Source organism: Prevotella sp. P6B4, assembly GCF_000619985.1.
Taxonomy (GTDB): domain Bacteria; phylum Bacteroidota; class Bacteroidia; order Bacteroidales; family Bacteroidaceae; genus Prevotella.
The window spans coordinates 171,477-217,515 of the sequence record NZ_JHVE01000004.1 but is presented as its reverse complement, the minus strand read 5'-3'; the positions used below and the strand labels follow the sequence as shown (position 1 = coordinate 217,515).

The window sequence follows — 46,039 nt, the reverse complement described above, 5'->3', positions numbered from 1 at the left end:
AGGCAAAAAATGCAGAGCTGAAGCACGTCTATGGCTACAACAGGGCAGAATCATATGGCCTGTACTCCATGCAAATGCAAGGAGCTATCACCATTTTTGCCGCAAATATCAAGAGAATCCTCAAACTAATCTGAGCAAAGAATATATTTCTCAAAAAAAGCTCTTTAAGAAGCCGTATAAACCTCATCTGGGGGTATTACTGACCACAAACTGAAAATTGAAAAAAGCAGATTGCCAATCCGTATGTAACGGCTATATGCAATCTGCTTTTAATAAAAATCAAGGTTGCCCCCTCAAATGGAGGGCTTTTTCAGTGCCCTCCAAAGATAGGCAGATTCTTTTTTAGGGGCTTTAACGTATGTTTCGTTTCATTTCATTTTTGTATCAACCTTGATTTTTAGGCCCTTTTTGCTCCATATACTCAGTGGGCGAAAGACCAAACTGTTTGCGGAATACCGTTGAAAAGTGAGCCAGATTACTGAATCCTACGGTGTAGGCCACTTGTGTAACGTTGATTTTCTGCTCCTCCAAGAGACGCGCAGCTTGCTCTAAACGGATGTTTCTGACAAACTCGCTAACCGACAATCCTGTCATCTCCTTCATTTTACGGTGTAGCTGAGCACGACTGACGCCAACCTCTCTACTCAACATCTCGACACTGAAATCGCTATCGTCCAAATGTTCATTCACCACCTTCATGATACGTTCCATCAGCACCTCGTCGTTTCCTTTCACCTGTACCTCTTCCACCTTATCCTTCTGCTGCTGGGAACCTGAGTATTTACCTTTTAATCGGAGATTTTTACTAATCAGGTTGTTTATCACCATGTGAAGTTCTTCCATATCGAATGGTTTAGCCAAGAATGCATCAGCTCCTTTCTCCAAACCTTCCAAACGATTGGCTACGGCAGCCTTCGAGGTGAGCATGACAACAGGGATATGATTGATATTCATATTGGTCTTAATCAAACGCAAAAGCGTAAAGCCATCCATCTCTGGCATCATGACATCGCTTACAACCAGATCGAACTGCCTTTCTGTTTCAACACCTAACAGTATTCGGAGTGCATCGCGGCCACTGGTAACAGGTGTGATATGATAATAAGCACCAAGTTCTTGAGAGATATAGTTACCAATCTCTTCATCATCGTCGACAATCATGACCCGATAATTGGTTTGTGCTCTCTGTCGGGTTGTTTTTTCTGTCTCTTCAACTATCAGCATCTCTTCTTTCTTCAGATGCTCGTAGCCTAATGGTAAACGTACTGTAAAGACACTTCCTTGATCGTCAATGCGAGCAGCAGCCTCAATAGTGCCATGATGCATCTCCACCATCATCTTACAGAGATTCAGTCCAATGCCAGTGCCTTCTATATGCATACTTCGAGAGCTGTCACCCTGATAGAATCTGTCGAACAGTTTGGTAGGGTCGCCTTTGATACCCATACCATTATCTATCACTTGCAGTACAGCAGTTGTTCCATGCTCTTCAGATACACGCACCTCAATCTCTCCTCTGTCAAAAGTATACTTGAAGGCATTAGACAGCAGATTATCAATTACCTTATCAATGGCCTTACGGTCGAACCACACATTGAGTTTATCAAGTGTGGGTGTATAGCGGAAGGTGATATCACGTTCCTTGGCAGTGTACTCATACGATTTCAACAGATTGCCAACATACTGCACCATATCCGTCTCCTGACATTGCAGCGTCATCTGCTGTTTGTCCAGTTTACGAATGTCGAGTATCTGAGTCACCAAGTTCTGTACACGCTGGGCATTATGCTCAATCGTTTTCAGATCGTTCTTCACATCTGGATCGAAATCGCGCTTCATCAACTTATGTAGCGGACTCATAATCAGTGTTAGCGGTGAGCGGATATCATGAGTAGCATTAATCAGGAACTTCATTTTCTCCTCATCCAGTTCTTGTCTACGACGGCGTAGATAGTTCCATACTAATGCTCCGAGTAATCCTATAACACCTAATATATAAATAAGGTACGCCCATGAAGAACGATACCAAGGGGCATGCACAATGATATGATACACCTCAACATCTGTATAGATACCGTTATCGTATGCCCTGACTTCAAGGATATATGAACCAGGCTGCATATGCGTAAACGACACCGTATTGCGGCCGGCATCCGTCTGTCCCCAGTCATGTGTGCCGTTTAAGCGGTATTCATAGATAACGTTTTCAGCATTGGCAAAGTTTAACGACGAAAACTCTAAAGAGAAAGTATTATCGATGAAATCGAGTTCAATATGTTTACTGCTTGGACGTGCCACACCACCTACATAGATGCCAGTGAGATGTACTTGTCCGATATCAGAATGAACCCGCTTAAGTGCTTCTGGACGAAAAGATGTGATACCGTCGCTGAATCCGAACCAGATTCTGCCATCGATAGTACGCATATTCACACCACCCACGTATTCGCGACTGGCCAGACCATTGCCATACAGATAGCCCACGAACTGACGATCGGCAGTCTTGTACTGCCATAGTCCCATTGTGGTACTGATCCACAGGTCTCCCAAAAAATCCTCAACGATACCAACAACCACCTTATCGCTCATACACTTTTCGGCAGTGAAGGGTTTAGTCTGTTTCTCTTTTTCGTCGTAGATATAGAGTCCCGTATTCGTCCCAAAAAGCAACTGATGGTTACTTGTTTCACAAACCGATTCCACAGAATTATAGTCGAGGAGAACCTCCCAACCGTTTGAACGGAAGCTGTCTTCCATCGGATCGTAACAGTTGATGCCTGAAGAGGTACATATCCAGAGCTTACCCCTGCTATCCATCATCAACTTTTTTATCCAGTCGTTGTGTAAGCGCCCCTTCGGACCGTCACCGTCATACATACTAAAATGCCTCTGCTCACCAGTGTTCGTATCAAGCAGGAAGAAACCTAAAGAATAGACAGAGAAAAACAGCCTTCCCTTGCCATCGTCGGTAATGGTATTAACAAAACCACTCTTGAATGACGACTTCAACTGTGACTGTCCGGTATAAGGATTATAGGCATAGAGTCCCGCATTGGTACCGATCCAATATTGTCCCAATCCATCGCGATAAATCAGATAGGTACCTTCTGGCGATTGAGGATGAGCAACGATACGCCCCTGTGCATCAAAGCCAAAAACACCATTATTCTGGACAGCACACCAGGTCATGCCATTATCGCCTGCACAAATAGACGTCAGCGAACCACCCGTGCTAATATGCTGATCAACAAACCGCCACGAACGGAAAGGCGACTGCTGCTGAGGAATCAGCAACAGGCCACGATTCTGACAGCCCACCCATAGGTTTTCCTGCTTATCCTGAAACAGAGCCCAGATGGTAGCAGTGTTCAAGTCCATCGAAGCCGTCTGATGGTCATAACGCTTCATCCTGCTCTCTCCCCGAGGCACCCACCACAAGCCGTTACCCATGGTTCCTATAAACAGATTCCCGTTTTTATCACACTTAGCAGTACGTAACAGCAGATCCTTGCCACGCAACTCACCTGGATCGATAAAGTCGGTCATCATTTTTCCATCCCGATAGTATAATAAACCGTGATTACAAACAATCAGCACCCCACCCTGATAACCAACGAATCCTGTCACCATACCATAAGGCGACATGAATTCCTCGAGTCTGCCTTTGGGCGAACGCCGAATAATGGAATTACCATGTCCTGATTTCCAGAAATAGCCTTTATTATCGATATAGATGTAGCTAAAGTAGTGGTTGTCCGCTTTAGCATAGCCTTCAAGCATCTTAGTGGAATTATCGCGTGTATCCAATCGGAACAATCCATAACCGGCTGTTCCAACCAGCAGGTGATGGGCATCTTCCTGAACAATTGAATTAATTCTCGGTACACTGGTAGCCCCTTTCATCTCAACAGATTCAAAACGATTCTCATTCGGAATATAACGGTTCAGACCCAGCTGAGTTCCCACCCAGAGTGTACCGTCAACATCTTCAAACAGATAAGAGATGACATTGCTGTTAATGGTATTCTTATTACCGCTCTCATGCAGATAATTGGTAAAACGATAACCATCATACTTATTCAAGCCATACTCTGTTCCAATCCAGATATAACCTTCCTGATCCTGACATATCTGAGTAATCTGGTTGCTCGACAGTTTCTCTGAGGTGTAGAAATGCGATTGGGCATGAACTGTCCAGGCAATAATGGTGATTATAGTTAGAAGTAATTGACGTTTCATTAGTTTTGGTTTTAAGTTTCCATACCAATTGTTATAAATAGAATATACTCTCAGGTCCCATATTGAACAACAGATCTAAGACTGACAGATTCGGCAGGAATCCATGCTTAGCAGCATAAACCTGATAATAGGGTTTAGCCACAAAGTCTGGATCGGGTACCGGGTGTTTAGGGTTGATCATATCACGATAATCGCATACTGCAACATGAGCATAACTCTCCGTCATCGACACATGCGGACGTATATCGATGAGTTCACACATCTTGCTGCAGATAGCCTCATTGAAATCCTGAAGATAATCCCAACGTTTCTCAAAGAACGGATGGATATCATCCTGATAATACTCAAAGAAGGGCGATTCGCCATAAGCACTCTGCAAAGCCATCCAGTGCAGATGACGCCAGTTGCCATGATCGCTGATGCGGATGTCCTTGATAAGTGGTGAGTTACTACGCTCAACAGGTACCGTCAATGCCTGAACACCATTAGTTGTCGCTATCAGGCAACGATTGCGATAGGTTTGCTTTTGGAAGCTCTCCCATTGTTCTATCAGTACATCGTCAGCCCGATGCAGTTTCTGATACCACTGCACCGGGCCGAAGTAGGTTGTACTGAGCAAAACCTGCATAGGTCTGGCTTACTTAATATGATCAACAATATTGCCGATACGACTCCAACGAATGCCTGAGAAGCCATTGCGATCGGGATCACTCGACCACCAGATAAAGATAGGCTTACCTACGATATGATCCTCGGGCACAAATCCCCAATAGCGAGAATCGGCCGAGTTGTGACGGTTATCACCCATCATCCAGTAATAATCCATCTTAAAGGTGTACTTATTGGTTTCCTGACCATTGATGTAGATTTTACCATCACGTACCTGCAGGTCGTTACCTTCATAAGCACGGATAGGACGCTCATAAATGGGCAGATTGTCGAGTGTCAGCTGGATGCTCTCACCTTTCTTAGGAATCCAGATCGGACCATAGTTATCACGTGTCCAATGTAGATTACCATTCTGCGGATACAGGCTCCATTCCTCAACATCATTATGGAACGAGATGCGCTCTACCAGATCACTGCATTTCTTCATCGCTTCTACCACACGATTAGTCAGTGGCATATATCCATTATTGTTGAGCGATACCAATTCCTCGCGAGTGATGTTCCACTCTTCCATCTCTTCGTCAGTAAAATGGCGCTTCAGCTTCAACTCATACGTGTACTGCACGTTGTCGGGCTCCTTATTGGCCTTACCATCCAAATATACCACATGATTCTTAATCTGCAGCGTCTGTCCAGGCAGTCCCACACAACGCTTCACGTAGTTCTCCCGACGATCAGTTGGACGGGTGTCAATCTCACCAAACTCCTGACGATTCTGCTTAATCACATTCTTTCCTATCTCATAGACCTCGCTGTACAACTTCAGTCGTTGTTCAGCAGAAAGGGAATCGGGGTTGGGCATATTTGGATAGCTGCCAAGACCATAGCCATAGCACAGATTGTAATACTCTGTCTGATAGTTCAAGGCTGTACAGATGGTATCGCCAGCGGGATAGTTGAACACAACGATATCATTCAACTGCACGTTGCCTAAGCCTTTTACACGGCGATAGTCCCAGTGGGGCCACTCTATATAGCTCTTGCACTCCACAACAGGCAGGGTATGCTGAGTAAGCGGCATGGTCAATGGTGTCTGTGGGATACGAGGACCGTAGCTTACCTTTGATACAAACAGGTAATCGCCGGTCAACAACGACTTCTCCAACGAACTTGATGGAATAACATAGTTCTGGAAGAAGAACTGATTGATGAAGTAGACGGCCACCAGTGCAAACACCAGGGCATCAATCCACGACATCACGAACTTCACGGGCTTTTCAGCCTCTTTCCACCACTGCCATTTTATCTTCTTGGTGATATACACGTCATAGATGAAAGGTATCACCAGCAGCCCCCACCAACTTCCTACCCAATAGAGGAAGAGCAGATACAGTACCAGTACGCCAATAAACTTGGCCCACTGTACCTTAGGGTCGAATTCTTTCTTTTTTACCATTATTGCTAAGGCTTAGAATTTAAACATATCGCTGATAGTCAGCAAACCCTGATGTTCCTTGGTGTACTCGGCGGCCAACACGGCTCCAAGTGCAAAGCCCTTACGGCTGTGTGCATCGTGGGTAATGGTAATCAGGTCGGCATCACTATCGTAACGTATGGTATGAATGCCAGGCACTTCACCACGACGGATATGGTCCACGCGTAGATACTTGGCATCGGTAGTATCCTCTTTCCAAGCTTCCTTGCGGTCGATGTTATTTACGATTTCTTCGGCCAGGGTAATGGCTGTTCCACTGGGATGATCGAGCTTATGCACATGGTGAGTCTCTTCCATCTCCACATCGTACTGAGGGAATTGGTTCATAATCTTGGCCAGATAACGGTTTACAGCAGAGAAGATGGCCACGCCGATAGAGAAATTTGATGCCCAGAAGAGTGTCTTTCCCTCTTCAGAACAAGCCTTACGAACTTCATCTCCGTGCTCAGTCATCCATCCGGTTGATCCACTAACTACTTTTACGCCCTTGGCCCACGCCTTCAGATAGTTGCCATAGGCAGCTTGTGGAGCCGTAAACTCGATAGCCACATCTGCTGAGGCGAATGCAGGCGAATCAAAATCCTGTTGATTATCGATATCGATAATACTTACAATCTCATGGCCGCGGTCGCGGGCAATTTGTTCAATCATCTTGCCCATCTTGCCGTAGCCGATCAAAGCTATTTTCATAATTAATTCGAATTAAAACGCCGCAAAGATACTACTTTTAATCAACAAATACCCATTTTCAACAGAAAATAACTAAAAAATTTGCTGATATTAAAATAATGTAATACTTTTGCACCCTCGAAGAGAGTATAGAATTCTATTTCAGGAAATGAGAAAATCTATTTTTGACTTACTAGAACGTAAGGGAAAGCAGCCGATCAGCATGCTGACGGCTTACGACTATCATACAGCCTGCACCATGGATGAGGCTGGAATCGACATGATACTGGTTGGCGATTCGCTTGGCAACGTAATGCTGGGCTATGAGAATACACTCGCTGTGACTGTTGAGGATATGATTCATCATGGCGCCGCAGTGGTGCGTGGTGCCAAGCAGGCTATGGTTGTTATCGACATGCCGTTTATGTCGTACCAGGCATCGGTAGAGGATGCTGTGCGCAATGCAGGCCGCATTATGAAGGAGACAAACTGCCAGGCCGTGAAGCTTGAGGGCGGTGCCGAATATGCCGACCGCATCAGAGCCATCGTGAATGCCGGCATCCCCGTGGTGGCTCATATCGGGCTCACTCCCCAGTCGGTTAACGCGCTGGGTGGCTATAAGGTTCAGGGAAAATCGCTCGAACAGGCTCAGAAACTGCTGGCTGATGCCAAAGCTGTGGAAGAGGCTGGCGCTTTTGCCATCACGCTGGAGTGCGTGCCTGCCGAACTGGCCAAGTTGGTGACCGAGCGCAGCGGAGCGCTCACTATCGGCATTGGCGGTGGTAATGGTTGCGACGGCCAGGTGCTGGTTTATCAGGACATGCTGGGTTACACCGATGGTTTCACACCCAAGTTTGTGAAGAAGTATGCCGACCTGCACAGCGTGATGCTCGAGGCCTTTAAGCAGTACAAGCACGATGTTGAGACTCGCGAATTCCCATCTAAAGAACAAACATTTGCTATCAACGAAGAGGTGATAGAAAAACTATATTGAGATATGAAAGTTGTAAAGACAGTAAAGGAGGTAAGAGAGATTGTAGCTGGTTGGCGTAAAGAGGGCCTGAGCGTAGGACTGGTGCCTACGATGGGATTCCTGCACGAGGGTCATCAGAGCCTCATCAGCAAGTCGGCCAGTCAGAACGACCGTACGGTGGTTTCTGTATTCGTTAACCCCATCCAGTTTGGTCCAAACGAGGATCTGGAGGCTTATCCACGCGACTTGAACCGCGACATGCAGAAGGTGGAAGAGGCAGGTGGCAACCTGATTTTCAACCCCGAGCCTGCCGAGATGTATCCTGGCCACTTTACATCATTCATCGACACCACCGAGACGACCGAACTGCTTTGCGGTGCTGTGCGCCCTGTTCACTTCCGTGGTGTGTGCACCGTGGTGGGCAAGCTGTTCAACATCGTTTGTCCTGATCGTGCTTACTTCGGACAGAAGGATGCCCAGCAGCTGGCTACCGTGAAGCGCTTTGTGCGCGACCTGAACTTCCCCGTGGAGATTGTGCCCTGCCCTATCGTTCGCGAGGACGACGGACTGGCCAAGTCGAGCCGTAACACCTACCTGAATGCTGACGAGCGCCAGGCAGCGCTGATTCTTTCTAAGAGTTTGAAGCTGGGAAAGCAGGCCATCGAGGCTGGTGAGCGCGATGCTCAGAAGGTGATCGACATCATCCGCCAGAACCTGCAGACAGAGCCTATGGCTCGTATCGACTACGTTGAGGTGGTGGACTTTGAGAATATCCAGCGCACAGCGCGTATCGAGGGCGAGGTGCTGGTGGCTATCGCTGTGTATATCGGTAAGACCCGACTGATTGATAACTTCATCGTAAATATTTAAGTTTGGCATGGATATAACACTACTGAAGGCAAAGATTCATCGCGCTGTGGTTACCCAAGCCGATTTGGATTATGTAGGCAGTATCACCATCGACTCTGATTTGCTGCGCGAGAGCGGCATCTTGGAGTATGAGAAGGTTGAGATTGCCGATATCGACAACGGCAGTCGCTTTGCCACCTATGCCATTGCTGGCGAGGCAGGATCGGGCATTATCTGCCTGAACGGTGCCGCTGCCAAGTGCGTGAACGTAGGCGACAAGGTGATCATTATGGCCTACGCCACTATGACTCCCGACGAGGTCAAGAACCACAAGCCTACCGTGCTGTTTGTAGATGAGCACAACAAGCTGGTGCGCAAGGCCAACTACGAGAAACACGGCCTGCTGAAAGAGCAATAAAAAATTAATAGCAATAGTGTTATGCTGACAGGAAAGACCATCGTACTGGGCGTTACGGGCGGTATTGCTGCCTACAAGAGCGCCAATCTGGCCTCGATGCTTGTTAAGTTGCATGCCGATGTGCATGTGATCATGACTCAGAACGCCACCAAGTTCATCACGCCGATGACTTTCGAGACACTGACCAACAACAAGTGCATCGTGGATACCTTCGACCGCAACTTCTCGTTCGACGTGAAGCATGTGTCGCTGGCCAAGCGCGGCGACTTGTTTGTGGTGGCTCCCTGTACAGCAAATGTGATTGGCAAGCTGGCTCACGGTATCTGCGACGATATGCTTACCACCACCATGCTGGCCACACGCGCTCCTAAACTGATTGCGCCCGCCATGAATACCGGCATGTGGGAGAATCCCATCCTGCAGGACAATCTGCTAAAACTAAAGGGCTATGGCTATCACGTTATCAATCCCATCATAGGCCGGCTGGCTTGTGGCGATACAGGCACAGGCAAGATGAACTCTGAGGAGGTGATCGTAGAGCATATCCTAACGTTTATGGCCAAGGAGCACGACTTGAAGGGCAAGCGCTATCTCATTACCGCAGGTCCTACACAAGAGGCTATCGACCCTGTGCGCTATATCACCAACCACTCATCAGGCAAGATGGGCTACGCCATCGCCAAAATGGCCCGTTTGCGTGGTGCTCAGGTCACACTGGTATCAGGCCCCGTAAACATCAAGCCTTTCGAGGGCGTTGAAGTGGTGCCTGTTAAGAGCGCTGCCGACATGTTCGAGGCTGTCACCACACGTAGCAGCGAGGCCGATGTGGTGATTATGTGCAGCGCAGTGGCCGACTACACACCAGCCGTATATGCCGACCAGAAGGTGAAGAAACACGAAGGCGACCTACAGATTGAACTCAAACGAACACAAGATATTCTTGGTTGGCTGGGCGAACACAAGCCCGCCAACCAGACTTTGGTTGGATTCTCGATGGAAACGGAGAATCTGATTGAGAACTCACGCGCCAAACTCCTGAAGAAGCATGCCGACCTGATTTGCGCCAACTCGATTGCTGGCGGCAACACGGGCTTTGCAGTTGATACCAACAAGGTAACGCTCATCAGCGGTCAGGAGGTAAAGGAACTGCCATTATGCTCTAAGGAAGAGACTGCCGACCTGATTCTAGCTTACATTCAAACACTCGCGTAGCATATGCAAGTACTTATAGATATCGGCAATTCTACCGTAGTAGTTGCTTTGGCTGATGGTCAAGGTAACATCTCAAACACCTGGCGTTTCAAGACTAAGAAGGAAGAAACGGCCAGTTTCTTCCGGTACGAACTGCGCCAAGGTCTGCGCAAGTACGGCGTAGAGGCTGCTGATATCCAGCAGATTACTATTTCATCGGTAGTGCCAGAGGTGAACGACGATATGGCTCAGGCCATTACCGACTTGACTAGTCTGCAGCCCCATTTCTTCTCGATTGCCGATGCCCAGGGCATTATCACGATAGATGTTGAGTCGCCCGCCCAGTTGGGCAAGGACCGACTGGCCGACGCCATTGGCGCTGCCTGCTGCTATGGCGTGCCTGCCATTGTGATCGATTTTGGCACAGCTACCACCATCGGCGTTATCGACGAAAACAAGGTGTTCCGCGGTGGCATCATCATTCCTGGCGTAAAAACATCTATGAACGCCCTCAGCGCACGCGCCTCACAGTTGCCTGCCATCACTATCGAAAAGCCCCAGCATCTCATTGGTCGCAACACCTTAGAGTGTATGCAGAGCGGTATCGTAAACGGCACCGCCGCCATGATCGACGGTCTTATCAACCAGATACTCCCCACCCTTAACGGTCAGCCCCATATCATCGCCACTGGCGGCATGTCGCGCACCATCGCCCAGCACTGCCACCACCAGATAACCATCGACCCCTACCTGCTCTTCAAAGGACTCTTAAATAGGACATGAAATATATGATACAACTGAGCCGCTGGCTCGCTTCAAATGCCTCGCTGTTTATCATCCTTATTGCGGTGGTCACATTCTTTGTGCCCGATATGTTTCTGTGGGTTCGCGGCACCACACAGACTGTGATTCTTGGCATTATCATGCTGACGATGGGACTTACACTGACTACCGACGATTTCCGCATACTCGCTCGCCGACCGTTTGACATCCTGATTGGTGCTTGTGCCCAGTTCTTCATCATGCCCTGTGTAGCATATGTACTGGTGCATGTATTCCGTCTTGAGCCAGCTTTGGCATTAGGCATTCTGCTGGTGGGCTGTTGCCCTGGAGGCGTTTCGAGCAATATCATGTCGTATCTCTGTCATGGCGATGTAGCTTTCAGCGTGGGCATGACTTGTGCCTCTACTCTGTTGGCACCTGTGATGACGCCCCTACTGATGGAATTGACTGCTGGCGAAATCATCGAAATAGACGCTATCGGCATGTTTCTGAACATCCTTATTGTAACGATTATCCCTGTTGGAATCGGCTGTTTTCTTAACTATACCTACTCCAAAAGTCAGCACTTCCCCACAGTCCAGTCGCTGATGCCAGGTCTGAGTGTTACCTGCTTAGCTTGTATCGTGGGTGGTGTCATTTCGACTGTTCACGACGATTTGATAGCTCGTGGGCTCTGGCTCTTCCTTTGGACGTTTGCTGTTGTCTTCTGTCATAACACGCTGGGCTATATTCTTGGCTATACCTCGGGGCGACTGGCTGGTTTTTCTAAGGCCAAGAAACGCACCATCAGTATCGAGGTAGGTATGCAGAATGCGGGTCTTGCAACGGTGCTTGCTGGCAATTTCTTCGCCGCCCAACCTTTAGCCGTCCTCCCCTGCGCCATCAGCTGCGCCTGGCACAGCATCAGCGGTACCATTATCGCAGGCCTCTTCCTGCGCCGCGATAACATATAAATCATGGTCTGAAATAGATACTCACCAACAGTTCGCGGCCTCGGATGGGCTGTGATAATGAGTATTTCATCAACTGCGTATAAGTGGTATAAGCATAATGATTCACATTAAGCATGTTCTTGAGCGTAAAAGTGAGTTCGAAGTTTGACCGGAGTTTCCAGATGGCTTTAGCATCCAATAGGAGATGATCGGTGTACTGGTGCCGCACGATTTCGTTGTGATAATATTCGCCGACAAATGAAAGCAACAGCTTCTTAACTGGCGAATAATAAAGCGAGAAACTATGCTCAAAACTCTGAAGGCTGTTGGCAGCCTCATTCCCCATACGCAGCCTGCTATTGCCATACTCCAGTTCGTACTTCCAGTTGAGTTTCTTAAACAATGTACCGTTGATGATAGCATCGAGCGACAGGAGATTATTTCGATAAGCCGTCAACACTTCACCTGTAAACATTTCGCGATCGTGCTGTAGCCAGTTGACATAGAGCTTAAACATGCCACCCATGAATGGCAGCATGGTCTCGATATTACCATTTACAAGCCACGAACTACTATGGTTAGGACAGAGCATCAATCCATTTATCAACCAGTCGCCATCGAACGACTGGATAGACACAAACGGATTCTTGTTCCACATACGGGTGGCAGTAAGAAAGCCAAATACCCCATTAGAAGAATTCTGATAGAAAGCAGATAACGCCACACTCTTGCCCGTGGCTGTGCCATATTCAGTAGTGCCACGCGTCATAGTGCGATAGTTCGTCATCAGCTGTCCGCCAAAGTGGTTACTGATATTGTAAGGATTCTGACTGATACCGCCTGTGAGCGACAACGAAAGATTCTGAATGCCTCGATACGATACACCCAAGCTACTACCATAATTCAAATCATCGCACTTGCTATCACCAAAATCGTAGTGATAGTAGCTCAGTGGTAGGCGTAGGGTAAAGTTGAAATGGCGATGCGGATATTTCAAAGTTGGTGTCAGATAAGTCTGATACCTACGGATACGATCGTCGTTCAGACTGCGATCAAGGTAGTTTATACCACCTTCCATCGCCACAACAAAAGCCCCTACGCCCAGGTCGTAGTTCACATGCTCATCGCTATAGAACGCGTGCCGCCTTAGTGCCTGACGGTAGTTGGCACCCTCCCTCACCACCAAGGTATATTGCGGCAGCCACGCCCACTGGTTCTGCGAATTGACCGTCAGTGCGTTCTTACCCTTGCGATGGATGTACTCCAGTGAGTTGCTGAGTTGATGACGAGGCAGATAGAGGTGCTGGGTGGCATCATAGGTACCCCCTGTGAGCACATCGCCCCCATCCCACCCCAAGTCGGCTCGCAGGATATTGTTCAGATAGTTACTGTCGCGATTCACCTCGATGGTCATCTTGGCTGCCAACCGCTCTATACCAGCCATACTATGCAAACGGTCTTCGATCATACGGTTACCTGCCGACTGAAAATATTCCGTCTTCGATTCGTACTCATGGTGCTGGCGATCCGTAAGATACGACACCTGGGCATCGAGCGTGGCATCGCGACCAATACCAAAAATCCAGTTGGTAGATAGCAGATGTGTTTTATTGAACAACGTACGCTGCTGCTCCAGTTCCGACTGTTTCCCTGCGGGCAGCGCCAGATAGTCGGTCTCACTGTATGTCTGCGATTTTCTATCTAAGATGTCGATATGTTCTCGGATGTCGCGCTGCAGGTCCTCGCCAGTATTGTTGGTCTTATAGGTAGAAATCATCTGCCATTGTTTATTAAACATCATGTTCGTGAGGTTACCATTCCATAGTTCTGGTGTGCCCAAGGCTGCATTGATAGTCGTAATGAGATGCGACTTCGAACCGTCTTTCAGTTTCAGGTTGATAGCAGCCTGCTCTGATTCCGAGAGATTCTTTAGGGCTTTTACAGGCTGGTGATTCGTCATCACCTCAACGCTACTCACATCCTTATGCTCTACGCCCTTCGTGGCCAGTCCATATTTGCCTTGCAACAGATCCTTGCCTTCGATATAGAACTTATTGATGGGCATGCCGTTATACGACACCTTGCCATCTTCGGCCACCTGTATGCCTGGCATCTTTTTCAGCACATCACCAATGGAGCGATCGCCGTCTTTAGCAAAGCTGGCCACGCTATATACTAAGGTATCGCCCCGCTGGCGAATCTTCTGAGATTTGATTTTCACCTCTCTCAACTCGATAGCCGACTGCTCCAAGGTTACATGATATTCCGTTTGTCCAGATACAAAAGGAATGGTATTTTTCTTATAGTCAATGATTGAGAAATGCAGTGTAGCAGGATTTGAAGCGACTGTAAGCATATAGGTGCCATCGGCTTTGGTTTGTACAAAGCTTTTGGTTTTGTTGTCTTTATCTCTTGCCGACACGATTACTTTAGCCAACGGTTTCCCACTCTGGCTATCCGTAACACGTCCTATCACCCTTATCTGAGCTGAACAAACAAGGGTAGAGATGACTAAAAAACAGGAAAAAGCTAATATCCTTATCATCAAGGGGTTATTCATTTAATATCAAATTCAGTGTATTTGATGAACAAATTCAGTGAATTTGAACAACAATTTCAGTGAATTTGTTTTTTAATCTAAGTGGATTTGTTCGGTTACTTATAGTCTAACTCTATCAGATCATAGGGATCTTCGGTCTCCTTTGGTGGATAGCCAAGCATCACATCATCAGCATTGGCCTTCTTAATAAGCGCTAATCTCTGTTTCCACATCTTCTTAAGTAGATCAATTCGATCGGTACGCTCATAGCGATCGCCATTAGGTGGTTCGCTATGATAGATGCGTTGTTTATCAGGCATCTCTATCCCCCGGAGTTCCCAACAGTATTCATCGGTACTATCTCTGACTGCCAGAATCAGTCCTGGCAAACCATGAAACTTATACGGTCCATCACTGATAGGAATCTCTTCTGTGAACCAAGCCGTATAGTGACGCCCACGCCAATCGCATTCAGCCCGTTGACAGGGGTAGCCAAGTATTACAGTGGTATCGGACAGTATCTCCCAAGCCTGCGGTTCCATGGCTTCTGTATAGAAAATCCGCCTGGACGTCACCCAATCCTGAACCGTCAAGCTATCCTTGGGATAATGCTTATAGATTTTTGTGTCTTCTCCTTTCGGCATGATAGCCATCATCATTGCAAACGATTCATCCTTGGTCTTTCCTTTGGCTTTCAGCCCTGCTCTCACCCGTCGGTGGTACTCTTCTTTTGCCTGCGACGTGGTGTAAAAGAGCGAATCTTTCTGAAAGCCATTATAACTGTAGTATTTAGACAGATGATTGCCTATCGCCAGCAGAAACGTCTCATGCTCCTTAAAATGACGAGAACGGACGAACATATAATCCGTGTACTCGTAAGTACACACAATCTGAGCAGTATCTATCACCTGCCAATGCCAGAAAGTCTCCTGTATCTGGGCTGAGACGGGGCTGATGCGACAAAAGCACAACAGCACAACGAGGGTTAAGGGCTTTGCTTTCATATTTCTGATTAGTTTGATCCGTCTTTTTTAAGTATTATCTTCTGGTCAGTCATATCGCTCTTTACCTGTATGGAGACTGTGGCCACACCAATATTCAGAAAATCTACCACTGTACCTTTGGGTACTTTAAGCGAGAATTTACCATCAAAATCAGTTATCGTACCTGTTGTACCGTCATATACCTTTACAGCAGTTCCTGGCAAGGGATTGCCTTCTTCGTCAACCACCGTTCCTGAAATCGTCAGCAATGCGGTTTCCAGCTGAGGTTCCGTGTTTTGGGTACTTGGCTGTTTATGAGACTGAACTACAGGGGCTGGTACCACCTTCTGTGGCACTGGCGTCTGAACAGTATCAGTAACTGGATGGATGGGAGCAAGTTCTGGCGCCTGATAGTGAATCATCGTCTGAGCATTCAAAGCTAAGGTGATGGCTACAACGGGGAGCAGATACAGCACCTTGAGCAGACGCGAGGGCTTGGAACGATGGCGCGCCATCATCTGAAAACGTTTTTTCAGTGTTTGTTGACTGATGGCATTGGCCAACTTACACTCCAGTTTGGCATTAGCTCTATCCATCAGCAGGTTCAGATAGTGGTGTGCATCTACGCCACCCGAAAGCACACTGGCATCGGCCTCATACTCATGAACAGCACGTAACTCACTACCTATCAGCCAGATGGCTGGATTAAACCACTGCAGGGCAATCGCCAGTTCCATCAGCAACAGATCGAATGAGTGATAGCTATTGATATGTGCCCGCTCATGAACCAAGAGGGCCGAATCCTGCAATTGATAGTCGCGACGCGAAAACACAATGGTGTTCCACCAACTGAACGGAGCAATATTCTGAGCGCAAACGGCAATGGTGGTACCATCCGCTTGCGGGTGCTGCTCGCAATGGCTAATCAACTTATTCAAACGATAGATGCTGATAGCAGTATGGAGCAGTTTCAATACTACGCCTGCAAGATAAACGAGGAATAGCCATAGGAGGGGATTACCGTAAGTTGCTGAGGGGCTATCCGATACAATACCAACTTTAACATTAGAGCTAGATACAGACATGGATGCAGCCACAACCGTTTTGTGCAGGGTGATTTCGCACAGCGGAAGGATAAAGGCTATCAAAACCGACAGGAGCAGGATAGCCCGATTAAAGCGGTGGAAAGTCTCACGTTCCATCAGCAAGCGATAGAACAGATAGAACACTGCCAACAGTATCGCCACCTTACCTATATATAATAGAAACGCCGTTATCATCGTTTTGCCTCGATTTTTGTCATCAGTTCCTTCAGTTCTGCCAACTCCTCGTCGGTATATTGCTCCTTTTTGGCAAAGAAGCTGACAAGCGATGTGAATGAACCGCCAAAAAACGTATCCTTTACATCACTGATAAACGAGTAGGTATAATCTTCCTTGCTCACCAACGGCGAAAAACGATTGGCCTTACCTACCTTTTCTGGCTTTACAAAACCTTTTTCGGTCAGAATCTTCATAAACGTCAAGATTGTTGTATAAGCTGGCTTAGGTTCAGGATAGCGGTCGATGATGTCCTGAATAAATCCCTGCTGTTCTGGCAAGCTCCACAGGATGTTCATCACCTGCGTCTCGCCCTTGGTTAGTTGCTTCTTTTTCTCTTTCATTGTTATGACGTTTTAAGTTTCGCCTGCAAATATATACTAAATATTTAGTAGTTCCAAATTTTATCAACTAAACTTTTAGTATTTAACATCATTTAGCTCAATTATTTGGTGGTTTCACCAGCAATCACTATCTTTGCAGCGCAGGAAGTATAGATAAACGATGAAACAAGAAGTTAATCCGCAGGAAACCAGCAGGGCAAATGCTTTCAGTCTTTGGATGAAGTCGCCCGTGCCTATGGTTACGTTTACCAAAACGTTCGATGTAACACGACTGTATAAGGTGTGCAAGCGCAGGGGTGTGAAGTTTAACACGCTGCTGTGCTGGTGTATGGGGCGTGCCGCCAGTGAAAAGTCCGAGTTCTACCTGCTACCCGAGAACGGCAAGCTGTACAAGTACGACCGCTTGGCCATCAACGTGATTGTCAACCACAAAAAGGGCGATATCTGTTCGTGCGATGTGCCTTATAGCGATGATTTTGAGCAGTTCGCTGCCGATTACCAGCGGATGACACAGACAGCCATCGACACTTGTGAGAGCACATTCGATGAGGAGGCGATGATTATCGGTACCTCGGCCATGACGGGTACAGAACTCGATAGCATCGTCAACCAATACAGCGGCATTTTCAATAATCCCTTCCTGGCGTGGGGCCGCTATCGCAAACGTTGGTTCAAGGTAACGCTTCCCATCTCCATGCAGTTCCATCATGCCCAAATGGATGGCGGTCATGCCGCCAGATATCTCGAGGATTTGCAGCAAATCATCAAGCAGCTGTAACCCTAAGTTCCAAAGCTGGGAACTACCAGTTATTTTCGACAAATGAGCAGAACGATCCCAATACTCCAGCATCATAATTTCTGCTACACGTTCTAGCATAAAAGTGTCTATAACACCAAATTTTCGTGTTTTACCACTTCTTCTACTTTCTGATAATGTACCTCATAGGTAACCGACAATTTGGGATGTATGTTCATCATTACCACATCATCATACGGAGAGTGCGCTGAGCACTGGAGCGCATCTCCTTGATTTTATCGTTGTACTCTTTGTTTTCAGTGGCTTCAAGGAACTTATTGAAATAGTCACGGGCTTTGTCACGCTGTTTGAGGACAAAGTAGCACTGAGCCATCTGGTAGGTAAGCTCGTTTACATCTTTTTCCTCAGCATAACGCATACATTCCTGTAGTTCCTCCAAACGGAAATCGGGTTCCGACTTTAACCTGAAAGCCTCAGCCAATTCCTTATGCAGACGAAAAAGTGTCTGGCGATCAGGCATCAGTAGTTTTTTGGCCTCATCGAGATATGATAAAGCCTCAGCGCCAAGACCAACCTTGTTGCTCACAATACCTAATACAAAGAGACAATAAGGATGATGGTCGTTCTTTTCGTAGGCACGATACAGATAGTCGTAGGCAGTGGAGTTGTCGCCCATACGCTGATAGGTCAACCCGAGGGTGTAGAGGGTGCCAAAACAGGTGTCGCCGATAGCCTCCAGTTTTTTCAACTCCAGTTGCGCCATATCGTAGTTGCCCATGTTATAATAAGCCTCACCTAATTGGCGGTTGATGAGGATATGGGTTGAATCTTGTTCAACGTACTTACGACAGATAGTGATGACCTTGTCAGGGAAACTCTTCCAAGCGATATCACCCTGCCAACCTTTATTCAGGCGTGGGGTATAATCGGCTATCAAAGCAGCATCATAAGGATTGTTTTTCAGCATTTCATCGGCCCAGTAGGCCAAAGAGTCGTTCTGTCCCAGCTGAACAAAGTTATTGTAGTACAGGCGCATATCCTCAGTGTTCAAACTGTCGGCAGACATCTGTCGCAGACAGTCGAGACTCTTGTTGAAATAGCCACGTGATGCTAAGCGAACGGCATCTGCACGGAGTCTCTCAAGTGTTTGAGCTGAGATAGTGAATAGCGAACAGTTGATAGTGAATAGTGTTATAAGGATTCGTTTCATTGGCATTTCTCCTTTTCTAATAATGCTTTGATTTTATCGATTGCCAGCGTAATACTGATGTTCTTGGCGATGATACGGCCAGAGCGGTCAACGAGATAGTTATGAGGAATGGTCTGAATTTTAAGTTGTTGATACTCTGGATATAATGCTCTTTTCTTATCATCATAGGCGTAATAGTTGTAAATCTTGTAGGGGCGATCAGTCTGTCTGGCGTCCTTGTTTCGCAAATCCTTTTCCTTAACGGTGCTCCACCACTGCTTACGATTCTCGTCCATACCTATCAAGCATACTACCAGATCATCACGGAACTCCTGTGCGGCATAGCGGATATTGGGCATCTGAGCCATACAAGGCTGACACCACGAAGCCCAGAAATCAACCAATAAGTATTTTCCGCGAAAATCATTCGTATTCTGCTTGGGACCATTATAGAGTCGCAGATTCATGTAATCACCCACTTTCAGCGGTTTCATCGTAATGGTTTCATCCTTCTTGAATCGCTCGCTATAAACACGCAGTTCCAATGCTCCCCAGATTTCAAAACTCTGTGCTGACATATAGGAACCCATAGTACTATCATTCACGAAGGCTTTCATCGGCGGATAATCAGGAAAACGCTTCAGCAGAGAGTTCATCATCGCATCAACCTCTTCCTCTTTACATGGATACATCGTAGGGTATCTACGGAAGGAATAAAACACATGGCTTGCCGCATCAATCACCGAATAGGGGCTATTGCCAGTACAGGCATAGTCCATGATAAATCGCTCCATCTTGGCTTCCTCCATCTTAGCCAGCAAATTAATCGAGTCGCGTTGTGCATCACTCAAGTCATATAGACGCGCTTGACTGTTCTGGTTAAGATATTCCTGACGGATACTATCCTTTTGAAGCTCAAACCTAACCATCTCAAGTGTAGAAGGCGACCCCTCTACTTTATCTATATAGCGGAAACGGAAGCCATCGTCCTCATCACCAATATGGATCGTCAAGCTATCACCGCCCTTCACCACAACGGGCACACACTGAGGTCCACGACGCTGGAAGAGCAGATTTACATTATACTCATAAGGCACAAAGCCATGCATGGTACCCACCCGATGCTCAGCATCGAAACTGATTGAGTCGTGTAGTTGCATCTCCTTCTCAATCATCGAGTACATATACAGTTTCTGAGTTTCGCTGGCAATAGCAGAATCTATCTTCACCGTCACCGCAAACCTGTTTTCAGGCACCCCCACCCACTTCTGGGCAGAAGCACTGATGGTCTCGAACGCCAACAACGTTACCAGAATGATACTTCTCATATTTTCGTTTTTTGTTTAACGGCACAAAGTTACATAAAAAAACGATAACCAGATGCAATAAATGTTTGAAATTTGTTTGCATCTTTGTGACAAACAAGACAATTGTGCCATTTTTTTTGTATCTTTGCAGCGTTTTATCAAAGTAAGAGTCATGGAGATAGTTATTATTGGTTCTGGAAATCTGGCCACGCAATTGTCGCTGGCACTGAGTGAAGCTGGACATCATATCCAGCAAGTATATAGCCGAACAGCTGAGCATGCTAATGAGTTAGCCGATAAGTTAGGGTGCACATACACCACATCCATCGATGAAATCAGCCAAAATGCAGATATGTTCATTATCTCCGTCAAGGATGATGCCATCAGTAGATTAGCCGAGAAAGTTGGACGTAATGCTAAGAATGGCATTGTGGTACACACAGCAGGCAGCATATCAATCGACGTACTGAAAGGTAAGGCACAGCACTACGGCATACTATACCCCATGCAGACATTCTCGAAAAACAGAAAGGTGGACTTCAAACCGATTCCGTGTTTTCTTGAGGCTTCGGACGAGGAAACCCTCAGCGTTATCCGCTCGTTGGCAGAAAGTATATCTGACAATGTGGTGCTGGCCAATTCGAGTCAGCGCAAAAAAATTCACTTGGCAGCCGTGCTGGCCTGCAACTTCACTAACCACTGCTATCGCTTAGCCGAAAAGGTTCTTGAAGAAGAACAAATAGACTTCAAGCTTTTCCTTCCACTTATCGATGAAACGGCGAAAAAAGTATCAGAACTAAATCCAAAACAGGCCCAGACTGGCCCTATGGTACGCTACGATGTAGGCGTGATGAACATGCAGATTGACCTATTGAACGATGAACGTACCAAGCAGATCTATCGGTTGATGGCCGAGAGCATTCACGAAGATGCTACATCAGCAGATGATACATTCCACCCGCAAAAGGCTTGACCACACCTTTCATCTCAAGCTGGAAGAGAATGGCGGTTAGCTGACCGATAGAAATTCCACTCTTGACACTCAGGATATTTAATTGCAGATCGTTGGTTTGCTGTAGCAGACTCACGATTTTCTGTTCATCATCTGATAGATCAGGGAAAAGTTGGCGCTCGATACCTTCAGCCAGAGCCTGCTGACGAATCACGTCATGCTGCCACCCCATAGCATTCACAAAATCTTCGGCACTGGTAATCAGCGCAGCCCCATTATCGCGAATCAAATGATTACAACCTTCGGAATACGGCAAACCAATGTTGCCAGGAAAAGCAAACACCGCCCGATCGTAGCTCTGGGCTATCTCGGCAGTAATCAGACTACCACCTTTAGAAGCACTTTCAATCACAATTGTCGCGTCAGAACAACCGGCCACGATACGATTACGACGCACAAAGTTAGGTTTATCAGCATTGGTCAGGGTCATAAACTCAGTCAGTAACCCGCCATGTTCTACCATTTTTGCAGCCACATCACGATGATGATAGGGATAAATCTGATCGAGTCCGTGAGCCAATACTGCCAATGTATCGTATCCCTGTTCAAGTGCCTGCTTATGCGCACAGACATCCACACCATAAGCCAGACCACTCACAATAAGCACTTGGGGACACATCTCATGCAACTCTCTGACAAACTTGCGGATAATATCTTCACCATAACGCGTCATGTGACGTGTACCAACAATACTGATTATCTTCTGTTGATTCAAGTCTGCATGACCTTTATAATATAGCACTAACGGTGCATCAGGACATTCCTGTAGCCGTTGAGGATAGTCGTCGTCCATCAACGAAAAAGCTTGAATGCGATGCTCTTCCATATATTTCATTTCAGTTTCTGCCCGTTTCATCGCATCGCCCCAGTCTTTTAGCGCCTCAATGAGCCGTGGCGTACATCCTTCAATGATATCACCGATTTCATTTCTGTGCTCATACAGATTCTGTGCACTGCCTGCAGCCCTGTATAGTTCTAAGGCCTGCTGAAAATTGAAGTTCGTCAGACGCGTGAGCGCCATTGCATAGAAAATTTCCTGGTTCATAAGTTTATTTGCGTTTAAGATATTCGTAACCAAAGCGACAACGCAAACAGTCTTTCTTATCGCAATATTCCTTTTTGAGCTGTATCAGAGCTTGCGAGTCACCAGCCGTCTTCACAGGCAATCCCACCTGTAGCCACATGCGGATGATATGATTGTTCTCAGCCTTCAGTTGTTCCAGAAAGTCGAAGGCTCTATCACAAAGCACTTCTTTGGAGCAATGCCGTCCATAAGCAAACAACATAGGAATTGCCGTGTTGATAGTCAACAGATTAATGGATCCGTACGACAGATGTTTCTCGTTTTTAGAACTGGTAGAGCCAAATGTATAGTGCGTCTCCCAATAAGGGGTGACGTGCGAACTGAGAACATTTTTCAATTGGTCGAGAGAATCACACTCTATCAGCTGACTCAGCCCCGCCTTTTGCTGGTAATACAGATTGGCCAGCTGGGATATTCGGATATGCGGGAAGTTCTGAGGGCGCAGTCGCAAGAATCGCCACAACTTAAAATCAATCGGTCTCATCGAGAATTTATGCGCTAGATACTGATACTCGTTACGCAAACGGGCAAAGTAGCCGTCGTTGAGTGCCTCCGTCTGATAATACGCTGGTATAGCCTCAAGTTCTAGTAATCCAGCCTGTCCCATAAAGATGGCTTCAATCTGGAACAGGTCATCTCGATGGTGAGCAACCGCATTGAGCGGAATGTTACGTGCCCACTGCTCAAACACATCACCGTTGATGCCAAATCCATAGTTTCGTGCCAAAGTCATGAAATAGGCACCCTCCCATGATCCATTGCAAAGTTTAACCCGCTCACGGATATCCTCAGTTTTGCGTTCCAGACGCTCCGTCTGCAGTGCAGCCATCCATGAATGTACCGCCAGCGATGGCAAGTCAGGGATGATCTTATAGCAAGCAGGGTACTCCTCTGTCCTTTTAAGTTCATCGTAATGCGCTTGCACATGCTGTGGCACATCCAGCTGAACCTGAGGCACATACTGTCCGTTGCTCTTCATCACTTCCGTATCTAGCACCTTCGCCACATGCAGAATCACATTATCGTAGTCGCGATTCTTATCGTGACCATGCTGATACCAGTCGCTCGACTTGTCGTGGATTTCCACATTGCCTGCCCACATCGTGTCGTTGATTCTGATTTTGGCATTGACAAAATCAGGTCCGGAATCGTGATTCATTTTACCAGGGTCAATCACCTCTACGAGTTGACCGTCACTCGTTCTCAGCTCTTTGAGCGGAAAGAGTTTCAACTTCCAAGTGTAATGGAGTAACTGTTCCATCTTGACAAATTTAGTTCGATAGTAATATTTTGCGTACAAAAATACATTATTCCTATGAATCAACCAAATTTTATCAGAAAAATGTTTAACTTTGCAGCCGAAATGAAGATTGGAGAGATAGAATTTGGTGAAAAACCGGTGTTTTTGGCACCGATGGAGGATGTGACAGACATTGGTTTCCGACTGCTGTGCAAGCGGTTCGGAGCTGCTATGGTATATACGGAGTTCGTCAGTGCCGAGGCACTGATACGTGATGTCAAGTCGACGATATCAAAACTAACCATCAGCAATACCGAGCGACCTGTAGGCATACAAATCTACGGCCGCGATGTAGAGGCTATGGTCGAGGCTGCCAAGATTGTAGAACAAGCTGGTCCCGACTTGATTGACCTGAACTTTGGCTGTCCTGTAAAAAAAGTGGCAGGCAAAGGTGCTGGCGCAGGTATGTTGCAAAACATCCCCAAAATGCTTGAGATTACCCGTAAGGTGGTGGATGCCGTGAAGCTTCCTGTAACAGTAAAAACCCGTTTGGGTTGGAACCACGAGCAGCTCATTATCACCGAACTGGCCGAACAGCTGCAGGACTGCGGCATCAAGGCGCTCACCATTCATGGGCGCACCCGTGCCCAGATGTACACAGGCGAGGCCGACTGGACGCTGATAGGCGAAGTGAAGCGCAATCCCAAGATACATATCCCCATCATCGGCAACGGCGACATTCACAGCCTTGACGAGGCCGACGAGGCCTTCAACACCTATGGCGTGGATGCCATCATGATAGGCCGCGCCACATTCGGCTGTCCGTGGATATTCAGCCGGGAGGAGCTCAGTTTCAATCAGAAACTCGACATCCTTGAAGAACTGCTACGCATCAACGTGGAGCGCATAGACGAGAAGCGAGGCATCCTCCATACCAGAAGACACCTCGCTGCCACTCCTATATTCAAAGGCATTCCCGATTTCCGTCAAACACGTATCGCCATGCTGCGAGCCGAAAAGATGGATGAGCTGATGCAGATTCTCGAGGACACGAGAAAACAGCTGGGCTAATCCGCCTATTCATTAAAACCAGTTCATCAATGACCGCAGATAGGCTGTCAGTTCGCCAGCCATCTTCTCATCCTGATAAACATTAGGATGCCAGTCATTGCCGTACCACGCATCGTCTGAGATGGGGCTCATATCAAAACGGTACACCTCAGCATCGCCCGCCTTCCTGGCTTCGGCCACAACACCATCGAGCAACTGCTTCACCTGCTGCAACTCCTTGTTGTACAGCATCGAGCCCGACAGAAAAACAATCTTAGCCTGGGGATTATGCTGGCGCACCAGCTGCAACAGCTTCTGATAGCCCTGCTTGAGCAACCTCAAATCATAGTTGTTGGTCGACATATCGTTGGTGCCCAGGTTGATACACACCACATCGGGCTGATAACGGGTGAAATCCCACTTCTCACGTAAGAAACTGGCCTCCTGGCGCAGTTTCAGGTCGTAAGCATAGCCTGTATACTCATATTGAACAGGCATGCACGAACGAGGCGAACCGCTCTTAGCCTCGCCATAGTTGCGATAGGCACCAATGCCGCTACGAGCCACCACCCAGTGCTGGGCATCCAGGTTGCGCGCCGTGATCGAGGCATAGCTGTAATAATGATTCTCTGTGGCATAATCGAAATGCTCCTCTTTCTTCAATCCTTCGTTACCATAGCCACAAGTGATAGAGTTGCCGATGAATTCAATCTTTCTTGAAGGCAAAGCAGGCGCATCAACCAGTTTTTTGCCCTTATCGAGCACAAAGCCCCAGAACTCAGGATAGAACTCGTAACCCTCAATGACATACATCAGTTTAACCGTATGCACGCCATCGGCCAGCGCGGTGGCCAGCGTAACCACCGAATCGCGCTCACCACGAAACGCCACCTTGAAAGGCTCGGCCTTGTCTATCTGCGCCATAAAATAGCCACTCTTGGGCTTTGCAAGCATCCGCAGGGAAGTGCCCTCAAAAGCGGCAGAAATCTGAATACCTGGATAATTAAAAGCCGGACGGTCAGGATTGGTAAAACTTATACGTCCGGTGTACTGAATATGCTTATCAGTAGGACGGATGATACTTCCCTGAACGGGTACTGTTTTAATGGCCATCAGCTGTTGGCACATCATTGCCACGAAGGCAAGAATAATTACTTTTTTCATATAATTTTAGCTTTTGCCTGCAAAAATACAAAAAGTTTTCGTATCTTTGCGCCGTTAATCCAAAATATTTTTAATTATGCAAGGAATAGGACTCATATTCGGTATAATCGTTGCATTGGCGGTTATCGTCATCGGTTATTTCATCTCAACCCAGCGTACACTGGTAAACCTTGATGAACTGTGCAAAAATGCCCTGAGCCAGATAGAGGTTCAGCTCAATTCGCGTTTCGATGCGATTATCGCTTTAGCCAAGACCGCTGCCCAATATGCCAAGCACGAGAGTGAAACCATCATCCAAACGGTTCAAGCTCGTGGTGGTAACGCTCCTGCAAATACACCAGCAGCCATCAACCAGCAGGCCGATTTGTTAGGACAGATGATGGGGCGTCTGAACGTCGTAGTTGAACAATATCCAGAACTGAAGGCCAGCGATCTGTATGCCAAAGCACAGGACGGACAGAAGGAATACGAAGAGCATGTACGTATCTCACGCATGGTTTATAACGATACCGCAACCAAGATGAACCGCATGGTTCGTCAGTGGCCTTCAAGCATCGTCGCTTCGATGCTGCACTTCGACATGAAGGAATATCTTAAGGTAGACAACGAACAAAAGAAAGAGTATCCTAACCTCGACGAAGCATTCAAGAAGTAATGAACGAGGATTTCGACATACGCGAAGAACGCTTCTCGCAGGGAGAGAAAGACTTTGAGAATGCTTTAAGACCGTTGAGTTTTGGTGATTTCAGCGGTCAGAAGAAGGTTGTTGAGAATCTAGAAGTATTTGTCGAGGCAGCCAAGTATCGTGGCGAGCCACTCGACCACACATTACTGCACGGTCCTCCTGGACTGGGCAAGACCACTCTCTCGAATATCATTGCCAACGAATTGGGCGTAGGTTTCAAGATTACCAGCGGTCCTGTACTGGATAAGCCAGGCGATCTGGCAGGCATCCTCACATCGCTCGAAAAGAACGATGTGCTGTTTATCGACGAGATTCACCGTTTGTCGCCAGTAGTCGAGGAATATCTCTACTCGGCAATGGAAGACTACCGCATCGACATCATGATTGATAAAGGCCCCTCGGCACGCAGTATCCAGATTGACCTGAATCCGTTTACTTTAGTGGGAGCCACCACTCGCAGCGGACTACTGACAGCTCCGCTCAGAGCGCGTTTTGGTATAAACATGCACTTGGAGTATTACGAACCCGAAACGCTGCAAACCATCATCGAGCGTTCGGCAGGCATCCTTGGAGTACCCATCACAGAAGATGCCGCCTTGGAGATTGCAGGTCGTTCTCGTGGAACGCCCCGTATTGCCAACGCCCTGTTGCGCCGCGTACGCGACTTTGCTCAGGTGAAAGGCAATGGTATGATTGACACCAAGATTACTCGTATAGCCCTAACGGCTCTGAATATCGATAAGTATGGTCTTGATGAAATCGACAATAAGATTCTGCTGACCATCATCGATAAGTTCCGTGGCGGTCCTGTAGGCATTACCACCATCGCTACCGCCATCGGCGAGGATGCAGGAACGGTAGAGGAGGTTTACGAACCATTCCTGATTATGGAGGGCTTTATCAAACGTACCCCTCGCGGCCGTATGGTTACCGAACTGGCCTACAAGCATTTTGGCCGCAATCCGTACGGCGGAAACATTATGCAACCCAATCTGTTTGACTGATATGAGAACAGGAATATTTGTGGGGAGTTTCAATCCCTTCACCATTGGTCACGATTCCATCGTGCGTCGCGCTTTGCCACTCTTCGACCGTTTGGTCATTGGTGTGGTAGGCGACAATGTGCACAAGCCTGATATGCCATCAGCCGAAGAGCGCATGCAGGCCATCAGAGAACTCTATGCAAACGAGCCACGCATCGAGGTAAAGCCCTATCACGGTCTGGCAATGGACTTCGCCAAAGCAGAAAACGCCCAGTTCATCGTGAAAGGCGTGCGAACTGTGAGCGACTTTGAATACGAGCAGTGGCAGGCCGACTTCAACCGCAAGTTGGGCGGCATAGAAACCATACTGTTTTATACTGAGCCAGAACTGGCCAGCATCTCATCGAGCGCCGTGCGCGAACTACAGCACTTTGGTGTTGACGTCAGTGCTTATCTACCGAAAAAACTATAGCTAATATGATTATATACGAAGCTGAAGGGGTAAAGTTCCCCAACATCAAAAAACGAGAGACCACCAATTGGATTCGCCAGGTGGCAGCCAGTTACGGTAAGAAAGTCGGTGAAATCGGATATTTGTTTGTAAACGACGAGAAAATTCTCGAGGTGAACAACCAGTTCTTAGGTCACGACTACTACACAGACATCATCACCTTCGACTATTCAGAAGGTAAGACTATCAGCGGTGACATCTACCTTTCTGTAGACACCGTGTTTACCAATGCCGATAAGTTTAGTCGCCCTTACGACGAGGAGCTACACCGTGTGATTATCCACGGCATTCTGCATCTGTGTGGCATCAACGACAAGGGGCCAGGCGAGCGAGAGATTATGGAAGCTGCCGAAAACAAGGCCCTCGCCATGTTAAAGGATAACAGGTAGGTATTAAGAAAATATGAAGAAGAGTTTAATTAAGTTGGTGAGCTGCTGCTCACTGATTGTTGGCGCTCTCACGCTGCAAAGCGGGATAGCCAGTGATGTCATGACAAAGGATAACGGCATGACCGTCATCAACACCACCACTCTGGGCAAGGATGTACAAGGTTTTCTCGGCACTACCCCAGTGAAGATTTATATACAGAAGAACAAAGTCGTTAAGATTGAGGCCCTGAAGAACCAGGAAACCCCCAAATATTTTCTCAAGGTGAAGAAAGCCCTGCTGGAAAAATGGAATGGTTTGAAGGTCAAGGATGCCAAGGCCCTGAAGGTTGATGCCGTTACAGGTGCCACCTACTCTTCCCAGGCAGTCATCGAGAACGTTAAGCTTGGACTCGATTACTATCAGAGTCACAAGTAATCTCTAATAACAAAGAATTCACCCTCCCGCATTAATGCAGGCGATTATGGAGAGAAAATATGCACTATTCTTTGATATAGACGGGACCTTGGTGAGCTTCGAGACTCACGAGATTCCGCCTTCTACTATTCTGGCTATGACGCAGGCCAAGGCCAATGGGCACAAGGTATTCATTGCTACAGGTCGTCCGCCACTGATTATTACCAATTTAGGTGCTATCGAACACCTGATTGACGGCTATGTGACAACCAACGGCGCTCTATGCTTTGTGAACAATGAGGTGATTGCCTGTAAGTCGATTCCTCAGGACGAGGCGCGACTGGTGGTTGAGGATAGTATCGAAAAGAACTACGGTCTGATAGTAATTGGCGAGAAGGATGCGGCAGTGCTCGATCCCAACGGTGATGTTGATCTGATTTTCCGTCAGCACTTAGCTGTAGAGAACTTGAACCTGGCCAAACCCGTAGAGCAGGTGCTACAACAACGTATTTTACAGCTGACACCTTTTTTCGACAAAGATTACGAACGGGAATTGATGGCCCGCCTGCCAGGATGTACCTCTGGTCGCTGGCATCCGGCCTTTACAGACGTAACAGCTTTAGGAGCTGACAAAGGCGAGGGCATATTGACAATGGCCAAGCACTTAGGCTTGGACCCAGAATACACCATGGCCTTTGGCGATGGCGGCAACGACAGCACGATGATTCGTCGCGCAGGCATTGGCGTGGCTATGGGTAATGCTATTGACGAACTTAAAAAAGAAGCCGACTTCGTGACAACAACTGTCGACGAAGACGGCATCCGATATGCCTTAAGCCACTTCGGCTTGATTTAGTTCCCCTTATCTGGCAATCACCTGAAGTGCCCGTTTCACCATTTCGTTTTCTTCGTTGAACACGGAATAGTATTCGCTCATATCCCAGATATCACGTGCTATCAGGGCCTTGAGTTGTAGGCGCAGATGAGGCAAGGTTTTATTGAGTTCAGCCTGATCCCTGGGCTTAACATTCTGCTTCTCGCCCTCTTTCAGGATAGCATCGATAAGACTCTGAGGTACCTCATAATTCTGTTTGAATTCTGCAAACGACAGCCAAGCCTTCTTCAGTTTCTTGCGATTGCTGTCCACATAACGCAGGTTCTGTTGAATAATAACACTCTTTGCTGCCAGCTCACGATGGAACTTAGTGTAGATGGTTGTATCGAGCGGGATGTATTCATCGGGCATGATACCACCACCGCCATAAACAATGCGATGCTGACGAAGAGTCTCGAATTTCAGCGAATCAACAAAGTGAATGCTATCTTGATTAGTCAATTCGCCACTTTTCAAGCGGTTGATAACATCCATAGCATAATCCTTATTATCGCCCTTGGTATAGGGTTTCTGAATGCATCGGCCTGAGGGCGTGTAGTAATGTGCAATTGTAAGACGTATCATCGAGCCATCGGGCAGATCAAGCGGACGTTGCACAAGTCCCTTACCAAAGGTACGACGACCCACCACTACACCTCTGTCCTGATCCTGAATGGCACCAGTAACAATTTCGGCTGCTGAGGCGGTATAACTATCGACCAGTACAACTATCTTACCATCGCGAAAAACGCCACTCCCATCGGCCTTATAATCCATACGAGGCACCTTGCGCCCCTCGGTATAGACAATCAGGTCGTTACGCTGTAGAAACTCATTGGCAATATCAACAGCTGCCTTCAAGTAACCGCCACCATTCTCCTGCAGATCGAGTATCAGATGCTTCATACCCTGATCACGCAACTTCTTTAGGCCTTCCATGAATTCCTGATGGGTGGTAGCACCAAAGTTGCCAATACGGATAAATCCTATCTGTGGACGAATCATATAGACCGCATCGACCGACTTGACTGGAATTTTGTCCCTGACAACGGTAAAAGTCAGACGGTCCTTGATGCCCTGACGAACCACGCCTAACTTTACTTTAGTACCCTTTGGGCCACGCAGGCGCTTCATAATCTCCTCCTTCGACATCTTGACACCAGCGATAGCCGTATCGTTTACCGACACGATTCTGTCCCCTGCAATGATACCCACCTTTTCAGAGGGACCGTTGACAACAAGCTGGATGACCAGAAGCGTGTCCTCAATCATATTAAACTGTACGCCTATACCCTCAAAGTTACCACTCAAGGGCTCGTTGGCCTCTTTCACTTCCTTGGGCGTCATATACGAGGAGTGAGGGTCGAGCTTGTCGAGCATACCACGGATGGCATCCTCAACCAGTTTCTTCTCGTCAACACTATCAACATAGAGATTATTAATAGTAATCTCAGCAATATTCAACTTACGCAACGGTGAATCGTCGGCGTTATTGATACGGAACTGTGCCTGGGCGCTCATCGCAATCAAGCACAGACATATGGATACAAATACCTTATTCATAGATATCTTCTTCAGGGCGGTCTTCCTCAACCACCAGATTATCGATAATAAAGTTCTGGCGCTCCATGGTGTTCTTACCCATGTAATACTCCAGCAACTTAGCTACTTGGTCTGTTTTATGAAGCGTTACCTGCTCCAAACGGATATCGGGACCTATAAAACCAGCGAACTCATCGGGTGAAATCTCACCAAGGCCTTTGAATCGGGTAATCTCCGGATCAGGTCCCAACTCCTCAATGGCCTTCTGGCGCTCCTCGTCGCTATAGCAATAGCGCGTGATGAAATCGCTCTTTTTGTCTGATTTGGCATCGGCCTCAGCTATCACCTTCTTATTCCTGATCTTAGTACGACGGTTGCGCACACGGAACAGTGGAGTTTGTAGCACATAAACGTGCCCCTTCTTGATGAGCTCAGGAAAGAACTGCAGGAAGAAGGTGATAATGAGCAGTCGGATGTGCATACCATCCACATCGGCATCTGTAGCCACAATCACCTTATTATATCTCAGTGTATCCAGACTTTCCTCAATATCAAGAGCTGCCTGCAGAAGATTGAACTCTTCGTTCTCGTAAACCACCTTCTTGGTCAGGCCAAAGCAGTTAAGCGGTTTGCCTCGCAACGAGAACACTGCCTGTGTGTTAACATCGCGGCTCTTGGTGATGCTTCCGCTGGCCGAGTCACCCTCGGTGATGAAGATGCACGATTCCTCCTTGCGGTCGTTTTTCACGTCACTGAAGTGGATACGGCAATCGCGCAGTTTGCGGTTGTGCAGATTGGCTTTCTTGGCACGCTCACGAGCCAGTTTGGTAACACCTGCCATCGCCTTGCGATCACGCTCGCTCTCCTTAATCTTATTCTCCAATACCTCAGCAACATCCTGATGAATGTGCAGGTAGTTATCAACTTCAGTCTTGATGAAGTCGCCCACATATTTGTTGATGCTGACACCACCCTCAGGAGCCATCGTGAGCGAGCCCAACTTAATCTTGGTCTGACTCTCGAACAAAGGTTCTTCGACATTGATGGCGATGGCTGCTACAATACCTGTACGGATATCTCCGTATTCATATTTTCCATAGAACTCTTTGATAGTACGGGCGATATGCTCTTTAAAAGCACTCTGATGCGTTCCACCCTGAGTGGTGTGCTGACCGTTTACAAAAGAGTAGTACTCCTCACCATACTGGTTAGCATGAGTAAAGGCTATTTCGATATCCTCGCCCTGCAAGTGAACAATCGGATAGAGCGCATCGCTGGTCATTCGATCCTTCAGCAAATCCTCCAATCCATGACGCGACAGGATACGGCGGCCATTGTACATAATGGTCAGTCCGATATTCAGATAGGTATAGTTGCGCAGCATGTTTTCTACGATTTCATCGTGAAATTGGTAGTTCACGAACTTCGTAGCATCGGGTTCGAAATAAATATAAGTGCCATTCTCATCCTGTGAAGTTTCCGTAACATCGCTGATCAGTTTTCCACATTCGAACACTGCCTTGCGCACCTTACCGTCACGATAGCTATGTACCTCGAAATGACTACTCAATGCGTTGACAGCCTTTACACCCACACCATTCAGTCCGATAGACTTTTTGAAAGCCTTTGAGTCGAACTTACCACTAGTGTTCAGGATACTCACCGATTCAATCAGTTTTCCCTGAGGAATGCCTCGACCATAGTCACGCACGGATATTCGCAGATTGTCTTCTACGTTTACCTCAATCCTATCGCCCGCCTTCATCTTGAATTCGTCGATAGAGTTATCAAATACTTCTTTCAACAGCACATAGATACCGTCTTCAGCGGATGAGCCATCGCCCAATCGGCCAATGTACATGCCCGGACGCAAACGGATGTGCTCCAAACCCGTAAGGGTCTGGATATTACCTTCGTCGTAATTGACGCTTTGAGGATTAATCTGGTTGTTATCTTCGTTCATAGATTCTTTTTGAAACATCTTCTACGTTTATGCTGGGTGTGCTCCAAGTACTGCCACTGGCTTTGTACCTTCTCGTTGGTCTCCATCTCAACGTTGGTCTCACCCCATTTGAAACCATACTTCTGATAAATGGGAATGAGATCGTAGAACAACAAGGCATTAGCACCCTTCTGCTGATATTCTGGCAAGATACCAACCAGCATCAAATCGACACACTCAGCCTTGTGGAACTTGAGTGCCCGCAGGCAATGCCACCAGCCAAACGGCCACAGACGTCCCTTATGGCATTTCTGCAAAGCGCGTGTCATTGAGGTGATAGAGATTCCTACACCCACAATGTCGTGGTTAGGCGTATTCCAATCCTCAATCAGACAAATGAGGTTCATATCGAGCATAGGGAAATACATTTTCAGGTACTCATCTATCTGAGCTTCTGTCATCTGTGAGTAGCCATAGAGATGACCAAAGGTTTTATTGACCACATCGAGAACCTTACGTCCTACCTGCTCCTTGCCAAACACCTGACTACGCTTGGGATGAGTCGGATGCAAGTTGTATCGTTTCATCACCAACTCTGCTATCTTCTTGAATTTCTCTGGCATGCCTTCTTTGGGCACGATTAACTTAAACTCAACATAGTCGTTATCCTTCTCCCAACCACCTAATTGCTCCAAATGTTTAGGATAATAAGGGTAATTATAGATGGTAGCCATAGTACCCATCTGGTCGAAGCCCTCAAGGAGCATACCTTCCGGATCCATATCAGTAAAGCCTAACGGACCAACAATCTCTGTCATCCCTTTCTCGCGCCCCCACTGCTCTGCGGCCTCAAACAGCGCCTTGCTCACCTCAATATCATCAATGAAATCAATCCATCCGAAGCGGACACTCTGACGTCCCCATTTCTCGTTGGCACGATGATTGATAATAGCGGCGATGCGACCAGCAATCTTGCCATCCTTATAAGCCAGGAAATATTCTGCCTCGCAAAACTCAAAGGCTGCATTTTTATCCTTACTCAGGGTATGCAAATCGTCGCTGAACAAATTGGGCGCATCATATTGATTTCCCTTATACAGTTCGTAATGGAAGTCGATAAAAGCCTTAAGACTTTTCTTGTCGGTGACTTTTCTAATTTCTACTGCTGACATATTCTCTCTTTGTTCGTTAAGCTTATAAAACGATGCAAAGATAGGAAAAAAGCAGGAAATAACAAAAAATATTAAGATATTTTTCGGCAAACCAGCAGCAGATGGCCCCTCTCCACACTGGTTGTAGCAAAAATATACACCTCGCCTCCATCTTTCAGTTTCAGGCGCTTACGCAGTTCTGCCACCGAAAGGGGAAAATTCCTTGTAGCGATGTTAGCATGCGTGATTCCAGATAAAGCCGTCTTCAGCTCCTTTTTGTTCATCGAACAGATACGCTCAATTACAAACCCACGACCTGGGAAACCAGACACCATCTTATCCGACAAAAACAAATGGCTATTCTTATCAGGTTGGCCCATAGCAAAACGCTGACTTATCTGTCTAAAACAGCCTGCTTTCATTATTGAAGCATGAGGCTCATACAGGAAACAAAGTTGTGATGGCAGCTGATAAAAATCACTGATTTCATCGTTAGCCATATAACGAAAAATCTGCTGATCGTTCACACAGAACACCTTTAATGGTTCGGCACTGCGCTCAGCCACTAACAAGAGTTCTTTGCACTCATTGCCAACAGATACAATATGTACCTGGCTAACATGTCCAACTTCTGCTACAGCCTTCTGCCAGTCGAGCATAGGCGACAATTTAATCATCACACGAGGTGCTTTCTCCAGCATTTCGTCAATCATCTCCAGCACGTTAGGTGTACAGTCGGCTATGCCGTAAGTACGACCGCCATGCTCATCCCTACGAGCCGGATCAATAAAAATCAAGTCAGCCTTGTCTAACTGGTGCAGAAAATCCACACCATCGCAGTTTACGACCTTCACATGACGCAAGCCAAGACTGGCGTAGTTCTCAGATGAAATGGCACACAATGATGCCATACGCTCAACATGAACAGCCTCAGTAAAGCCTGCTGACATAAATGCCATGTCCACACCAAAGCCTGCGGTCAGATCTACGATTTTTGCTCCTTTTCCAGCTATCTGGGCTTTATAGCGAGCCGTTTGTTCACTCGAGCACTGTTCCATCGATAGATGTGGCGGATATACTATGTCATCGATAGCTGCCCAAGAAGGTATTTTTATCTGCGCTTTCTGTCGGCCTGCTATTTGTTGAAGGGCGTACGCCATATCGACCTCAGGATGTTTCTTCCCAAGGAAAGCCAACTGGCGCACGTCCTCGTTGGCATGACTACGAATAAACTCGCATGTTGCCTCGTTCATATTCTTAAAGTGATGCCATAAAATTCTCAAATAGCTGGCGGTTACAACCAGGGGTGATGATATGATGGTTACCAATCGGCTGAGTCAGGAAATAATGAGTCTGCAGGTTATCTTTCAGTTGTATAACCTGTTGTGTACGACACAAATCAGGCTTGGCCTGATTCCTTACCAACTCACCTTCTGCGATAAAACTGCGCTTGAGATCGCCAGACACCTTGAACACCGTCACTGGTCCCAGATTCATAAAACCTCTGATTCCAACGCCTATTCCAGACTCAAAATGCGTATCCAGTTCATAGCGCTCCACCATATTCAGTGGTATGGTGCAGTGAGCAAACAGCATCTCACCTGTCTCTGGGTTAATCTGCGATGGATTGGCTTGAAATCCAGAAACGTCAAGCAGTGCATGAGTGATAGCCATTGTCAGCATAGCCGGAACATCACCTTCACAACCTGCGACGACACCTTCAGCATTCAACTTGGCCAATGCCCAACAACCCGTATTGCGAACAGCTGTCAGGAGGTCGAAGCATCGGAGCGTGAAGCCATTCAACTGATATTGATCCACAATGGTCTTCAGCGCCCCATAGATACGATCAGGCATATCGCCTTCGGTTATCTGGTCGATGCCTGCCAGCAGCTCCTCAATGGGCACTTCCACCAGATCGATACCCAACTTGGTTTTCACCACTTTTGGATCAGCTACGCTCGATATCAACCAGTCGGAAGGCTGACCGATGATACCAAATCGGGTACCATTCAGCCTACGTTTGGCCTCTTGAACCTTTACTAACACCTGCAACCGACGGGCTATATAGTCGGCACTACCATGAATGATTTCGCCTTGAAGATAGTTTTGTTGCAGATAAGAGAGAATTTCCATCGATGCAGCCAGCGAATTACTCTTGCCCGATGTGAGCAAATAGAATGGCGCCTGAGACTGTTGGCGCAACTGCGGTAGCAAACGCTTAAAGATACCCTCGGTGCCTCCGGTACGTACATAGATAACAGATAATGTACTCATGCCGAAGTCGGCATAATCACTGCCTTTCAAGGTGTAATCAATGCCAAGGCTACCCAGAAACTCCTGGGTCACAGCACCAACGGCATTTTCATCGTGTAGCTCAGACGTGAGCGTATAAATAGCTATATCCATAAGTTAAATATTAATAGGAATCACCAGTTTCATCGTGATGTTACGTCCCATATTATACACACCTTGACGTCCTGTTAATACGTTGAATTCGGCATATTTCAGTCTACTCAGGTGGTTCTGATAGGCCTTATTCAACAAATTGTCGGCTGTAACATAAAACTCGGCAATCTTCTTTTTACCTATCTGGATGTCGGTTCCTGCCTGCAGGTTCAACAACAGGTAGCTGGGTGTATATGTCTCGGTTTGATCAGCACAGTAAATATGACTCTGTTTCAAGTAACACTCGATACCAGCCGAAACATATAAGTTATTCAGTTTCAGACTATTCGTGGCATGTGTGGCATGCTGGTGATGTCCCACTGTCGGATGTGAATGGTGCATCAACTCCCACTTTAGTTCAGAAGTCCATCTTGGTGCAGGTGTAAATGGTAGATATTTAGTCTCCGCCGACTGGTGCAACAATTGGGCATCGACAAACGAGAACGTATTGCCGAAATGAACTGAATGAACGGGATGGAAGTCGATAACAGCCTCAAATCCCAATAATCGTGCATCACCCTGTGTATAAGCATAAGTAAGATATCCCTCCTCTATCTCTTCTGGCAGGCGATGGGTAAAAATGTAATTATCAATGCGGTTAGCAAACAATGCCAACTGGGCTGAGACAAATTCTGAGGTTAAATCGATGCCAAGATCAGCCTGCAAGCTGTATTCTGCCTTCAGTTTCTGAGTACCCAATTCATAGCGAATAGAGCCTTCGTGCACACCGTTAGAAGCCAGCTCACTCATGTTGGGCGTACGGAAGCCACGAGCCAAATTCAAACGCAAATTCCACTGGTCGTTGATATTACAGACAGCACCAATACTACCGGTAAATCCGTTGAAATGGCGACTAAAATCAACAAAACGAATCTCACCGTCCTCCATCAGACCATCACCATACAACCGACGATGATCATAGCGAAAGCCTCCATTAAACGTCCATTTGTCGCCTATCTGCTTGGTGGCCGTAGTATACAGACCGAAATCGAACAGACGATAATCTGGAATCAGATACTCCTCGCCCTTGTTCACCGAGCGCTGGTACATACCACCGATACCTGCCGACAACTTCCAACCATCCCACTCGTGAGTCACGTAGCGCACATCATAAGTCAGCGTATGCATCTTGAAATATAGTTCGTATTCATCAGCACTCTCCTCAAACTCCTGTCTACGGTTCTGCTGATAACCGATAATGGCTTTCAGATAGCCATTAGCAAGGTTAATTGAGTTGTCGCTCACCAACTTAAAATGTTTTACCTGTTGGAAAGGCAGGGTCTTGCTGTAGGAGGTAAGTGGCGAGTATTCTGCGATTAAATCGCCCGTTTCCTCATCTCGCTCACCTTCAATAATACTTGGTGTCAGGTGATAAGCTGTAGCCGTGAGGCGCGAATGTCCCCACTGCTTATTCATACCTAGCATCAGGCGGCCTGCACGCTCACGAAACTGCGAGCCAGGCACATAGCCATCGTACTTATTCTTATATGCGTGAGCCATCTTCTCGCTATATCGCGCATCCCATACAAATCCCTGTTGATTGCCAGCCATCGAAAGATGATAACCAAACAGCCCATTGTTTGACTGATACTCTGTGCCCGCATGTGCTTTCATCTCGCCCTCGGCCAAGGTAGGTTCTTCGTGCAGAATGACCACACCAGCCATTGCATCGGATCCATACATCAACGAGGCAGGACCTTTCAGAATCTCTACTGAGTTTACAGTGCTACCATCAACCTCTATGCCATGCTCGTCGCCCCATTGTTGTCCTTCCTGTCGTACACCTTCGCTTATCACCACCACACGGTTATAGCCCAAACCACGGATAATTGGTTTCGAAATTCCGCTACCAGTCGTTATCTGACTGACACCTGGCTGACGAGCAATGGCATCAATGATATTGGTTGACGCAGTAGCGTGCAACACCTTGGGGGTAACAATACTAACAGGCGCCGTAGCATGTTTCAATTTGGTATCGCCTGTAACGCCTGTTACAATCAGGTCGTTCAGTTTCAAATGCTTATAAAAAACATCGCTTGAATCATTCGGATGTTTATGTTCACGTTCAGTTTGTGCCAAAGCCGACATGCCTATAGCCAGCAAAGGCAGGATGATAAATATCTTCTTCATTCTGTTTTCTGTCATTAAATAAAAGTTCTGTATAAAGATCTCTAATTATGTAAACAGAATGAAGGGAGGCGCACGAGAAGAATTCTGGCGACTGGCACGACTGATGATACAGCTACAGCCACGACGCCACACCATTATGACAAAACTAACAGGAATAACTATAGTCAACACCTCAGCCATTGTATAACCAAGACCAATAAACTGACATATCACGCAATCGTGTACGCCATCATCGGCAGTAGAGAAGTGGCCAGAGTGATGTACATGATGGGCGCATTCCGTACAACCTGCAGCCGGATTCACCACCTCATGGTGCCGGTGCAGTCCGCACAGCAACATCATCGATACAAACACCGATAACAATGCCCAAGCAGTTACTCTTCTATTCCTTTGTTTTGCCATTTGGCTGCAAAGTTACAAAAAAAATGTATTTAAGGGATAAATAATACTGCTTTTTTGTACCTTTGCAACAGAACTAACAACATAACAGATATGAAGAAAGTATTATTATTAGCCTTGCTGACAGGCTGGATGATGACGGTCAGCGCACAAATTAATGTACCAGAGGCACCACAGCTGGAGTTTGCTCTGCAACTCAAAGTCACACTGGGTGAAACTTTCGGCATCGATAACACCCAGCACGGACGCCGTACAGTCATTCCCATCACAGGTGGTACATTTGAAGGACCAAAACTAAAGGGTACCATCATGAACGGCGGAGCAGATTACCAGCTGAACACAGAAGGCCGTACAGAACTTGAGGCCATCTACTGTATCAAGACTGATGACGGCATCTACATCCACGTGCGCAACCGCGGTATCATCGCCAATGGCAAGGACGCTGACGGCAAACCCACTTTCTACTTTCGCGCAGCACCACAATTCGAAGCACCTGCTGACAGCAAGTACGGCTGGCTGAACAATTCACTGTTTGTCTGTGCACCCACCTTCTCAGACGAGTTTAAGGGTATAATACTCAACGTTTGGCGCATCAAATAAGTCAACCTAAGAAGAACAGACTCACACCTACCACAGAGATGACAGCACCCACAACTGCACGCCAAGTTATCTTCTGGTGGAACAACCAATACGATGGCAGCAATATGATAATAGGTGTCATCGCCATTAACGTGCTGGCAATGCCAGCTGCTGTATATTGTACTGCCATCAGCGAAAAGCCTACACCTACAAACGGACCGAACACGGTGGTAGCAGTGGCAACTGCCAAGCCCTTACGATCGTGCAGAGCTTCGCGCAGAGGCTCTAACCCCTTGCGGAAGTACAATAACAGCGAGAAACCTATAATACCCGCTACACAGCGATAGAAATTAGCACTGAAAGGCACCAGCCATTCAGGCATACCTGTGAGCGAAGCCTCATAGTGGTCCATACCAATCTTGCTGAGCACCAAACCGATACCCTGACACATGGCGGCACCAATAGCGAAGAGTACACCATTGAGTGGCAATTTCAGTCCCACCTTGTGATGCTCGCCACGACCCAATACCGAGATGCTGATGCCCCCCAGTGTAATCAGCATAGCCAGGATGCTCATGGCGTTCATCTGCTGGCCGAGAGTGATCCATGCCATCAGGGCGGCTGAGAGCGGTGCCAGCGTCATGAACAGCTGTCCGTAACGCGAACCAATGATGATATAACATTGAAACAGGCAGAAATCGCCTATCACGTAGCCTACCACACCCGACAGCAGCATCCAACTAGCAGCCTCGACCGAAGCGCCTGGGGGCATGATGCTACCTGTTACGACAAAAAACAGCGCCAACGAAAACACCAAGGCAAAACCCATACGCAGCACATTCAGCGTAAGGTTACCCAGTCGTTTACTACCAAATTCACTCAGAAGCGCCGTAGCAGTCCATGAAAAGGCTACGCCAATCGATATCAATTCACCTATGTAAGTCATTGCTTAGTATAAATACGTTAAAACTTCAGGCTGCAAAATTATACAAAAAATCGTTAAATAAGCAATTCTTGATACAGGATTTGCCATTTGTTCAAGTTATTTAAGAAAAAACTCATACTTTTGTATCCACTTTAAATAAAATCGAACAATGAAAGTAAGAATCAATCGCTGGTATAACACCATCCTCACAGCCTTGCTGTCGCTGTTAGGTTATGGTTGCTCTTCGGAGAATTCTGTAGAAATGTACGGTGTGATGATGTATGGCGTTCCCTCGGCCGAATATAAAATATCGGGCACAGTTACCGACGAGGGCGGCAAGGCTGTAGAAGGCATCAAGACTTCAGTGAAACAAATATCAATCTATGAGGATAAGACTCATGCGTTTAGTATCGACTCTGTGATGACTAATACTGCAGGCCACTATGATGTGACGGTGAATGTTTTCCCTCTGAATCAAGAAATCAAGCTACTGGTTGAAGATGTGGATGGCGATGCCAATGGTGCCTACCAAAACGATACCATCGACATTGACTACAACAACGCCCAGAAGATAAAAGAAGGCGATGGTACGTGGAACAACGGCACTTTTACGATTAAGCAGGATATTAAACTGAAGAAGAAATAATGAACCCCACTCCCCTCACACTTCGCAAAAAGCTGGCCTTAGAACTCTGGCGACAGAAGGAAGAAATGGTTCGCAAGGAGCATCCCCTGCAACAATTGTTCTGGGAGTGTACACTGCGTTGCGATCTGAAATGCCGCCATTGTGGCAGCGACTGCAAGATGAAATCGGAAAGTCGTGACATGCCTAAGGAAGATTTTCTGCGAGTACTCGACAGCATCGCCCAGAAAACCGATCCACACAAGGTTTTTGTCATCATATCTGGTGGAGAGCCACTGATGCGACAGGACATTGAGGAATGTGGTCGTGCGATATACGATAAGGGATTCCCCTGGGGAATGGTAACCAACGCCCTGCATCTGACACCCCAACGCTGGCAGAATCTGCTACGGGCAGGCATCCACTCGATGGCCATTAGTCTGGACGGCTTAGAGGATAACCACAACTGGATGCGTGGCAACACGCAGAGCTTTCAGATGGTGAGCAACGCCATCGATATGCTGGTAGCCACCAAAGGGTTTGTATTTGATATCGTAACCTGCGTGAACCGTCGAAACTATACGCAGCTGAACGACATTAAGGAATTCCTGATTTCAAAAGGTGTACAGCGCTGGCGATTGTTTACTGTTTTCCCAGTAGGGCGTGCTGCACTCGACCCAGATATGCGCCTGACCAATGAGCAGTTTCACAGGGTGTTTGATTTCATCCGTGAAACAAGAAAGGAGGGGCGTATCTGCGCCGATTATGGATGCGAAGGATTTCTTGGCAACTATGAGGGCGAGGCCCGCAGCAGGTTCTTCAGCTGTCAGGCCGGCATTACCGTAGGTTCAGTAATGGCCGATGGCTCCATAGCAGCCTGTGCCAGCATACGTGCCGACTATCATCAGGGCAACATCTACGAGGATGACTTTATGGAGGTTTGGGAGAACCGCTATACACCCTATCGCAACCGCGAATGGATGCGCAACGGCGAGTGCAAGGACTGCAAATACTTCCGCTATTGCCAAGGCAATGGTATGCACCTACGCGATGCTAACGGGCATCTGCTGTTGTGCCATCTGAAACGTCTGCAACAGATTGCTGAGTAACTTCTACCGAGTCGCCAGCAGCACGGCTGAAAGCGACACTCAGACTATCTGCCATCTCCTCACGATAGTCACAAGGTTTTGTACCATAACAAGCAGTAAACACAAATGCCACAGAACTGAAGCCAAGCAGCGTCAGCATCTTGTTGATGGCCTTAAGCTTAAACTTTTTAATTTTCATTTCTCTTGCTTTAATACCATATCCACACTTCCCACAGCTAATAATCTCTGGCGAGCTTCATCATAACTAATGCCCAGCTCATCAGCTATCATGCGGGTGCCGCGATCAATGAGTTTCTCGTTGGTGAGCTGCATTTTCACCATACGATTGCCCTCTACACGCCCCATGCGTATCATCAGGGCAGTAGAAATCATATTCAACACCATTTTTTGGGCTGTACCACTCTTCATACGACTGGAGCCTGTTACAAACTCTGGTCCAACAATCGTCTCTATAGCATACTCAGCGACTGCAGCCAGAGGGGTATTGTGATTGCTGGTTATACAACCGGTAAGCAAACCCTGCTGACGGGCGCCCTCGATAGCACCTATCACATAAGGCGTAGTACCTGAGGCTGCGATACCTATCACCGTATCATCGGCGGTAGGTTGATAGCGCATCAAGTCGTTCCAACCCTGCTCTTTATTGTCCTCAGCATGCTCTACAGCACGTCGTAAGGCCTCATCACCACCAGCAATCAAGCCTATCACCCTACCGGGCTGTACACCATAGGTTGGTGGCAGTTCGCTGGCATCAAGCACACCTAAACGCCCGCTGGTACCTGCGCCCACATAGAAGAGCCGTCCACCGCGTTTCATTCTTTGTTCGATGGTCTGCACCAATGCCTCTATCTGTGGCAGCACATGCCCCACAGCCTCGGCCACCAACCTATCCTCCTGATTGATGCACCTCAGCACCTCGCTGACCTCCATCTGCTCCAAATGGTCGTAATGCGATGCCTGTTCTGTAATCTTATCCTTTATATTCATCAGATATAGGCCTTAAAAGCCTCGTCGTACTCAGGACTGTTTGCCAAACGACCATTTACAAGACAAACCAATTCGATGTCACCCTTCCACGAAAGTTTCTCGTCGCTGGCACGATAGATTGCCTGGTGAAAAACGTACTTGATTCCCTCCTTGGTAAGAGCAAGACGAGATATAAATTCGTCGTCGCAGCGCAAAGGAGTTTTATACTGCAGATTCATACGAGCAACAACAGCATCAATGCCCTGATTATGGAGCTCAGCAAAACTTACGCCCAGGCTACGAAGGAACAAATGGCGCGTATGTTCGGCGTAGTGTAAATAATTAGCATTGTTAACAATGCCCTCTATATCGCACTCATAGTCGCGCACTTCCATGCGGGTTTCGAAAATATAGTTCATAAGTGTTTCAATATGTCTTTAAATTGCGTAATCTTGATTAGTCGCTCATGCTCGATATCTTCTGAATGTTCGAGTTGCCAAGTAACATGGAAAGGAATGTGAATCGCCCAGGCACCGATATTGAGTGCTGGAGCGATATCACTCTTCAGCGAATTACCCACCATCAGCATCTGATGAGGTTGGATGTCCAAGCGCTGACAGAGCTGCTGAAACTCATACTCTGTCTTATTCGAGGTAATCTCCACATGCGAGAAATACTTATCCAAGTGACTGCGATGCAATTTGTTCTCCTGATCCTGCAACTCACCCTTCGTAAACACCACCAAACGGTAAGGATAGGCTTGTAAGCGCTGCAGGGTTTCCTCTACGCCAGGAAGCGGCATAGCAGGCAGATGTAACAAAGATTTGCTATGCGTCAGCAGTTCTGCTAACTCAACATCTGAGAGATGACTTCCGCCCACACGGAGTGCCGTTTCGATGATAGAGATTGTAAAAGCTTTGCAGCCATAGCCCAAATCTGCCATATTAGCCGATTCGGTCACAAACAATTCATGGGCAGGATCGTCACAGTAGGGCGCAATCAACTTGTAGAGGTGCTTCTCTACTGCTTCGAAATGACTTTGGCAATCCCACAAGGTATCATCGGCATCGAAGACGATAGCTCGGAGGTTCTGATAATCTATTTTCATTTTTTGCAATGTGGACAGGTCCCCTTAATCATATAATTACTCGAGTGGCCCTCAAAGCCTTCAGGGAGTTCAATAGCAGGCATTCTCACGCCATCCAAACAGTAAGTTTGCTGGCATTGTTCACAGTAGAAGTGCGGATGCAAATCGTCATCGTGGTCGTTATGATGACTATGACAAAGCTCGAATCGCAAACCATCAGCAGCACCATCGATAGCATGTACTAAATGGTGCTCGCGGAATAGTTGCAATGTACGAAAGATATTGGATTTATCAATGGAATCTATTCTACGTTCCAGCTCAGCCATAGACTGTGGCAACATCGAGGCATCAAGCGCCTTGACCACCATCATGCGGTTAGCAGTAGGTTTCACACCATGCTCTATAAGCAGTTTCTCATAATCATGACTCTCCATAAGCGCTATCAATTATGGGTGCAAAAATACCAATAAATTATCAATTATCCAAATTTAAAAGCCTCTTTCTGCCCAATCTCCTCTATCAAGATTTCTATATCCGATAGCTTCTGCAATATGATGAGATTGAATATTCTCTGAACCCTCCAAATCGGCAATGGTACGAGCAACCTTCAAGATACGATTATAGGCACGAGCACTCAGATGAAGCCTTTCCATCGCCATACGCAACATACTCAAGCTGGCCTCATCAGGTTCACAGAACTGGTGAATCATGCGCTCTGTCATCTGTGCATTACAATAGACGCCCTTAAAAGAATCGTAACGAACCTCCTGTCGCTTACGAGCAGCTATCACACGCGCACGAATCGTTGCGCTCGACTCGCCAGGAGCCATCTGTGAGAGTTGCTTAAACGGCACAACCGGTACTTCAATATGCAAATCCATAAACTCAAAGATTTTAGGGGGCTGTAATTTTTGTGGTATATTGTAGAAGTTTCCCATGTTTTGAGAGAAACCGCCATAATATGTATATGACTGCATCATTCCCATATCAGAACAGATTAAAGAAGTAAAACACTGCCGCATAGGTTTGGTTTACACCTTCCACGCTGCCTATCTTCATATTTGACCCATCCCTAACAGTACCGTTGGATTCCACGCTGCCAATTTTCATATTGCTTGCGTCTCTAACAGTGCCGTTGCTCTCGATTGAGCCAATCT

General features: G+C 47.1%; 46 protein-coding genes (1 of these 46 running past the window's edge). 18 read left to right on the top strand and 28 right to left on the bottom strand.

The window, feature by feature from the left end:
* Positions 1–384: 384 nt before the first annotated feature.
* Genes T491_RS0104460 through dapB form a run of 4 tightly spaced genes read right to left on the bottom strand, consistent with a single transcriptional unit; the run spans position 385 to position 7,033 of the window.
* The gene (locus T491_RS0104460) at positions 385–4,239 is read right to left on the bottom strand and encodes a hybrid sensor histidine kinase/response regulator transcription factor (protein WP_028902825.1); all 3,855 of its coding nucleotides are present in this window, start codon (positions 4,237–4,239) and stop codon (positions 385–387) included.
* Positions 4,240–4,270: 31 nt separating this feature from the next.
* Positions 4,271–4,867 carry a WbqC family protein gene (locus T491_RS0104455; protein WP_028902824.1) on the bottom strand — a complete coding sequence of 199 codons (597 nt, stop codon included), beginning with the start codon at positions 4,865–4,867 and terminating at the stop codon, positions 4,271–4,273.
* A 9-nt stretch (positions 4,868–4,876) separates the two neighbouring features.
* Positions 4,877–6,304: a signal peptidase I gene (gene lepB / locus T491_RS0104450; protein WP_028902823.1), complete on the bottom strand. Its 1,428-nt coding sequence runs from the start codon at positions 6,302–6,304 to the stop codon at positions 4,877–4,879.
* A 12-nt stretch (positions 6,305–6,316) separates the two neighbouring features.
* Complete coding sequence (gene dapB, locus T491_RS0104445) at positions 6,317–7,033, bottom strand: 4-hydroxy-tetrahydrodipicolinate reductase (protein WP_028902822.1); 717 nt, start codon at positions 7,031–7,033, stop codon at positions 6,317–6,319.
* Positions 7,034–7,181: 148 nt separating this feature from the next.
* Between dapB and panB the strand changes: the two genes are divergently transcribed.
* Genes panB through T491_RS0104415 form a run of 6 tightly spaced genes read left to right on the top strand, consistent with a single transcriptional unit; the run spans position 7,182 to position 12,179 of the window.
* Complete coding sequence (gene panB, locus T491_RS0104440; RefSeq protein ID WP_028902821.1) at positions 7,182–8,006, top strand: 3-methyl-2-oxobutanoate hydroxymethyltransferase; 825 nt, start codon at positions 7,182–7,184, stop codon at positions 8,004–8,006.
* 3 nt (positions 8,007–8,009) lie between these two features.
* Entirely contained in the window at positions 8,010–8,855 is an 846-nt protein-coding gene (gene panC, locus T491_RS0104435) for a pantoate--beta-alanine ligase (protein WP_028902820.1), read from the top strand.
* A gap of 7 nt (positions 8,856–8,862) precedes the next feature.
* The gene (gene panD / locus T491_RS0104430; RefSeq protein WP_028902819.1) at positions 8,863–9,252 is read left to right on the top strand and encodes an aspartate 1-decarboxylase; all 390 of its coding nucleotides are present in this window, start codon (positions 8,863–8,865) and stop codon (positions 9,250–9,252) included.
* 21 nt (positions 9,253–9,273) lie between these two features.
* Positions 9,274–10,464 carry a bifunctional phosphopantothenoylcysteine decarboxylase/phosphopantothenate--cysteine ligase CoaBC gene (coaBC, locus tag T491_RS0104425; protein ID WP_028902818.1) on the top strand — a complete coding sequence of 397 codons (1,191 nt, stop codon included), beginning with the start codon at positions 9,274–9,276 and terminating at the stop codon, positions 10,462–10,464.
* A 3-nt stretch (positions 10,465–10,467) separates the two neighbouring features.
* Positions 10,468–11,226 carry a type III pantothenate kinase gene (locus T491_RS0104420; RefSeq protein ID WP_028902817.1) on the top strand — a complete coding sequence of 253 codons (759 nt, stop codon included), beginning with the start codon at positions 10,468–10,470 and terminating at the stop codon, positions 11,224–11,226.
* A gap of 5 nt (positions 11,227–11,231) precedes the next feature.
* A complete protein-coding gene (locus T491_RS0104415) occupies positions 11,232–12,179 on the top strand; it encodes a bile acid:sodium symporter family protein (protein WP_231480176.1) in 948 nt (315 codons plus the stop codon).
* A 1-nt stretch (position 12,180) separates the two neighbouring features.
* On the opposite strand, the gene T491_RS0104410 is transcribed toward T491_RS0104415, so the two are convergent.
* The 4 genes from T491_RS0104410 to T491_RS0104395 form a co-directional block, all read right to left on the bottom strand.
* Entirely contained in the window at positions 12,181–14,703 is a 2,523-nt protein-coding gene (locus T491_RS0104410) for a carboxypeptidase regulatory-like domain-containing protein (RefSeq protein ID WP_197018793.1), read from the bottom strand.
* A gap of 110 nt (positions 14,704–14,813) precedes the next feature.
* The gene (locus T491_RS0104405; RefSeq protein ID WP_028902814.1) at positions 14,814–15,701 is read right to left on the bottom strand and encodes a GLPGLI family protein; all 888 of its coding nucleotides are present in this window, start codon (positions 15,699–15,701) and stop codon (positions 14,814–14,816) included.
* A gap of 8 nt (positions 15,702–15,709) precedes the next feature.
* Entirely contained in the window at positions 15,710–16,960 is a 1,251-nt protein-coding gene (locus tag T491_RS0104400; protein ID WP_081773233.1) for a carboxypeptidase-like regulatory domain-containing protein, read from the bottom strand.
* Positions 16,957–17,343 (bottom strand): BlaI/MecI/CopY family transcriptional regulator, encoded by a 387-nt coding sequence (locus tag T491_RS0104395; RefSeq protein WP_028902812.1) that lies wholly within the window; start codon positions 17,341–17,343, stop codon positions 16,957–16,959. The genes T491_RS0104400 and T491_RS0104395 overlap by 4 nt, the downstream gene beginning before the upstream one ends.
* A 160-nt stretch (positions 17,344–17,503) precedes the next feature.
* Between T491_RS0104395 and T491_RS0104390 the strand changes: the two genes are divergently transcribed.
* The gene (locus T491_RS0104390; protein WP_028902811.1) at positions 17,504–18,121 is read left to right on the top strand and encodes a CatA-like O-acetyltransferase, family 2; all 618 of its coding nucleotides are present in this window, start codon (positions 17,504–17,506) and stop codon (positions 18,119–18,121) included.
* Between the two features lie 199 nt (positions 18,122–18,320).
* Here the strand turns inward: T491_RS0104390 and T491_RS0104385 are convergent, their stop codons facing one another.
* Both T491_RS0104385 and T491_RS0104380 read right to left on the bottom strand, forming a co-directional pair.
* Positions 18,321–19,310: a lipopolysaccharide assembly protein LapB gene (locus tag T491_RS0104385; protein ID WP_028902810.1), complete on the bottom strand. Its 990-nt coding sequence runs from the start codon at positions 19,308–19,310 to the stop codon at positions 18,321–18,323.
* Positions 19,307–20,617, bottom strand: coding sequence for a TlpA disulfide reductase family protein (locus T491_RS0104380; protein WP_028902809.1), 1,311 nt, complete (start codon positions 20,615–20,617; stop codon positions 19,307–19,309). Before T491_RS0104380 ends, T491_RS0104385 begins: the two co-directional genes overlap by 4 nt.
* 61 nt (positions 20,618–20,678) lie before the next feature.
* On the opposite strand from T491_RS0104380, the gene T491_RS0104375 reads away from it, so the two are divergent.
* On the top strand, positions 20,679–21,569 hold the full coding sequence (locus tag T491_RS0104375; protein ID WP_155950029.1) for a Rossmann-like and DUF2520 domain-containing protein: 891 nt from the start codon (positions 20,679–20,681) through the stop codon (positions 21,567–21,569).
* Here T491_RS0104375 and dprA read toward each other — a convergent pair.
* Positions 21,529–22,653 carry a DNA-processing protein DprA gene (gene dprA / locus T491_RS0104370; protein ID WP_028902807.1) on the bottom strand — a complete coding sequence of 375 codons (1,125 nt, stop codon included), beginning with the start codon at positions 22,651–22,653 and terminating at the stop codon, positions 21,529–21,531. The genes T491_RS0104375 and dprA overlap by 41 nt on opposite strands.
* A 4-nt stretch (positions 22,654–22,657) precedes the next feature.
* Positions 22,658–23,953, bottom strand: coding sequence for a DUF2851 family protein (locus T491_RS0104365; protein WP_028902806.1), 1,296 nt, complete (start codon positions 23,951–23,953; stop codon positions 22,658–22,660).
* Between the two features lie 102 nt (positions 23,954–24,055).
* Here T491_RS0104365 and dusB point away from each other — a divergent pair, with 102 nt between their 5' ends.
* Positions 24,056–25,003, top strand: coding sequence for a tRNA dihydrouridine synthase DusB (gene dusB, locus T491_RS0104360; protein ID WP_028902805.1), 948 nt, complete (start codon positions 24,056–24,058; stop codon positions 25,001–25,003).
* Positions 25,004–25,015: 12 nt separating this feature from the next.
* On the opposite strand, the gene T491_RS0104355 is transcribed toward dusB, so the two are convergent.
* Positions 25,016–26,146: an SGNH/GDSL hydrolase family protein gene (locus T491_RS0104355; protein ID WP_028902804.1), complete on the bottom strand. Its 1,131-nt coding sequence runs from the start codon at positions 26,144–26,146 to the stop codon at positions 25,016–25,018.
* A gap of 76 nt (positions 26,147–26,222) precedes the next feature.
* Between T491_RS0104355 and T491_RS0104350 the strand changes: the two genes are divergently transcribed.
* Genes T491_RS0104350 through T491_RS0104325 form a run of 6 tightly spaced genes read left to right on the top strand, consistent with a single transcriptional unit; the run spans position 26,223 to position 29,964 of the window.
* On the top strand, positions 26,223–26,801 hold the full coding sequence (locus T491_RS0104350; RefSeq protein WP_028902803.1) for a LemA family protein: 579 nt from the start codon (positions 26,223–26,225) through the stop codon (positions 26,799–26,801).
* Positions 26,801–27,835 carry a Holliday junction branch migration DNA helicase RuvB gene (gene ruvB / locus T491_RS0104345; protein WP_028902802.1) on the top strand — a complete coding sequence of 345 codons (1,035 nt, stop codon included), beginning with the start codon at positions 26,801–26,803 and terminating at the stop codon, positions 27,833–27,835. Before T491_RS0104350 ends, ruvB begins: the two co-directional genes overlap by 1 nt.
* A 1-nt stretch (position 27,836) precedes the next feature.
* The gene (gene coaD, locus T491_RS0104340) at positions 27,837–28,286 is read left to right on the top strand and encodes a pantetheine-phosphate adenylyltransferase (RefSeq protein WP_028902801.1); all 450 of its coding nucleotides are present in this window, start codon (positions 27,837–27,839) and stop codon (positions 28,284–28,286) included.
* A gap of 5 nt (positions 28,287–28,291) precedes the next feature.
* Positions 28,292–28,714 carry an rRNA maturation RNase YbeY gene (gene ybeY / locus T491_RS0104335; protein WP_028902800.1) on the top strand — a complete coding sequence of 141 codons (423 nt, stop codon included), beginning with the start codon at positions 28,292–28,294 and terminating at the stop codon, positions 28,712–28,714.
* Positions 28,715–28,727: 13 nt separating this feature from the next.
* On the top strand, positions 28,728–29,129 hold the full coding sequence (locus T491_RS0104330) for an FMN-binding protein (protein ID WP_028902799.1): 402 nt from the start codon (positions 28,728–28,730) through the stop codon (positions 29,127–29,129).
* Positions 29,130–29,175: 46 nt separating this feature from the next.
* Positions 29,176–29,964, top strand: a complete 789-nt coding sequence (locus T491_RS0104325) for a Cof-type HAD-IIB family hydrolase (protein WP_028902798.1) — start codon at positions 29,176–29,178, stop codon at positions 29,962–29,964.
* 6 nt (positions 29,965–29,970) lie between these two features.
* Here T491_RS0104325 and T491_RS0104320 read toward each other — a convergent pair whose 3' ends face one another.
* The 7 genes from T491_RS0104320 to T491_RS0104290 form a co-directional block, all read right to left on the bottom strand.
* Positions 29,971–31,545, bottom strand: coding sequence for a S41 family peptidase (locus T491_RS0104320; RefSeq protein WP_036915241.1), 1,575 nt, complete (start codon positions 31,543–31,545; stop codon positions 29,971–29,973).
* A complete protein-coding gene (locus T491_RS0104315) occupies positions 31,538–33,487 on the bottom strand; it encodes a DNA topoisomerase IV subunit B (protein ID WP_028902796.1) in 1,950 nt (649 codons plus the stop codon). The genes T491_RS0104320 and T491_RS0104315 overlap by 8 nt, the downstream gene beginning before the upstream one ends.
* The gene (locus tag T491_RS0104310; protein WP_028902795.1) at positions 33,484–34,638 is read right to left on the bottom strand and encodes a hypothetical protein; all 1,155 of its coding nucleotides are present in this window, start codon (positions 34,636–34,638) and stop codon (positions 33,484–33,486) included. Before T491_RS0104310 ends, T491_RS0104315 begins: the two co-directional genes overlap by 4 nt.
* A gap of 71 nt (positions 34,639–34,709) precedes the next feature.
* Positions 34,710–35,870 carry a class I SAM-dependent methyltransferase gene (locus T491_RS0104305; protein ID WP_028902794.1) on the bottom strand — a complete coding sequence of 387 codons (1,161 nt, stop codon included), beginning with the start codon at positions 35,868–35,870 and terminating at the stop codon, positions 34,710–34,712.
* A gap of 4 nt (positions 35,871–35,874) precedes the next feature.
* Positions 35,875–37,026, bottom strand: coding sequence for a hypothetical protein (locus T491_RS0104300; protein WP_028902793.1), 1,152 nt, complete (start codon positions 37,024–37,026; stop codon positions 35,875–35,877).
* A gap of 3 nt (positions 37,027–37,029) precedes the next feature.
* The gene (locus T491_RS0104295; RefSeq protein ID WP_028902792.1) at positions 37,030–39,195 is read right to left on the bottom strand and encodes a TonB-dependent receptor; all 2,166 of its coding nucleotides are present in this window, start codon (positions 39,193–39,195) and stop codon (positions 37,030–37,032) included.
* 45 nt (positions 39,196–39,240) lie between these two features.
* Entirely contained in the window at positions 39,241–39,597 is a 357-nt protein-coding gene (locus tag T491_RS0104290; RefSeq protein ID WP_155950028.1) for a hypothetical protein, read from the bottom strand.
* Positions 39,598–39,687: 90 nt separating this feature from the next.
* On the opposite strand from T491_RS0104290, the gene T491_RS0104285 reads away from it, so the two are divergent.
* On the top strand, positions 39,688–40,194 hold the full coding sequence (locus tag T491_RS0104285) for a DUF3237 domain-containing protein (protein ID WP_028902790.1): 507 nt from the start codon (positions 39,688–39,690) through the stop codon (positions 40,192–40,194).
* A 1-nt stretch (position 40,195) separates the two neighbouring features.
* Here the strand turns inward: T491_RS0104285 and T491_RS0104280 are convergent, their stop codons facing one another.
* A complete protein-coding gene (locus tag T491_RS0104280) occupies positions 40,196–41,119 on the bottom strand; it encodes a DMT family transporter (protein ID WP_028902789.1) in 924 nt (307 codons plus the stop codon).
* Between the two features lie 148 nt (positions 41,120–41,267).
* On the opposite strand from T491_RS0104280, the gene T491_RS0104275 reads away from it, so the two are divergent.
* Both T491_RS0104275 and T491_RS0104270 read left to right on the top strand, forming a co-directional pair.
* Positions 41,268–41,744 carry a radical SAM-associated putative lipoprotein gene (locus T491_RS0104275; RefSeq protein WP_028902788.1) on the top strand — a complete coding sequence of 159 codons (477 nt, stop codon included), beginning with the start codon at positions 41,268–41,270 and terminating at the stop codon, positions 41,742–41,744.
* A complete protein-coding gene (locus T491_RS0104270) occupies positions 41,744–42,829 on the top strand; it encodes a TIGR04133 family radical SAM/SPASM protein (protein ID WP_028902787.1) in 1,086 nt (361 codons plus the stop codon). The genes T491_RS0104275 and T491_RS0104270 overlap by 1 nt, the downstream gene beginning before the upstream one ends.
* Here T491_RS0104270 and T491_RS0104265 read toward each other — a convergent pair.
* From T491_RS0104265 to T491_RS15650, 7 genes are all read right to left on the bottom strand, one after another.
* A complete protein-coding gene (locus tag T491_RS0104265) occupies positions 42,774–43,007 on the bottom strand; it encodes a hypothetical protein (protein ID WP_028902786.1) in 234 nt (77 codons plus the stop codon). The genes T491_RS0104270 and T491_RS0104265 overlap by 56 nt on opposite strands.
* Entirely contained in the window at positions 43,004–43,816 is an 813-nt protein-coding gene (murQ, locus tag T491_RS0104260; protein WP_081773232.1) for an N-acetylmuramic acid 6-phosphate etherase, read from the bottom strand. The genes T491_RS0104265 and murQ overlap by 4 nt, the downstream gene beginning before the upstream one ends.
* Positions 43,816–44,214: a thioesterase family protein gene (locus T491_RS0104255; RefSeq protein WP_028902784.1), complete on the bottom strand. Its 399-nt coding sequence runs from the start codon at positions 44,212–44,214 to the stop codon at positions 43,816–43,818. Before T491_RS0104255 ends, murQ begins: the two co-directional genes overlap by 1 nt.
* Complete coding sequence (locus T491_RS0104250; RefSeq protein ID WP_028902783.1) at positions 44,211–44,903, bottom strand: HAD family hydrolase; 693 nt, start codon at positions 44,901–44,903, stop codon at positions 44,211–44,213. The genes T491_RS0104255 and T491_RS0104250 overlap by 4 nt, the downstream gene beginning before the upstream one ends.
* Positions 44,900–45,316 carry a Fur family transcriptional regulator gene (locus T491_RS0104245; RefSeq protein WP_028902782.1) on the bottom strand — a complete coding sequence of 139 codons (417 nt, stop codon included), beginning with the start codon at positions 45,314–45,316 and terminating at the stop codon, positions 44,900–44,902. Before T491_RS0104245 ends, T491_RS0104250 begins: the two co-directional genes overlap by 4 nt.
* A gap of 54 nt (positions 45,317–45,370) precedes the next feature.
* Positions 45,371–45,736 (bottom strand): hypothetical protein, encoded by a 366-nt coding sequence (locus T491_RS0104240; protein WP_369699738.1) that lies wholly within the window; start codon positions 45,734–45,736, stop codon positions 45,371–45,373.
* Between the two features lie 133 nt (positions 45,737–45,869).
* Positions 45,870–46,039, bottom strand: the 3' portion of a protein-coding gene (locus tag T491_RS15650; protein WP_051522959.1) for a 5-fold beta-flower protein. Its footprint extends 142 nt past the window's final position; 170 of the gene's 312 nt are visible here — the last part of the coding sequence; its start codon lies off the right edge, out of view; its stop codon occupies positions 45,870–45,872.

Coding starts and splice junctions, on each gene's coding strand:
- T491_RS0104275 (WP_028902788.1), top strand. CDS start 41,268: ATGAAAGTAAGAATCAATCGCTGGTATAACACCATCCTCACAGCCTTG.
- T491_RS0104455 (WP_028902824.1), bottom strand. CDS start 4,867: ATGCAGGTTTTGCTCAGTACAACCTACTTCGGCCCGGTGCAGTGGTAT.
- T491_RS0104330 (WP_028902799.1), top strand. CDS start 28,728: ATGAAGAAGAGTTTAATTAAGTTGGTGAGCTGCTGCTCACTGATTGTT.
- ybeY (WP_028902800.1), top strand. CDS start 28,292: ATGATTATATACGAAGCTGAAGGGGTAAAGTTCCCCAACATCAAAAAA.
- panD (WP_028902819.1), top strand. CDS start 8,863: ATGGATATAACACTACTGAAGGCAAAGATTCATCGCGCTGTGGTTACC.
- T491_RS0104395 (WP_028902812.1), bottom strand. CDS start 17,343: ATGAAAGAGAAAAAGAAGCAACTAACCAAGGGCGAGACGCAGGTGATG.
- T491_RS0104365 (WP_028902806.1), bottom strand. CDS start 23,953: ATGGAACAGTTACTCCATTACACTTGGAAGTTGAAACTCTTTCCGCTC.
- panB (WP_028902821.1), top strand. CDS start 7,182: ATGAGAAAATCTATTTTTGACTTACTAGAACGTAAGGGAAAGCAGCCG.
- dusB (WP_028902805.1), top strand. CDS start 24,056: ATGAAGATTGGAGAGATAGAATTTGGTGAAAAACCGGTGTTTTTGGCA.
- T491_RS0104380 (WP_028902809.1), bottom strand. CDS start 20,617: ATGAGAAGTATCATTCTGGTAACGTTGTTGGCGTTCGAGACCATCAGT.
- T491_RS0104375 (WP_155950029.1), top strand. CDS start 20,679: ATGTTTGAAATTTGTTTGCATCTTTGTGACAAACAAGACAATTGTGCC.
- T491_RS0104320 (WP_036915241.1), bottom strand. CDS start 31,545: ATGAATAAGGTATTTGTATCCATATGTCTGTGCTTGATTGCGATGAGC.
- T491_RS0104420 (WP_028902817.1), top strand. CDS start 10,468: ATGCAAGTACTTATAGATATCGGCAATTCTACCGTAGTAGTTGCTTTG.
- T491_RS0104255 (WP_028902784.1), bottom strand. CDS start 44,214: ATGAACTATATTTTCGAAACCCGCATGGAAGTGCGCGACTATGAGTGC.
- ruvB (WP_028902802.1), top strand. CDS start 26,801: ATGAACGAGGATTTCGACATACGCGAAGAACGCTTCTCGCAGGGAGAG.
- dprA (WP_028902807.1), bottom strand. CDS start 22,653: ATGAACCAGGAAATTTTCTATGCAATGGCGCTCACGCGTCTGACGAAC.
- T491_RS0104315 (WP_028902796.1), bottom strand. CDS start 33,487: ATGAACGAAGATAACAACCAGATTAATCCTCAAAGCGTCAATTACGAC.
- coaD (WP_028902801.1), top strand. CDS start 27,837: ATGAGAACAGGAATATTTGTGGGGAGTTTCAATCCCTTCACCATTGGT.
- T491_RS0104415 (WP_231480176.1), top strand. CDS start 11,232: ATGATACAACTGAGCCGCTGGCTCGCTTCAAATGCCTCGCTGTTTATC.
- T491_RS0104350 (WP_028902803.1), top strand. CDS start 26,223: ATGCAAGGAATAGGACTCATATTCGGTATAATCGTTGCATTGGCGGTT.
- T491_RS0104400 (WP_081773233.1), bottom strand. CDS start 16,960: ATGATAACGGCGTTTCTATTATATATAGGTAAGGTGGCGATACTGTTG.
- T491_RS0104405 (WP_028902814.1), bottom strand. CDS start 15,701: ATGAAAGCAAAGCCCTTAACCCTCGTTGTGCTGTTGTGCTTTTGTCGC.
- coaBC (WP_028902818.1), top strand. CDS start 9,274: ATGCTGACAGGAAAGACCATCGTACTGGGCGTTACGGGCGGTATTGCT.
- T491_RS0104265 (WP_028902786.1), bottom strand. CDS start 43,007: ATGAAAATTAAAAAGTTTAAGCTTAAGGCCATCAACAAGATGCTGACG.
- T491_RS0104270 (WP_028902787.1), top strand. CDS start 41,744: ATGAACCCCACTCCCCTCACACTTCGCAAAAAGCTGGCCTTAGAACTC.
- T491_RS0104285 (WP_028902790.1), top strand. CDS start 39,688: ATGAAGAAAGTATTATTATTAGCCTTGCTGACAGGCTGGATGATGACG.
- T491_RS0104355 (WP_028902804.1), bottom strand. CDS start 26,146: ATGAAAAAAGTAATTATTCTTGCCTTCGTGGCAATGATGTGCCAACAG.
- T491_RS0104410 (WP_197018793.1), bottom strand. CDS start 14,703: ATGATAAGGATATTAGCTTTTTCCTGTTTTTTAGTCATCTCTACCCTT.
- T491_RS0104460 (WP_028902825.1), bottom strand. CDS start 4,239: ATGAAACGTCAATTACTTCTAACTATAATCACCATTATTGCCTGGACA.
- T491_RS0104280 (WP_028902789.1), bottom strand. CDS start 41,119: ATGACTTACATAGGTGAATTGATATCGATTGGCGTAGCCTTTTCATGG.
- dapB (WP_028902822.1), bottom strand. CDS start 7,033: ATGAAAATAGCTTTGATCGGCTACGGCAAGATGGGCAAGATGATTGAA.
- T491_RS0104300 (WP_028902793.1), bottom strand. CDS start 37,026: ATGGATATAGCTATTTATACGCTCACGTCTGAGCTACACGATGAAAAT.
- T491_RS0104310 (WP_028902795.1), bottom strand. CDS start 34,638: ATGTCAGCAGTAGAAATTAGAAAAGTCACCGACAAGAAAAGTCTTAAG.
- T491_RS0104245 (WP_028902782.1), bottom strand. CDS start 45,316: ATGGAGAGTCATGATTATGAGAAACTGCTTATAGAGCATGGTGTGAAA.
- T491_RS0104390 (WP_028902811.1), top strand. CDS start 17,504: ATGAAACAAGAAGTTAATCCGCAGGAAACCAGCAGGGCAAATGCTTTC.
- T491_RS0104325 (WP_028902798.1), top strand. CDS start 29,176: ATGGAGAGAAAATATGCACTATTCTTTGATATAGACGGGACCTTGGTG.
- panC (WP_028902820.1), top strand. CDS start 8,010: ATGAAAGTTGTAAAGACAGTAAAGGAGGTAAGAGAGATTGTAGCTGGT.
- lepB (WP_028902823.1), bottom strand. CDS start 6,304: ATGGTAAAAAAGAAAGAATTCGACCCTAAGGTACAGTGGGCCAAGTTT.
- T491_RS0104305 (WP_028902794.1), bottom strand. CDS start 35,870: ATGAACGAGGCAACATGCGAGTTTATTCGTAGTCATGCCAACGAGGAC.
- T491_RS0104290 (WP_155950028.1), bottom strand. CDS start 39,597: ATGGCAAAACAAAGGAATAGAAGAGTAACTGCTTGGGCATTGTTATCG.
- T491_RS0104295 (WP_028902792.1), bottom strand. CDS start 39,195: ATGAAGAAGATATTTATCATCCTGCCTTTGCTGGCTATAGGCATGTCG.
- murQ (WP_081773232.1), bottom strand. CDS start 43,816: ATGAATATAAAGGATAAGATTACAGAACAGGCATCGCATTACGACCAT.
- T491_RS0104385 (WP_028902810.1), bottom strand. CDS start 19,310: ATGAAACGAATCCTTATAACACTATTCACTATCAACTGTTCGCTATTC.
- T491_RS0104250 (WP_028902783.1), bottom strand. CDS start 44,903: ATGAAAATAGATTATCAGAACCTCCGAGCTATCGTCTTCGATGCCGAT.